This is a genomic window from Helicobacter monodelphidis (genome assembly GCF_003288845.1).
In the GTDB taxonomy this organism is placed as follows: Bacteria; Campylobacterota; Campylobacteria; order Campylobacterales; family Helicobacteraceae; genus NHYN01.
Window position 1 is genome coordinate 1 of the sequence record NZ_NHYN01000002.1, and the last position, 57,671, is coordinate 57,671.

The 57,671-nt window shown below is 35.5% G+C and carries 50 protein-coding genes and 2 tRNA genes (1 of these 52 running past the window's edge); 32 read left to right on the plus strand and 20 right to left on the minus strand.

All coding sequences use genetic code 11. The annotated features are described in order from the left end of the window. Positions 1–229: 229 nt before the first annotated feature. On the minus strand, positions 230–568 hold the full coding sequence (locus CCZ01_RS01015; RefSeq protein ID WP_112051377.1) for a TRL-like family protein: 339 nt from the start codon (positions 566–568) through the stop codon (positions 230–232). A 242-nt stretch (positions 569–810) separates the two neighbouring features. Here CCZ01_RS01015 and CCZ01_RS01020 point away from each other — a divergent pair, with 242 nt between their 5' ends. From CCZ01_RS01020 to CCZ01_RS01060, 9 genes are all read left to right on the plus strand, one after another. After that, a complete protein-coding gene (locus CCZ01_RS01020; RefSeq protein WP_112051378.1) occupies positions 811–1,656 on the plus strand; it encodes a fumarate hydratase in 846 nt (281 codons plus the stop codon). 12 nt (positions 1,657–1,668) lie between these two features. Next, positions 1,669–2,226, plus strand: coding sequence for a Fe-S-containing hydro-lyase (locus CCZ01_RS01025; protein ID WP_112051379.1), 558 nt, complete (start codon positions 1,669–1,671; stop codon positions 2,224–2,226). Positions 2,227–2,444: 218 nt separating this feature from the next. Continuing rightward, complete coding sequence (gene petA / locus CCZ01_RS01030) at positions 2,445–2,951, plus strand: ubiquinol-cytochrome c reductase iron-sulfur subunit (RefSeq protein WP_112051380.1); 507 nt, start codon at positions 2,445–2,447, stop codon at positions 2,949–2,951. Positions 2,952–2,965: 14 nt separating this feature from the next. Further along, positions 2,966–4,201: a cytochrome b gene (locus CCZ01_RS01035; RefSeq protein ID WP_112051381.1), complete on the plus strand. Its 1,236-nt coding sequence runs from the start codon at positions 2,966–2,968 to the stop codon at positions 4,199–4,201. Then, positions 4,198–5,319: a c-type cytochrome gene (locus CCZ01_RS01040; RefSeq protein WP_112051382.1), complete on the plus strand. Its 1,122-nt coding sequence runs from the start codon at positions 4,198–4,200 to the stop codon at positions 5,317–5,319. The genes CCZ01_RS01035 and CCZ01_RS01040 overlap by 4 nt, the downstream gene beginning before the upstream one ends. Before the next feature lie 129 nt (positions 5,320–5,448). Then, positions 5,449–6,837, plus strand: coding sequence for a mannose-1-phosphate guanylyltransferase/mannose-6-phosphate isomerase (locus CCZ01_RS01045; RefSeq protein WP_112051383.1), 1,389 nt, complete (start codon positions 5,449–5,451; stop codon positions 6,835–6,837). Between the two features lies 1 nt (position 6,838). Continuing rightward, positions 6,839–9,817 (plus strand): hypothetical protein, encoded by a 2,979-nt coding sequence (locus CCZ01_RS01050; protein WP_112051384.1) that lies wholly within the window; start codon positions 6,839–6,841, stop codon positions 9,815–9,817. Beyond that, entirely contained in the window at positions 9,814–11,349 is a 1,536-nt protein-coding gene (locus tag CCZ01_RS01055; RefSeq protein ID WP_112051385.1) for a glycosyltransferase, read from the plus strand. The genes CCZ01_RS01050 and CCZ01_RS01055 overlap by 4 nt, the downstream gene beginning before the upstream one ends. After that, the gene (locus tag CCZ01_RS01060) at positions 11,346–12,605 is read left to right on the plus strand and encodes a glycosyltransferase family 4 protein (protein ID WP_112051386.1); all 1,260 of its coding nucleotides are present in this window, start codon (positions 11,346–11,348) and stop codon (positions 12,603–12,605) included. Before CCZ01_RS01055 ends, CCZ01_RS01060 begins: the two co-directional genes overlap by 4 nt. 592 nt (positions 12,606–13,197) lie before the next feature. Here CCZ01_RS01060 and rpoD read toward each other — a convergent pair. From rpoD to gmhA, 6 genes are read right to left on the minus strand one after another with little or no spacing between them, the layout of a single operon-like run. Continuing rightward, the gene (gene rpoD / locus CCZ01_RS01065; RefSeq protein WP_112051537.1) at positions 13,198–15,240 is read right to left on the minus strand and encodes an RNA polymerase sigma factor RpoD; all 2,043 of its coding nucleotides are present in this window, start codon (positions 15,238–15,240) and stop codon (positions 13,198–13,200) included. A gap of 5 nt (positions 15,241–15,245) precedes the next feature. After that, complete coding sequence (locus CCZ01_RS01070) at positions 15,246–16,034, minus strand: carbon-nitrogen hydrolase family protein (protein WP_112051387.1); 789 nt, start codon at positions 16,032–16,034, stop codon at positions 15,246–15,248. Beyond that, complete coding sequence (gene xseB, locus CCZ01_RS01075) at positions 16,034–16,228, minus strand: exodeoxyribonuclease VII small subunit (protein ID WP_112051388.1); 195 nt, start codon at positions 16,226–16,228, stop codon at positions 16,034–16,036. Before xseB ends, CCZ01_RS01070 begins: the two co-directional genes overlap by 1 nt. Before the next feature lie 10 nt (positions 16,229–16,238). Then, positions 16,239–17,333 carry a homoserine O-acetyltransferase MetX gene (gene metX, locus CCZ01_RS01080; protein ID WP_112051389.1) on the minus strand — a complete coding sequence of 365 codons (1,095 nt, stop codon included), beginning with the start codon at positions 17,331–17,333 and terminating at the stop codon, positions 16,239–16,241. Position 17,334: 1 nt separating this feature from the next. Beyond that, positions 17,335–17,985 (minus strand): hypothetical protein, encoded by a 651-nt coding sequence (locus tag CCZ01_RS01085; protein WP_112051390.1) that lies wholly within the window; start codon positions 17,983–17,985, stop codon positions 17,335–17,337. Positions 17,986–17,997: 12 nt separating this feature from the next. Further along, positions 17,998–18,567, minus strand: a complete 570-nt coding sequence (gene gmhA, locus CCZ01_RS01090) for a D-sedoheptulose 7-phosphate isomerase (protein ID WP_112051391.1) — start codon at positions 18,565–18,567, stop codon at positions 17,998–18,000. A gap of 326 nt (positions 18,568–18,893) precedes the next feature. Between gmhA and CCZ01_RS01095 the strand changes: the two genes are divergently transcribed. The 3 genes from CCZ01_RS01095 (at position 18,894) to CCZ01_RS01105 (ending at position 24,144) form a co-directional block, all read left to right on the plus strand. Further along, on the plus strand, positions 18,894–21,473 hold the full coding sequence (locus tag CCZ01_RS01095) for an ATP-dependent Clp protease ATP-binding subunit (RefSeq protein ID WP_112051392.1): 2,580 nt from the start codon (positions 18,894–18,896) through the stop codon (positions 21,471–21,473). Between the two features lie 138 nt (positions 21,474–21,611). Next, entirely contained in the window at positions 21,612–22,637 is a 1,026-nt protein-coding gene (locus CCZ01_RS01100) for an oxidoreductase (RefSeq protein WP_112051393.1), read from the plus strand. Between the two features lie 178 nt (positions 22,638–22,815). Beyond that, positions 22,816–24,144, plus strand: coding sequence for a hypothetical protein (locus CCZ01_RS01105; protein WP_112051394.1), 1,329 nt, complete (start codon positions 22,816–22,818; stop codon positions 24,142–24,144). A 726-nt stretch (positions 24,145–24,870) separates the two neighbouring features. Here CCZ01_RS01105 and CCZ01_RS01110 read toward each other — a convergent pair. The 11 genes from CCZ01_RS01110 to purD form a co-directional block, all read right to left on the minus strand. Beyond that, the gene (locus tag CCZ01_RS01110) at positions 24,871–25,311 is read right to left on the minus strand and encodes a phosphoribosyltransferase (protein WP_112051395.1); all 441 of its coding nucleotides are present in this window, start codon (positions 25,309–25,311) and stop codon (positions 24,871–24,873) included. Between the two features lie 8 nt (positions 25,312–25,319). Beyond that, on the minus strand, positions 25,320–26,345 hold the full coding sequence (gene mqnE / locus CCZ01_RS01115; protein WP_112051396.1) for an aminofutalosine synthase MqnE: 1,026 nt from the start codon (positions 26,343–26,345) through the stop codon (positions 25,320–25,322). A 201-nt stretch (positions 26,346–26,546) separates the two neighbouring features. After that, positions 26,547–26,633: transfer RNA gene (locus tag CCZ01_RS01120), tRNA-Leu, on the minus strand. A gap of 26 nt (positions 26,634–26,659) precedes the next feature. Beyond that, positions 26,660–26,745, minus strand: a tRNA-Leu gene (locus CCZ01_RS01125). Between the two features lie 42 nt (positions 26,746–26,787). Further along, positions 26,788–27,102 carry a F0F1 ATP synthase subunit C gene (locus tag CCZ01_RS01130; protein WP_112051397.1) on the minus strand — a complete coding sequence of 105 codons (315 nt, stop codon included), beginning with the start codon at positions 27,100–27,102 and terminating at the stop codon, positions 26,788–26,790. Positions 27,103–27,215: 113 nt separating this feature from the next. Continuing rightward, a complete protein-coding gene (locus tag CCZ01_RS01135) occupies positions 27,216–29,420 on the minus strand; it encodes a polyribonucleotide nucleotidyltransferase (protein ID WP_112051398.1) in 2,205 nt (734 codons plus the stop codon). Further along, positions 29,417–30,154 carry a phosphoribosyltransferase gene (locus CCZ01_RS01140; protein ID WP_112051399.1) on the minus strand — a complete coding sequence of 246 codons (738 nt, stop codon included), beginning with the start codon at positions 30,152–30,154 and terminating at the stop codon, positions 29,417–29,419. The genes CCZ01_RS01135 and CCZ01_RS01140 overlap by 4 nt, the downstream gene beginning before the upstream one ends. Positions 30,155–30,163: 9 nt before the next feature. Next, entirely contained in the window at positions 30,164–31,534 is a 1,371-nt protein-coding gene (locus CCZ01_RS01145) for an MlaD family protein (protein ID WP_112051400.1), read from the minus strand. 10 nt (positions 31,535–31,544) lie between these two features. Beyond that, positions 31,545–33,617 carry an LPS-assembly protein LptD gene (locus tag CCZ01_RS01150; protein ID WP_181566266.1) on the minus strand — a complete coding sequence of 691 codons (2,073 nt, stop codon included), beginning with the start codon at positions 33,615–33,617 and terminating at the stop codon, positions 31,545–31,547. A gap of 22 nt (positions 33,618–33,639) precedes the next feature. Beyond that, entirely contained in the window at positions 33,640–34,119 is a 480-nt protein-coding gene (locus CCZ01_RS01155) for an RDD family protein (protein ID WP_112051402.1), read from the minus strand. Positions 34,120–34,122: 3 nt separating this feature from the next. Then, positions 34,123–35,388 (minus strand): phosphoribosylamine--glycine ligase, encoded by a 1,266-nt coding sequence (gene purD / locus CCZ01_RS01160; protein WP_112051403.1) that lies wholly within the window; start codon positions 35,386–35,388, stop codon positions 34,123–34,125. Positions 35,389–35,759: 371 nt separating this feature from the next. Here purD and CCZ01_RS01165 point away from each other — a divergent pair, with 371 nt between their 5' ends. From CCZ01_RS01165 to CCZ01_RS01260, 20 genes are all read left to right on the plus strand, one after another. Beyond that, positions 35,760–36,902, plus strand: a complete 1,143-nt coding sequence (locus tag CCZ01_RS01165) for a hypothetical protein (protein ID WP_112051404.1) — start codon at positions 35,760–35,762, stop codon at positions 36,900–36,902. A 10-nt stretch (positions 36,903–36,912) separates the two neighbouring features. After that, the gene (locus tag CCZ01_RS01170) at positions 36,913–38,274 is read left to right on the plus strand and encodes a class II 3-deoxy-7-phosphoheptulonate synthase (protein WP_112051405.1); all 1,362 of its coding nucleotides are present in this window, start codon (positions 36,913–36,915) and stop codon (positions 38,272–38,274) included. A 74-nt stretch (positions 38,275–38,348) separates the two neighbouring features. After that, positions 38,349–39,161, plus strand: coding sequence for a DNA ligase (locus CCZ01_RS01175; protein WP_181566267.1), 813 nt, complete (start codon positions 38,349–38,351; stop codon positions 39,159–39,161). 78 nt (positions 39,162–39,239) lie between these two features. Beyond that, a complete protein-coding gene (locus CCZ01_RS01180; protein ID WP_112051407.1) occupies positions 39,240–39,845 on the plus strand; it encodes a hypothetical protein in 606 nt (201 codons plus the stop codon). Next, positions 39,842–40,843 carry a 4-hydroxythreonine-4-phosphate dehydrogenase gene (gene pdxA, locus CCZ01_RS01185; RefSeq protein WP_112051408.1) on the plus strand — a complete coding sequence of 334 codons (1,002 nt, stop codon included), beginning with the start codon at positions 39,842–39,844 and terminating at the stop codon, positions 40,841–40,843. The genes CCZ01_RS01180 and pdxA overlap by 4 nt, the downstream gene beginning before the upstream one ends. Beyond that, positions 40,843–41,664 (plus strand): hypothetical protein, encoded by an 822-nt coding sequence (locus tag CCZ01_RS01190; RefSeq protein ID WP_112051409.1) that lies wholly within the window; start codon positions 40,843–40,845, stop codon positions 41,662–41,664. The genes pdxA and CCZ01_RS01190 overlap by 1 nt, the downstream gene beginning before the upstream one ends. Before the next feature lie 8 nt (positions 41,665–41,672). Then, a complete protein-coding gene (locus CCZ01_RS01195; protein ID WP_112051410.1) occupies positions 41,673–42,182 on the plus strand; it encodes a YqhA family protein in 510 nt (169 codons plus the stop codon). A 9-nt stretch (positions 42,183–42,191) separates the two neighbouring features. Next, positions 42,192–43,211: a uroporphyrinogen decarboxylase gene (hemE, locus tag CCZ01_RS01200; protein ID WP_112051411.1), complete on the plus strand. Its 1,020-nt coding sequence runs from the start codon at positions 42,192–42,194 to the stop codon at positions 43,209–43,211. A 1-nt stretch (position 43,212) separates the two neighbouring features. Beyond that, a complete protein-coding gene (locus CCZ01_RS01205) occupies positions 43,213–44,127 on the plus strand; it encodes a radical SAM protein (RefSeq protein WP_112051412.1) in 915 nt (304 codons plus the stop codon). Positions 44,128–44,194: 67 nt separating this feature from the next. Further along, on the plus strand, positions 44,195–45,775 hold the full coding sequence (locus CCZ01_RS01210; protein ID WP_458692851.1) for an SLC13 family permease: 1,581 nt from the start codon (positions 44,195–44,197) through the stop codon (positions 45,773–45,775). After that, positions 45,775–46,425 (plus strand): LysE family translocator, encoded by a 651-nt coding sequence (locus CCZ01_RS01215; RefSeq protein ID WP_181566268.1) that lies wholly within the window; start codon positions 45,775–45,777, stop codon positions 46,423–46,425. The genes CCZ01_RS01210 and CCZ01_RS01215 overlap by 1 nt, the downstream gene beginning before the upstream one ends. Before the next feature lie 88 nt (positions 46,426–46,513). After that, entirely contained in the window at positions 46,514–46,765 is a 252-nt protein-coding gene (locus CCZ01_RS01220; protein WP_112051414.1) for an HP0268 family nuclease, read from the plus strand. 28 nt (positions 46,766–46,793) lie between these two features. Further along, on the plus strand, positions 46,794–48,119 hold the full coding sequence (gene miaB / locus CCZ01_RS01225; protein ID WP_112051415.1) for a tRNA (N6-isopentenyl adenosine(37)-C2)-methylthiotransferase MiaB: 1,326 nt from the start codon (positions 46,794–46,796) through the stop codon (positions 48,117–48,119). A gap of 74 nt (positions 48,120–48,193) precedes the next feature. Then, positions 48,194–48,787, plus strand: coding sequence for a lysophospholipid acyltransferase family protein (locus tag CCZ01_RS01230; protein ID WP_220106524.1), 594 nt, complete (start codon positions 48,194–48,196; stop codon positions 48,785–48,787). A gap of 38 nt (positions 48,788–48,825) precedes the next feature. After that, a complete protein-coding gene (locus CCZ01_RS01235) occupies positions 48,826–49,797 on the plus strand; it encodes a hypothetical protein (RefSeq protein ID WP_112051417.1) in 972 nt (323 codons plus the stop codon). Between the two features lie 3 nt (positions 49,798–49,800). Continuing rightward, positions 49,801–50,328 carry a hypothetical protein gene (locus CCZ01_RS01240; protein ID WP_112051418.1) on the plus strand — a complete coding sequence of 176 codons (528 nt, stop codon included), beginning with the start codon at positions 49,801–49,803 and terminating at the stop codon, positions 50,326–50,328. Next, positions 50,325–50,927, plus strand: coding sequence for a hypothetical protein (locus CCZ01_RS01245; protein WP_112051419.1), 603 nt, complete (start codon positions 50,325–50,327; stop codon positions 50,925–50,927). The genes CCZ01_RS01240 and CCZ01_RS01245 overlap by 4 nt, the downstream gene beginning before the upstream one ends. 9 nt (positions 50,928–50,936) lie before the next feature. Next, positions 50,937–53,276: a dynamin family protein gene (locus tag CCZ01_RS01250; protein WP_112051420.1), complete on the plus strand. Its 2,340-nt coding sequence runs from the start codon at positions 50,937–50,939 to the stop codon at positions 53,274–53,276. After that, positions 53,273–55,282 (plus strand): dynamin family protein, encoded by a 2,010-nt coding sequence (locus CCZ01_RS01255; protein ID WP_112051421.1) that lies wholly within the window; start codon positions 53,273–53,275, stop codon positions 55,280–55,282. The genes CCZ01_RS01250 and CCZ01_RS01255 overlap by 4 nt, the downstream gene beginning before the upstream one ends. Positions 55,283–55,340: 58 nt before the next feature. Continuing rightward, positions 55,341–56,972, plus strand: coding sequence for a methyl-accepting chemotaxis protein (locus CCZ01_RS01260; RefSeq protein WP_112051422.1), 1,632 nt, complete (start codon positions 55,341–55,343; stop codon positions 56,970–56,972). On the opposite strand, the gene CCZ01_RS01265 is transcribed toward CCZ01_RS01260, so the two are convergent. Both CCZ01_RS01265 and trpS read right to left on the minus strand, forming a co-directional pair. Next, the gene (locus CCZ01_RS01265; protein ID WP_112051423.1) at positions 56,962–57,375 is read right to left on the minus strand and encodes a hypothetical protein; all 414 of its coding nucleotides are present in this window, start codon (positions 57,373–57,375) and stop codon (positions 56,962–56,964) included. The two genes, CCZ01_RS01260 and CCZ01_RS01265, sit on opposite strands and share 11 nt — an antisense overlap. Then, positions 57,372–57,671: the 3' portion of a tryptophan--tRNA ligase gene (gene trpS, locus CCZ01_RS01270; protein ID WP_112051424.1), read on the minus strand. The gene runs 687 nt beyond the window's last position; only the last 300 of its 987 coding nucleotides appear in the window; the start codon falls outside the window, past its right edge; its stop codon occupies positions 57,372–57,374. Before trpS ends, CCZ01_RS01265 begins: the two co-directional genes overlap by 4 nt.

The following is a 57,671-nucleotide window of genomic DNA, read 5'->3' on the forward strand; positions in this document are numbered from 1 at the left end:
TAGATAAGATAACCAATCAATATAATTTTATAGCTTTATAAACCCTTAGTATAAAAGGCTTAATTAGTATGCTAACTGAAATAGATAAATCTAAGGTAGAATGATCTGAAGTTATACCTGTGGAAATAACTAGTGGGATATTAAAACATAGTAGCATACTTGATGCTAGTGTCTATCAATGAAACAAGAAGCCCAACCATCTTTAGTGGTTGGGTGGATTCACCATAAATTACTTTCCAGAAACTTTAGTTGTGTATTTTACATAAATCCCTAAAATACTCATCGTATGATGGTCGACAGCTGATACTTGTGTAATTCCACCATTCTTAGCTGCTGCTGCAACGCTACAATCCCCTTTTGCAACAAGAGATAAAATACTCTCGCATGATGCCTCACCAACTTTTGTCATTGCACCACCTTCACCTATAGCACCTTTTGTAGGTGCATTCACATCAGCATAAACAACACCAAAAACAGGATCACCAGTCATAACTGCTCCAACACCACAACCTGTAAGACCCACCATTAAAGCAAAGCCTAAACCTAAAGACATTAAGATTTTTAACATAAATCTCCTTTCTAAATTTCAAAAATAACACCGGAGATTCTACAGTAATTCATACCAATTTGTCAATATATAATTATATATATATATATATATATATATATATATATATATATAATTATATATATAATAAACTATCATTGGTCATTTAGGAGTTACATTCTAAACTTTATCTTTTTTTTAATCTTAAAAAGCTACAATATCCACGTGGAAAATTCCAAATCATTTATTAAAAAGGAGCAGTGATGAGGACAGTTCAAGCAAAGGATATCACTCAAGCTGTTGCAAAACTTTGCAAACAAGCCTGTTGTAATGTAACCCCTGATATGTATGAAGCTTTCAAAAAAGCAGAAGCAAGCGAAAGTTCTCCATTGGGTAAAAGTATTATCGGCACTTTGATTCAAAATGCTGATATTGCAAAAAATGAGGAACGACCTATTTGCCAAGATACAGGAATGACGGTTGTTTTTGTAGAAATTGGACAAGACGTACACATCGAGGGTGGCTACCTTGAAGATGCCATTAATGAGGGGATAGGAAAAGGCTATGTTGATGCCTATTTGCGCAAATCTGTTGTGAAAGAGCCTATTTTTGAACGCACAAATACACAGAACAATACTCCAGCGGTGATTCACACACGCATTATCAAAGGAGATAAATTCCATATTCAAGTCTGCCCAAAAGGCTTTGGTAGTGAAAATAAAAGTATCTTAAAAATGCTTGTCCCAGCTGATGGGCTTGAGGGTGTTAAAAAAGTTTTCTTAGAAGCAGTCAAATTAGCAGGACCAAATGCGTGTCCTCCTATGGTTGTAGGAGTTGGCATTGGTGGAACAATGGAAAAAGCTGCACTCTTAGCAAAACAAGCAGCGGTAAGAGATGTGGATAGTTATAATCCGCATCCTAAGTATGCTGAATTAGAAAAAGAATTCGTGGAACTTGCTAATAAAACAGGTGTGGGACCGCAAGGGCTAGGAGGCACAACAACTGCATTCAAGGTTAATATTGAATGGTATCCCACACATATCGCTGGTTTACCTGTTGCCGTTAACATTAACTGCCATGCTGCAAGACATGCAGGCATTGATCTTTAAAAGGGGGAAATGATGTCTGAAGCAATTAAAATTACCGCACCATTCACAACAGAGGTTGCACAAACACTAAAAGCAGGAGATAGAGTCTTAATTAGTGGAACAATTATAGCCGCTAGAGATGCTGCACATAAAGCTTTAACAGAGGCTTTGGCAAAGGGAGAGAAGTTGCCTGTGGATCTTGTCAATCAAACAATTTACTACTTAGGACCAAGTCCAGCAAAACCCGGAGACCCTATTGGTTCAGCAGGACCAACAACAAGCGGAAGAATGGACAAATATACTCCAACAATCCTCGATCAAGGAATCACAGGAATGATAGGTAAGGGTTATCGTTCTCCCGAAGTGATTGAGTCCATCGTTCAACACAAGGCTGTTTATATGGTTGCAGTAGGTGGAGCTGCTGCATTCATTGCAAAATCAATTAAAAAATACGAAGTTCTTGCATATCCAGAATTGGGGCCAGAGGCAATTGCAAGATTGACAATTGAAGATTTTCCAGCAATTGTGGCAATTGACTCCAAAGGAACCAATTTTTACACTATCGGTCAAGAACCCTACAAAGAAATCTAGTTCCTAACACTGCATTCCGCCATTTCTTTGTGAAAAACATAGAAATGGCTTTTATTTTTCTCACTTACAATAGCAAATCTACCCTCACATTCCTACCATTTTAACCATTTATCATATTAAGGCAAACAAAATAGCAATTTTTTTAAATAAAGAATGTAGTTTTAAGTTAAAGGGTATTAGAATATCTACTCAAATATTACTACAAAAGGGGAGCGTTAATGTCAGAGAATGTGAATAGGCGTGATTTCCTTGGAATGGCTTTAGGAGGTGTTGCTCTTGTTGGTGCGGGTGCAACACTTGTAGCCATCAAAGGGACATGGGATCCATTACCTAGTGTCATTGCTGCAGGTTTTACGACCGTAGATTTAAGCCCAATGGCAGAGGGTGAGCTAAGAGTTGTTGAATGGCGAGGTAAGCCCGTTTATATTATTAAAAAAACAGCCGCTATGAAAAAGTGCAAAACACGCGATGTTGTGGTATCACAGAGTGATTATTCTGTGGGTATCCAAATCTGTACTCATTTGGGCTGTATTCCAGCTTATGAACCAGCTTCTATGCAATTTAAATGTGCTTGCCATGGTGGCGAATTTGATGTTTGTGGACGTAACACTTTTGGACCACCTCCTACACCTATGGAGATACCTCCATTTAAAATCAATGGAAATACATTAGTTTTAGGTGAGGAAGGTCCTGAATATCAGCAGCTCAAAGAAGCGAACGTATAGAAAAGGAGAATTAAATGGCAGAATTTAAAGAAGCTAATGGAATAGTCGATTGGCTAGACCAGCGATTAGCTATTAAAAATTTTATAAAGGTGATGATGACGGAATATTGGATTCCAAAAAAAATCAACTTTTTGTGGGCTATGGGTGTAACCTTGCTTGTAATGTTTCTTGTGCTTTTTGTATCAGGACTTATGCTTTTAATGTATTACAAGCCAGACACAAAGCTTGCATTTGATAGTGTAAATTATACAATTATGCAAGAGGTTGCCTATGGTTGGTTATGGAGACATATTCATGCCGTCGCAGCATCTGTGATCTTCCTTGTAATTTATATCCATATGTTCGTTGGTATTTATTATGGCTCTTACAAACGCGGAAGAGAAATGATTTGGATTAGTGGTATGCTACTCTTTATGATTTTTTCAGCAGAAGCGTTTAGTGGTTATATGCTTCCTTGGGGGCAAATGAGTTTTTGGGCTGCAGCAGTGATCACAAACCTTTTTGGTGGTATCCCATTAATTGGTGCGGATTTGGTTGTGTGGATTCGTGGAAACTTTATTCCTGCCGATGCAACACTCACTAGATTCTTTATGCTTCATGTTGTGCTTTTACCTGTCGTCATTTTAGCTCTAATTGCTCTTCACTTCTACACTTTGAGGTTTCCACATGTAAACAATGAAACAGGTGAGGTGATTGATTTTGATAAGGAAGCAGAAAAATATAAAGCAGGGAACAAGAAAGAAGCACAAGTTGTTTCATTTTGGCCAGATTTTCTTTCAAAAGACATCTTTGTTGTCTGTGTTTTTATGATTGGCTTTTTCTATCTTGTTTGTTTTCACTTTAATTTTGCAATGGATCCAATCAACTTTGACCCAGCCGATTCGCTCAAAACCCCTCCACACATTTATCCAGAATGGTATTTCTTGTGGAGTTATGAAGTCTTAAGGGGTTTCTTCTTCAGCTCTGATTTAGGGTTAATTGCATTTGGTATCGCGAATGTTATATTCTTACTTATGCCTTTACTTGATCGTAGCAAAGTTGTTGCTCCAGCACATAAGAGGGGTGGATTCTTCTTGTGGTTTTGGTTGCTTGTTGCTGACTTAATCGTCTTAACAATTTATGGAAAACTCCCGCCAACGGGTATGAATGCATATATTGGCTTTGTCGCTTCAGTTACATTTTTGGCATTGTTTGCACTCTTGCCTATCATCACAGCAGCAGAAAATAAAAAGGTAGGAGGTCGCTCATGAAAGAATTGAAAATTCTTGCTTTACTTGTCATTATTACAGGTATTATTTACTGGGGTGTAGAACCCTTAGCACATAGCGTAATGAATCCTCATGTTGCTCCTGCAGATTATACCTTTAAAGATTCTGTTGCACCTGCACCTGTTTATGATAATATCCGTAAACCAATCGCCGATGCGGCACTCGAAAAAGCACGCAATGATGTCCTTGCAGGAAAAGACATAAACACTCTTCCAGCGGAGGAAGCTGAAAAACTCGATGCACAAATTCAGGCAGAATTTGACAGCAAATATAAAGCACAAGTTGACACTGAAGCACAGCAAATCTATGAAAAACAATTAGCCGATTGGAATAAACTTGTAGAGGATACATTCCCTGTGCTTTCAGAAACTATTAACAAAGGAAACGCTGCAAACGGACAAGAACTTGTAACGGGTAATTGTGTAGCCTGCCACAGTATTGAATCTCAAGGGTTTGCACAGGCAATGGATAATGCAACACTTTCTAGCACTTATGGCGTTGTTCCACCCGATCTTTCAAGCACTGGTTATCTTTATGATTCATATTATTTATTTAATTTCATCAAAGATCCAGCTGTTGCAGCAAAGGTTAGCCACAAGTTTGCAGAAGGAAGTGGTAAGGTTCACCCTATGTTAGCATATAAAGATGTGAATAGTGATGCAGAAATTGCGGATATGGTTGCATATTTAAAGAATATTGCACCAAAAGAGATGGACAACAAGCAGGCCTTTATCGATGCATGTGCACGTTGCCACTCTGTCAAATACGATGGCATTGAAGCACTTTCTACGGCTGATAATGTTAATGCATATATGGGTGTCCGCTATATTCCAGACCTCTCCATTATAATTCGTGCAAGAAGTTTGGATTATTTGCATACCTTCATTAATGATCCGCAAAAGCGACTTCCTGGCACTTCTATGCCACGCGTTGGCTTGAACGAACAGGCTGAGAAACAAGTTATTGCTTATCTTGAAAGCGTTGGAGATAGCAAGAAAGCAGAAAGGGAATCTTTGGGAATTTATCTTATGGGATTCTTTGCTATTATGGCAATTCTTGCTTATTTATGGAAAAACAGTCGCTGGAGAGATTTACATTAAAGCATTATCCCATTCTCCCACAAAAGAGAGTGGGATAAGTCTGCATAAAAAATGGAACTTTTAACCAAAAGAAAGTCAAAAATAGATATAATCCTCGCTTAGTTTTGCAAGATTACATCAAGGTATGTTATGGTAACACTTATTTTATGTGGTGGCTCTGGGACGCGTCTATGGCCAATCAGTCGGGGACTAATGCCTAAACAGTTCCTCTCTCTTTTTGAGGGAGATTCTTTATTCCAAAAATGCATTAAACGCAATATGGTTCTAAGTGACGCATTTTTAATCGTTACTCACTCAGAATATTATTTTCTTGCTTCAGACCAACTCAAGAATATTTGTCAAGACAATCAGTTTTCTTTTATTCTTGAAGAAAATGCTAAAAACACTGCCATCGCTATTGCCTTGGGTGCACTCTCACTCCCTGCTAATGAAATTATTTTAGTTGCTCCATCAGACCACCTTATTAAGAATCAATATGCATACAATCAAGTCATCACACGAGCAAAAGAATTAGCACAAGAAGGCTATATTGTTACGTGTGGCGTTCCGGCTCTATATCCTGAAAGTGGTTTTGGCTACATTCAAGCAAGGGGTGAAAATATTTTATCCTTCAAAGAAAAACCTGATTACGAAACAGCACAGAAATATATTGCACAAGGAGATTATTTTTGGAATAGTGGATTGTTTTGTTTTCAAGCCCATACTTTTTTAGAGGAGTTAAAGCAACACGCACCGCATATTTATGAAACTGCCCAAAGTGCGATACAAAATTCTAGCAAAGAGTATAACTATACACGCATCAAGGAAGAATCTGTTTGTCATCTTGAACCTCAAAGCATTGATTATGCCTTAATTGAAAAAAGTCAAAAAATTAAAATGGTTGAATCACACATTGAATGGAGTGATATAGGAAGTTTTGATGCTTTATATCAAGAATTAAGTAAGGATTCAGCAGGTAATACACAAAGCAATGCCCTACTACTTGATTCTACAAACAATCTAATTCTTACCTCCAAAAGACAAATAGCTCTTGTAGAAGTTGATAATTTAATGATAGTTGATACACATGATGCCTTGCTTGTAGTAAAAAGGGGTTCTGGACAACGTGTACGTGAGGTCATTGCAAAACTCAAAAAAGAAGAAAAAAACATTCATCACACTCATCTCTTAGTTTATCGCCCTTGGGGGACATATAAGGTCTTAAAGGAAGAAAAAACCTACAAAATTAAACGCATTATTGTAAATCCCGGCAAGAGTCTATCCCTACAAAAGCATTTTCATCGTAGTGAACATTGGGTGGTTGTTAGTGGGAATGCACTTGTACGACTTAAAGACAAGGAAGTTACCTTATGTCCTAATGAGTCCATTTATATTCCTGTCGGGGAGATTCACCGCTTAAGCAATCCTGACAAAATACCTCTTGTTATTATTGAAGTGCAGATAGGAAGTTATTTGGGGGAAGATGATATTGTTCGACTTGATGATGACTACCATAAAAAAGAGAGAAATAAGGAATAAAATGAACGAAAGCCAACTAGAACGATCGCTATGCGTGGATTATGAAGATATTTTTGTAGCACGCATTTTTGCTAAGCAAAAAATAACCTATGTAGAAAGTTACCCAAAATACGCAAGGGAAGGTAGCCCAACCCATCTCTTATACACAATGGGTGCAGAGGGTATTGTATTAACTCACTCTCAAGTCGATTCAAATTTTCGTATTTTGCGTTATTGGGAAAAACACTGCTATTCTCAAGAAGATTTTATACATATTCTAAAAGATTATGATTACATTGATTTTTTACGCATTGATCCACAAACATCAGATGAGATGATTCTGTGGATTTTTGATGAAATAGTAAATAAGAAAAAAATCCGTATTCTTGCCCTACCCCCTACAAGCCTCACACAATACAAAAATCTATTACAACAAAACTTTTTGCAAGGTTGCAGTTTTAGACATGGTATTTATTTCTGCCACAAAGATTCTATAGAGTTACTAGAGTCTGTTTGTTCGTCGCCCTCTGAAGACAAGCCTTTCTCCACTCCATCAAAAGAAGCTCTAAAAGAAGAGATTTTATGGCTTAAAAGACGTTGTGCAGAATTACACTCAACAGTGCATACGCCTACACCAATCATACATGATGAAACACCAAAAACAACTAAAAAAGGTATTATGCAAAAGCTGATTCACCATCTTTTTACTTCAAAAGTTAAAGATACATGGAAGGAATATCTAAGAGGTAGAGAACGATATGGATTAAAAAAAAGCCACAATCAAGAAAAAAGTAATGGACGAGTTCTAGTTATGTTCTGCTCCAATTCAATGCTAACAATAGAATATGTTCGTTCTTTTATTGCAAGTATGCCTGATAGAGAAATTGTACTGATGAGTGATGACTTGATTATTCAAGAGGGGTTATTTTCTCAAGAAGTACAACCTGTCAAAAAAATCATTAATCATATGCGTTGGAATGATGAAATTTATTATATTCTTGTAAATCCTTTTGAGGGAGTTATGATTACACCTTATATTAAGCAATATGGTGGTGCCGTCTTGCTTTTTGATATTTTTGGCAAACTAGATTCAACGCTTTTATCCAAAGAAAAGGAGGAGCTAGATTTCAGTGAAGTACTTGACCACCATTCTTACCCCCACCCTTTTCCCTTAACAAGGAATATGATTCGCAATGAAGTTTACTATTCTTGTGGTATAGGACTTGGGGTGCAGTTACTTAAAAATCATGAACGATCGCGTTTAAGTTTTATTCGTACACTCCTTGAATATTCGGATTATGTCTTACTGCCCTCAAAGGAATCTATTACTCTTGTATTGCAACAATATCCACAATTTAAGCAAAAAATCCTCTTATGCAACTTACTACCCCACCTCAACCCTCTTCCTGCAAGTGAAGTCATTGAAAGCGATTACATATTGCTAGCTGCCTCCTCCTACAATGAAATAAAGCGCTTCTTGCAAGCATGGAAAAAAAGTTCCCTATGGAATCAATATACTTTAGTGATTCAAAATCTAATCTACACAAAAGAGCAAGATAAGCTAGAAGAAGATATTGAACAAGGATTTTTAGGGCATATTATTTTAACCCCCACCATTTTAGGTTTTTTAGAAAAAGCAAAAGCATGTTTTCTACTCAATCAACCAGGTTTTCAATTTAATACTTATTTTGCAATCAAAAGTCAAGGTATACTTGTTGCGACAATGAGTGGCGTACTTAAAGATTTTAAAGGAGAAAGCTTTATTCCTTTACATACCAATTTCTTAACAGAGGATATTTGGCGAACGCTTTTACATATCCAAAAAGGTCATGTCTCTCCTCAAAAAAAACTCTTAGGAGAATATCCCCTTTTTGAAGAACCACTTTGTTTTTCTTTATCTATGCCCGCCTTCAGAGATTCTCCATTACGTCCTAAAATTGCTTTTGAAGTCGCATCATTTTTAGAGCCTACTGGGGAAGTTAAACGTTGGAGTGCCGGTATTCTAAATGCATTACTGACTCCTTCTTATGAAAAAAATTATGAAATAATCCCTGTTCATTTAAATTCTGAAAAAATCATACGTTCCTATTCTGAAATATTTTGGCTATTCTTAGGGGAAGATTTACACATTCAACAGGAGCATTTAGACTTATTCAAGGGTGATATTTTTCTAAATTTAGAACATAACTTGGAGCGAATTTTATCTTTAGAGGTAGCTTATAAAGAATTACAGGATAGAGGTGTAGACATTTATTCTATGTTTTACACAATCCCTACAGAGGATACCTCTAAGTCTCTATCCATAAAAGATTCTTTAAGGGTTATTGCCTGTTATTCAAGTCGTTTATTCTGCCTTTCTTCTGCAAAAATGCAAATCTTTTTAGAATATTTAAAAAAAGAAAATATTGAGCGAAATGCAGCACTAAAAATTGAAGTTTTACAAATGTCTAATCTTATTCAAGAACAATTATTCACGCGTGGAAACACCTACTTCAAAGAAGCAATACGAACAATTAGAAATAAAAAACTTGTCTTATATTTAGGTGATGAAGATCCTAAAATTTTAGAATATTTAAAGATTTTTGATGAATTATGGACAAAAGACGAGAATGTTAGTTTTTTACTCTTAAGCGATACAACGCAAAATGGCGAGGCAAAAAAACAGGTACAAAAGCACAAAGAGCTACATAAACGACTTTGGTGGCTTGAGGGTTATAGTAGCAAAGAACTGCAAACCCTCTTCCGACATTGCTCTGTCTGTATTATGTCAGACTCTATAATTGGGATTGCAATAGCAGAAGCATTGGGAGAATCCTTACAAATTATCATTAATGATTCTCCTCACAATCAAGAATTGCTAGGCAAAAATAGTATAGCCCCTCAATCTCTAACAGCACAAACATTAAAAGAAATTCTTAATAAACCAAAAGAACAATCTACAGCACAACCACTTTCCTACACTCAAACCATACAAAACCTACTTCAAAGGAATAAATTATGATTGAAAAATCAATAAGCACAATTCTATTTGACTGTACAACTCTACTCTACTGGAATCGCTCACCAGTCGGTATTGTACGTGCAGAATTAGAAATAGCTGAATATCTTTTACAAACTGATTTTAGAATAAAATATGTCCAATTCAACAAACAAAGAGATGAAATTTCTGAAATTTCTGCAGAAAACATACAGGAAGTTTGTGCACATTTAAGAGGCACACAAGAAAATAACCATTCTTCGTTTAAAATTATATCACCCATTAAAAATCACCTCCATTCCTTATCTAATCGCCTAGAAAAATATGGAAAAAATATTGAAAAAATATTGAAAAAATACGCTAATAAAGAATTAATAAAAAGTCAGAAAGAAAAAATTCAAGAAGAATTAGAAGCAATTAAAATACCGCCTATTACGCGTTTAACACGTAATTTATTTGATAAAGAAACACTCTTTATTAGTGGAGGATTAGATTGGGATTTATCTAATTACTCCTTACTTTATCTCTTAAAAAAGGAAATTAACTTTAAATTTATTGGAATTTTTTATGATGTCATCATTCTTAGAAATCCTGAGTGGGCAGCTTCAACTGATCTGTTAAAACGTTTTAATCTCTTTTTCTATTATCTTGCGACAATGAGTGACGGACTTGTAACAATTTCTGAATTCTCTAAATCAGAATTCTTAAAACTCGCAAAGGACTACCATATCACGCCTACAAGCCAAATTAATGTTTTACATCTAGGAAGTTCACCACTACAAAAACAAGAAGAATCCAATCAGCCACACACAAAACAAGAATCTAATAGCCAAGCACAATCAACTCAACTGTTACCCACCATTGTTGAATCACCAGAAATCTACCTTAAAATAGACTCTAAAACTGGAGAATTTATTTCATCAGACAGCCCTGATATAGAACCTCAAAAACAAACCCCCTCTACAAATCCGCTGATTGCACGTTTTGCTAAACGTCCGCATTCTGATTTTTATGCACTTTATGTCAGCACTCTTGAGATTCGCAAAAATCATCAAATTCTGCTTGAAGCATGGAAAATTTTACAGCAACACAACAATATTCGTATACCTGACCTTGTTTTTGTCGGTATGGAAGGTTGGGGTGTTGAAAAACTCTTAAAGGAAATACAACAAGAACAATTTAAAAATAAAGTTTTTTGGTATTCAGATGTAACTGATGAAGAATTGAAGGATCTTTATCAAAAGACTGCCTTTACTCTATTTCCCTCTTTTGCAGAGGGATGGGGGCTTGGAGCAGCTGAATCACTCTCTTATGGTAAAGTCGCAATCATTTCTAATGCACCCGCACTTGCCGAAGCAACACAAAACCTGATGCCTATCATCGATGCACACAATGCATATGAGTGGGCAAATATAGTGAGTACCTTCAGCAATCAACCTGCTAAATTGCAATCTTTAGAAAAAAAAATTAAAGAACAATTCAAACAGAGAAGATGGCGAGATTTTGCAGAAGAGTGTATTAATTTTGCAATTCATGCCCAAAAGGAACAAAGATGAATATCTTGCTTTTAAGCACTTATCCAACCATTTTACCAAGACATGGAGGACAAATCCGTGTCCAACATATTGCCCATTATTTACGCCTTCAAGGGCATAAAGTACGTATTGTTTCCCTATGCGAACCCACACATAGCCAGTATGAAATTAATGATATAAAAATAAGTAAAAATGATTTAGCAAAGTCTCCTTACTCTTCTTTTGCTTATGATTATGCAACCTCCTTGCTTTGCACACAAGAACCCTATTTTTCACGTCTAAAAAGTCGTATCATTGATTTTAATCCGCAAGTCATTTTTATCGAACAATCTTGGCTATATCCCCTTTATCAAGCCCTATATACTTCTCTTGAAGTAAACAAACGTCCAATTTTAGTATATTCTTCACACAATATTGAATATGAAGCAAAGCAAGAATTACTAGAATGCTTAGATAAAGCTGATGAAACATTAATTTCTGCAATTCGACATCAAGAAGAGCAACTATGTTTAAATGCAGATTATGTCATTGCATGCACACAATCTGATGCAGATAAGCTCCAAAAAATGGGAGCAAAAGATGTGAGCATTTGTCCTAATGGGGTTGATCGCCATCTGACTGATTTAGATTCTATGAAAACTTTAAAACAAAAGCTTAATGGCTTTCAATTTGCATTATTTGTCGGCTCTGCCCATATCCCAAATGCATTAGGTTTTTGGAATATGTTATCTGGAAATCTTGCATTTCTAAAACCTAACCAAAAGATTATTGTTGCGGGTAGTGTTTCTTATATTCTGGAACAATACATGCCCAAAGAAGCAGATATGGCGTTGCTTATTAACAAAGAAAAGTTAATTATTTTGGGTGAAGTCAGTGAAATACTCTTACAATGCCTACTTAAACAAGCTTCCGCCATTCTTTTACCTATTACAAATGGCGGTGGTTCAAATCTTAAAACTGCAGAGGCTATTGTCGCAAATCGCCATGTTATCGCGACAAATACAGCGATTCGTGGTTTTGAATTTGCTAAACAATTAAGCAACTTTTCAGTTGTCAAAACACAAGAAGAGTTTATAAAAGCAATTCAACAAGCATTTACACAAAAAATTAAGACTATCAGTAAAGATGAACAAAAACAACGCGATACACTTTATTGGGGAATTACCCTCAAACCTTTAGGAGAATTAGTCGGACGTATTGCTGTAAAATTAGGTGAATTTGCACTACCGCCTGTTGACAAAATGTCAGATTCAGCAGATACACAAGATAAAAAATAATCCCCTCTCCCCAAGAAAATACTGCTGGTTCAGCAAATCATCAATATTATTATTTGCTGGAGAAAATCAAGATTCTACCCTTTTTTCAACCTAAGAACCACATAAGATAAATTATAAATAATATCATCTACAAGAACTATTCTTAGGTTACTCGTGCCAACCTTACAACATTTTGTAACTTCAATAGAAATTGACAGTGTAATTATAAAAACTTAAAATAAAAAATTAGCGTATAAAAAAGGTAGTAGCCATTGTCATTCTAGCAGGAAAATCTATGTATTGCTCTTGCAAAGATTTTTATATGGATTCTTCAGCATTAGACTTAATAATAAAAAATGGGGGGAAGGTAAAAGGGGAGATTAAAAGCGAATAATTTTACCCAAATGCTGGAGATTCAAAAAAAGGCATTCTTCAATTAAATGGGAATAGAGGCATCAATAAAAAAATCAGAATCTTGATAAAAGGATTTATAGCCCAACAATGCGATCCAGTGTCTAGCAATAATTTAGCTATAGCTAATAGGTAAAACAAAACTACAATAAATATATCATATAAACCCTATAAATGAGATTATAGGGTTACTAAAAGAGGATTAATCTTCAATATAATTCTTCAATGCACGTCCAACTTTAGGGTGCTTAAGCTTTTTAATAGCACTAGACTCAATCTGCCTCACGCGTTCTCTGGTTACATTCAATTCCTTCCCAATTTCTTCCAAAGTTCGGTCGCTTTCGTCCTCCAACAATCCAAAACGCATACGAATCACTGCCCTTTCTCGTTCATTTAATTGATCTAGCACTTCACTAATTTGCGTTTTCAAGTCTTCTTTTAAAATATAATCCATCGGACATATCGAATTCTTATCCTCAACAAAATCTCCAAACTTCCCATCTTCATCACTACCAATCGGTGCTTCAAGGCTAATAGGCTCTTTAGTAATCTTAATAACATTCTTGACTTTATCCACAGGAAGTCCAACTTCTTCTGCGATTGTTTCAACATCGGGTTCTTTACCATTTTCTTGCAAATGCTGTCGCACAATTTTATTAATTTTGTTAATTGTCTCAATCATATGGATAGGGATTCTAATCGTCCTTGCTTGATCAGCAATTGCACGACTAATAGCTTGACGAATCCACCAAGTTGCGTAAGTGGAAAATTTGAAATCTTTTTTGTATTCAAATTTATCAACAGCTTTCATTAGTCCAATATTACCCTCTTGAATTAGGTCCAAAAAGGGTAATCCACGATTTGTGTATCGCTTAGCAATACTCACAACAAGACGCAAATTACTCTTTGCCATTTTTGTTTTTGCCTTATCCGCAATATCTTTACCGCGTTTAATCTGGTCAAGAATCTCTTTTAAGTGGTCAGGGTCAAGATTAAAAGATGCCTCGCTTGCCTGCTTTGTTGTAAAAAGTTTCTTAATTTCCATATAAGTGGAAACCATCGTTGCTTCTGACACTTGTGTAGCAATATCACTTTTTTCCATGTTAACAATATTTTTTAGAATTCTCTGATGATTTTCAATCAACATTTCATTAAATAGTGGAAGTTTATATTCTAAACGTTTCAATTCCTTTTCAAAGCCTTCGTCACTCTTAAGCGTATTCTCCATTGCCTTAACCAATTCGTTAATTAATTTTGTTGTAGGCCCTAAATCAAGCAATTTCATCTTTAAAATTTGCTTCTTAAATGCAGAGGTAAGCAAAAACAGTGCGTTTCCTTCTTCAGATTCTTGCCCATTTAAAGTTTTTAGCCAATCTTTCTTTGCTTTCTCTAAAGCTTTAAAGCTAACAAAAACCTTTTCAATTCGTTTTTGATCCTTTTTTCCTATAGTTGGTGATTCTCCTTCTTCGCCCTCCTCACCATCAATCACATCATCAGCTTCAATTAACTCATCATTCTCATCTTCCTCGTCAACCTCAAAACTTTTAAATAATTCCTTCACGCGCCTCTCACGATTAATCAACGCATCCTTATAATCTAAAATAAAATCAATCAAATAAGGCACAGAACAAATTGCATCGAGAATGATATTTTCACCTAATTCAATATCACGACTTAACTTCACTTCATCTTCTTTTAAAAGAAGTGGAATTTGCCCCATTTCTCGCAAATACATACGAACAGGAGAATCACTCCTACTCCATTCTAATAACTCTTTTTCTTTAGCAAAATCAAATTTATCTTCCTCGTTATCTTGCATCTTACGCTTTTTCTCTTGCTTAATTTTTTTTACATCTTCTTTATTAAGCAATTGAGCAATTTCTGAAGAACTCAAAAGTTTTTTCTTATATTTGGTTGACAAATCTTGCACTTTCTTAGCTTGTGCAATTGTTGGGGGTTTTGCAAAAAGCTGCACTATACGATCATAAGAAACATATTTTTCTTTTGATGACTTAAATAGAAACTCTAATTCTTGGTTTAATGTCCGCTTCTCTGGCACTTTTTTAGAAGATACAGCCTTCTTTGTTTTAGGCTTCTGTCCATCTGTAGCTCCTTCATTTTTCTGCACAACAACTTTTGTTACTTTTTTTTGTTTTGTAGCATCCTTTGCTACTTTTTTACGAACCACTTTTGGAGTGGAAACTTCTGTGCTATTTTCTTGAGATTCAACAATATTAGTTGCCATTTTTTTTACCGAAACTGCCAATTTTTCTTCTCCTCTGTAATTTTTTCTGAATATATGCTTGCCGTGAGCAACCCCTCTTTATCTTCCAAAGAGCTTTCAATATCCCCTGATGGGGAGATAAATAAAGAATCACCATAAAATCTCCAAATCCAATCATTTTCACTAGGAATATATTCGCCAACACGATTTGCCCGTAAAATATAGCAACTCCCTAAGAATGCCCTTGTTTTTAAAATCTCCCTCCATCGTCCCATCGACTCAAAAGTGCAAACAGACGAAACAAGGACAACATCTACCCCTAATTTTTTAAATTTAATCCATATCTCATCAAAATAAACCTCAAAGCCAAAAATAACACCAACTTTTAAACCATGCAAAGTAAAAATCGGCGGATTTTTTAGATTCTTAGGTGTAGAATTTGAAAAAAATGCTTTTTCGTTCCAATGCTCAAATGCTAATAATCTTTGTGCATCATAATATTCTACCTCTCCTTGATGAATAATCGCCAAACTCTTATACACTCTACGCCCACTAAATCGGATAATGGGTGCAAGAAGTTTTGGGCGATACTGCCTAGACATTTCAATAATATTTTCTAGTCTTGCTAAAGATTGCTTTTCATTCATATCATTAGGAATGGACTCAAATTCTTTAAAAAAAAGATTGAGGACATATTCTCCTAACAATAACAATTCAATATTCATATCATCACAGATTTTCCAATAATGACCAAGCTTAGAATCTCCCCAAGCAAGGGTGCTTAATTGAAGAGCTGCAATATTAAAATCTGCCATCACATTCTGTCCATATTGATTTCTTCAAAAGCGATTTCTGCTTGATGTAAAATTTCCTGTGCCTCTTTAATTTTTTGTGCACCCTCTTTGTACACCCTAAGAGATTCTTCCAAACTAATATCCTCCTTACTTAAGTGCTTTAAGATGTTCTCTATACATAAAACTTTTTCCTCAAAACTTTCTTGTTTTTTCATCCCGTTCCTTTTAAGAATTCAAAATATGGCGAATATAATCATCATATAAATCTACTTGGACTAAAAAGCTATCATGCCCAAAAGACCCTTGCAACTCAAGGAGATTATATTTTTTTTGCAAATACATTAAGGCTTCTGCAATTTGTCTTGATTCCTCTACCTTAAACATTGTATCATCAATAAAAGAAATAATGTGAATATGACTCAAAACCCCTTTTAATGCATCATAAAGATTTTCATACCCCAAAGATAAATCATAAATACATAATGCCTTTGCAAGATACAAATAGCTAAGAGGGTCAAAATAATGGCAAAAAGATTGCGTATTATAATCCAAATAACGCATCACCTCAAAACGTCCAAATAGCTCATACAAACCATCTTGATTGACATAGCGATGAGAAAATTTTCGTTGCATTGTTTGTGGTGAAAAATATTGCAAGAATCCAATCATACGTGCAATAGCTAAACCTTTCATTTGTGCAACCTCTGTAGATTCATACTGTCCTGCACGAAAAAGAGGATCATTCATAATAGCCTCACTCATTGCTTTATGAGCAGCGATTACATAGTCTGAAGTACAATGTGTTGTCGCAATAGCAAAAATATGTTCTGCCATTTTAGGATAAAGTTGTGCAAAACTCAATGCCTGCATACCACCCATAGAACCACCAATAACCGCCTTAAGATAATCAATTCCAAGTGTACTAAGAAGAATCTTTTGTGCACGAACCATATCCGCGATTGTTATCACTGGAAAGTCTAAACGATAGGGGATTTGGCTTGGGTGCTGCAATGACATAGGTGAAGTTGAACCATAGCAACTGCCAATGGCATTTACACAAATCACAAAATACCTATCAATATCAATACCTTTCTTATGTCCGATCAAAGAGTCCCACCAGCCAGCTTTTTGCTCCCCCTCATAAACCCCTGCTGCATGATGAGAACCACTAAAGGCATGCATAATCAAAATTGCATTACTCTTGTCGGCATTCAATGCACCATAAGTCTCATAAGCAAGAGTGTAAGGCTCTAAAATACGTCCAGAATCTAAGTAAAGCGGATTTGTAAAATGGGCAAATTGCGTAACAGGACATTCCATTTTATTCCCCACTTTGTTGGTGTTGATTACAAATAAGGTAAAATGATCCTTCTTTATCCTGTGCTAAAAATAATTCAGCATTCTCCGCTTCACAACAAGAACAACGATGGTGGTAAATATTTTTAAAAAACGCGAAAAGGCTTTGGTACTCCTCCTCTTTAATCCCTGCTTGAGGGCTATACAAAGAGGCATTTAAAAGATTTAAACTCCCTAAAACCTCATCTTTGGATAAACGACTCAAGACCAAACATTCTTCGCATACCTCCAAAGGAGCATCATGGTGGACACTCAAAGCTGCACGACGCGTAGAAATTTTAAAGGTAAAGGAATTAGAACCAGTCAAGGAAGCAAAAAAATATGACTTTGTATCCATGCTCGACTGGAGAGTGTCCTGAATGGTCTGACAAGGCATAAAATGAAAGCACGGAACACCCTTTGTTTGAAACTCTTTATCTGCTAAAATCCCCTTATGCACTAAAACACGAATTAATGTGTAATTATTTAAAAGCAAATAGATACCAGATTCACTTAACCATATATCAGCTAAAGATAAACTTACACCACCATTCCTAAGATTCTTCATAAGAAAATGGCTTAAAGAATGGGGTACCGATAAGGAAGCTGACTTAAGAGTTTTTTCAAACAAAACCATTTACTATCCTCATCAAAAGGCAAAGTGTTCTTCAATGGAATGACATAAGATATGCCCAATTGTAATATGCATTTCCTGAATGCGTGGAGTATCATCACTAGGTATTACCAAATTAATATCACATAAATCATTCATTTTTCCACCACCTTTACCACTCATTCCAATCAATGAGCAGCCATACTCCCTGCCTTTTTCTAAAGCAAGAAGCACATTCTCAGAATGGCCACTCGTAGAAATGCCCAATAAAACATCGCCCTTCTTTGCTAATGCTTCCACCTGCCTTGCAAAAACATAAGCATATCCATAGTCATTCGCAATAGCAGTCAAGGCTGAAGTATCGGTACTAAGGGCAATTGCAGCAATTCCCTTTCTTTCTTTCTTGTAACGCCCTGTAAGTTCTGCTGCAATATGTTGTGCGTCTGCAGCACTCCCACCATTACCAAAAATAAGTAATTTTCCTCCACAATCTAGGGCTGAAACAATAAGGTCAAGGGCTTTTAAAACTGGGACTTGTAGAGATTCTAGACTTTTTTGTGCTGTCAGTATGTGTGAGTTAATTTCTTGCGTAAAAAGTTCTTTCATGATCTTCCTTATGTCTTGCATCAGAAATTCCAAGATTCTTGGGATTCAATGAGAATATATGGTTAATCTGATATTATACAATAAAGAACTTAAAAGTCTATAAAGCACACTTTTTTGTTTTTTATTGTGGTAAAGTTCTTTAGCTCAACCACAAAAACAAGAATCTATGAATTTTCAAAATATCTACAAAAAATGAATAATTTTCACGACTCTTATTCCATTAAATAATAAAAATACATAGTTTTAGCTAAAAAAACTTGACATTTATAGACTCATTTTATATAATGTCAAATATATAAAATTCATTGATATCAAAAGGAGACATAATGAATCTACTAGAAAAACTAACAAATAACTTAAGAGAATCTCTTGATAAATCAGCTTCCTTAGCACTACATGCACAGAATCAAGAGATTGGAATACCTCATATCCTATGGGCTTTGCTTATTGATTCACAATCAATTTTAAATCAAGCCTTGAATCGCTTAAATACAGACAAAAATGTCCTTGAACTAGAAATGCGTTCATGTGTCGATAAGCTCCCTAAAAGCTCTAGTGTCAATAAAGACAATATGAAACTCTCTAAAGATTTTATCGACACCTTAAACTATGCTGATGGCTTGAGTGTAAAAAATGGTGACCAATTCATTGCAGTTGATACTTTTATTATAGCTTTAATTGAAAGCAAAAATTCCACATTGAAAGAGGTTTTTGAACCTTATATCGACACCTTAGAATTAAAAAAGAATCTGGAATCTATGCGAGGAGAACAGAAAATTGAATCTGCAAGTGGAGATGAAAACTTAGAAGCTTTAGCGAAATTCGGTATTGATTTAACAAAAAAAGCAATGGATAATGAACTTGATCCTGTGATTGGACGCGATGAAGAAATCAACCATATGATGCAGATCCTTATTCGTAAAACAAAAAATAACCCTATTTTGCTTGGCGAGCCCGGCGTTGGAAAAACAGCTGTTGTTGAGGGTTTATCACAAAGAATCATCAAGAAAGAAGTCCCCATCTCTCTACAAAATAAAAAAGTTATCACGCTTGATATGAGCGCAATGATTGCTGGGGCAAAATATCGCGGAGAATTTGAAGATCGATTAAAAAAAGTTATTGATGAAGTAAAAAAAGCAGGAAACATTATCCTTTTTATTGACGAGATTCACACTATCGTTGGTGCAGGTGCAGCTGAAGGTAGCATGGATGCTGCAAATATCCTAAAACCCGCATTGGCACGTGGCGAATTGCACACAATCGGAGCAACAACATTAAAAGAGTATCGCAAATATTTTGAGAAAGATGCAGCTCTACAACGACGATTCCAACCTGTTACATTAAATGAACCTACCGTAAATGAAGCTTTACAAATCCTAAGAGGAATTAAGGAACGCTTAGAAGCTCATCACAATGTTAGCATCACAGATTCTGCCCTTGTAGTTGCAGCAAAACTTTCTAATCGCTACATTACAGACAGATTTTTGCCTGATAAGGCTATTGACTTAATTGATGAAGCGGCGGCAGAATTAAAAATGCAAATAGAATCAGAACCCAGTGAATTAGCAAAAATTAAACGAGAAATTTCTTCTCTATTTGTAGAGAAGGAAGCATTACTAATGGAAAAAAACACCAAAAATGAACAAAGATTAGTAGAAATTGAAAAAGAAATTGCCAATAAAAACGAAAATAAACGCAAATTAGAATCTCAATTTGAAGGTGAAAAAAGCGTATTTAACGAAATTGCTAAAATTAAAACCCAAATTGATTCTTTGCGTAAAGAATCTGAATTGGCTAAACGCAATAGTGAGTTTAACAAGGCGGCTGAAATTGATTATGGAAAAATTCCAGAACTAGAAAAGCAAGAACAGAATCTAAACACACAATGGGAGAAAATGCAACAGTATGGAACATTACTAAAAAACGCCGTTACACCAGAATCAATTGCAGCTGTGATTAGCCGATGGACACAAATTCCGATTCAAAAAATGCTTCAAGGAGAAAAAGAAAAAATATTAGGTATTGAGGAAGAATTGAAAGAAAGTGTTGTTGGGCAAAGTGAAGCAATCAGAGCTATCTCAAGAGCCATTAAACGCAACAAAGCGGGCTTAAGTGAGCATAATCGCCCTATTGGAAGTTTTCTTTTTTTAGGCCCAACTGGCGTTGGAAAAACACAAATTGCGAAGAGTTTGGCAAAATTCTTGTTTGACCATGAGAAAAATCTTATCCGTATTGATATGAGTGAATATATGGAAAAACATGCTGCAAGTCGTTTGGTTGGGGCACCTCCTGGATATGTCGGCTATGAAGAAGGCGGACAACTTACAGAAGCTGTCAGAAAAAAACCTTACTCTGTTGTATTATTTGATGAGATTGAAAAAGCTCACCCTGATGTATTCAATATGCTTTTGCAAGTCCTTGATGATGGACGATTAACAGACAATAAGGGCGTGAATGTTGATTTTCGCAATACCATTATTATTTTGACAAGCAATATTGGAAGCGAAAAAATTTTAGAAATTCAAGATAAAACACAATTACAAGAGGCAGTTGGGCAAGAATTAAAAAAATATTTTAAACCAGAATTTCTGAATCGCTTAGATGAGCAAATCATTTTTAATCCTTTAGGGTTAGAACAAATTATCCAAATTGTCGATATTTTATTTAAACACATTTACCATAAGGCACAAGAACGTGGATTGGAAATTACTCTCACGCAAGAGGCAAAAGAATTTATTGCTAAGGCAGGTTTTGACCCTATTTATGGTGCTAGACCCCTAAAAAGAGCTTTGTATGAAGAAGTAGAAGATGTACTTGCTGAGTTAATCTTAAAAGAGGAAGTAAAAGAGGGAAATACTATCCTCTTTGATTATCAGGACAATAGGATAGTTACACAGATTCAATAAATTAAAAATCTCCGCTTTAGCGGAGAAATTTTCAAGTCAATCCCTTATGTAAGAAAGATTAAATTTTTATATATTTAAAAGTATACAGAAAAAGACGATCTATCTCTAGAACATTTCTTACAATAAAAGGAGTCGTTTATGACAAAGCCCCATTTATTTTCACCTTTTGTTATTCCTCATTCTTCTAAGCCTTTGGAGTTAAAAAACCGCATTGTTATGCCACCGATGGATCAATACAGTGCAGCTAATGATGGTAAAGTCAATGCGTGGCATTTTCAACATTATGTCCAACGTGCCTTAGGGGGCGTTGGATTAATCATCATTGAAGCCACAGCAATTAGTAAAGATGCAGTTATTAGCCCTCAAGATCTAGGGCTTTGGGAATATTCACAGGTCGAAGGTATTGCACACATTGTTGAAGAATGCCATCATTTAGGAGCAAAAGTTGCTATCCAGCTCAACCACGCAGGACGAAAAGGGGCAGAAGGTAACCCACTAATCGCTCCTAGTGCAATTCCATTCACAGGGAATGCTACACCACGTGAAATGACAGGGCAGGATTTACAAAATGTCAAAAATGCATTTGTAAAAGCAGCTATCCGTGCCGTTAGCACAAAAGTTGATGCAATTGAAATTCACGCCGCACACGGCTATCTACTCTCCAGTTTTCTCTCTCCCTTATCTAACAAACGACGCGATGATTATGGCTTAGATAAAGCACGATTTTTGCAAGAAATTTTAGAAAGCATTAAAGATGCCATTAATGACGAAATACCTATTATTTTGCGTATATCAGCAAATGATTGGGCAATAGGCGGAAATGAAGCCATTGATATGGCAGGTTTACTTGCCCCACTTAACGATTTATATGAAGCCATTGATGTGAGCAGTGGAGGCGTTATTGCTGAAGCAAATATTCCAGCATACCCATGTTATCAGATTCATCTCGCCCATACTCTTAAGCTTGCCTTAGGAAAACCAACGATTGGTGGCGGATTTGTTTGTGATGCAAAAACTGCAAATCATATTGTTAAAAGTGGTGCGAGTGATTGTGTTTATCTGGGAAGAGAATTGCTCAAAAACCCATTTTTTGCATTACAGGCAAGTCAAGAGTTAGGTGTTTCTATTGATATTCCAAAAGCCTATCAAAGGGCATTAAAGTGAATCAATACAAATAGAAAGCACAATAAACATCTTTTAAAGTGAAAAAATATATAAATAATATCAAGGAAGATTATTCTTTATTTTATAAAATTTTATCTTTTTTGGCAAAATTGGCACATAAATTGCTTATTGTAAAAATATCGTTATCAAAATTTTTATTCTATAAAGGAGCAAAGATATGAATAGTGTTCAACAGTATTCAAAACAAGTAAATCAATATGGTGCAACAAATTATGGTGCCAACCAGCAAAATATAGGAGAAGTTGCAAAGTTTCAAGAGCAAATTCAGCAACTCATGAGCAAGCTTGAACCTCAAAATGAAAACATACAAAGCGAACATGGGTTTGGTTTCGAAAATAGCAATCAACACAAGAATCAATCAACACAAGAAATTCAAGCAATGATTGCTGAATTAGAAGCACAAAAAAATGCACTGATGAATACTATCCAAGAACAAGTGAATACTTCCACAGATAACAATCCTGAAACATTGGAGAATCTGAACAATATTAAAGACCAGCTTGATGCTGTGAATGGGAGCTATTTTGCACTTGTCTCAAAACTCTTAGAGGAGTCATCCAAAAAGCAAACCTCTAATGAATCAAACAATATAAGCAAGGAAGAAAATTCTACGCAAAATACGGCAGGAGTAGGCAATATTAATCGTCCATCAAATCAAGATCCAGTTGATGCACTCTTAAATAAACCTTTAGTAAATTCAGGTGGAAGCATTACGCCCCCAGAGAACATTGAAGACCTCTATAATCCTCTCGAACTAAAAGATTCTTCAATACAACTGCCCAGAAATAGCATTAAGATTACAGATAAGTATTCTGGAAAAGAAGTAGTGATTACTCTTGATGAAGACAATGTAGAACGTCTTGAAAAAAAATTTGGTTCTCTTGAGAAAGCGAGTAGTTATTTAGAGGGCTGGTATAATGACGCAGCCTATGGTGTTGGTTATTTAAAATATGATGCCGATGGAAATGGCACAATTTCTAAGGAAGAGGCAAGGCATCTGAAAGGTCTAGTTTCAGTCAGTGAAGAACCACCTAGCAATTATAAATCTTTGTCAGATATTTTTAGCAATGAAAAAGATATGGACGCATTTTTAGATGAGTTTGGGTTTATAGGTTCTATTTCTGAATTCATTAATCACTCCATTCGTCAAGATGAAGATTTAGACGGAGTGCTGAATTTTAAGGAATTAGCAGGCGAAAATAGCAAAGAAGTTGCAAAAAAAGTTATCAATGGTGAGGTCAGTGATATCTTTGCATTAAATCGTCTTGTAATTGGCAAGGCGGGTGAAAGCAATATTGATGACTTCTTGAATATTATCGGAAAAATGCAAGAAAAGAGTACACAAAATACCGAAGAATCTTATTCAAGCAGTGGAGTCAATACTGATGAGAACAAAAAAGATAAAGAAGAAAAAGATGGGCAAGAAAGCAAAGAAACAAAGGTGGCAACAAACCGATCTTCTCAACAGTCTCAAATTAAGGTGTAATCTTTAAATAAGCGACACACTCTTAAACTTTAGCTTGAAGTAGCGGAATCGCCGCTATACAAGCTAGTTTTTCAGCACAATAAAATCAAAAGTACTCTTTTTCAGTGAAAAATCTGTCAGAATTCCTAAGAAGAGATTTCCTCTTGTGCTTTATGAAAATATTATTTCATTTCATATTAATAACAAAATAGCAAAGCAAAATGCACTATTCCTTCTTATCGTTCAAGCAATCTTTAGAGCAATCAAACAATGCACTCTCCCCCTCTATTACGAAACATACTCTTGGATAGTAGCACCAAACTACTTCCTTGTTCTATGGTTAGATTTTTATGTAACAATTAAGGCGATCAGCTAAATAAAACAACATCAACAACATACTTTCAAGCCTTTTTAACTCTTATTATTCAATGGGCGACATATCAGTTCTTTAGTTTATTTCAAAAAAATTTAAGCTTTGATAAGGAAAATTTCCTGCTATTATTCTGTACACTTTTAAAATAGAAATAGAGATATAAAAATTTAATTTTACAAAAAACAGCTTTCATTGACTACACTTATACTCTAAATTCTTGCAATACCACACATATGATGGTTACTTGCGTTTCCGGCATCTCCTAATTAGATACCATCTAGCAAGATATAGACGCCAACGATACAAACAAAATAATAAAAATATGTATTGAAACTTCCTAAAAACTGCCCCTATTAGAGTAAGATTTAAATACATTAATCCTTTAGGACATCGACCTCCCAAAAAAACTCAATCCAGCCATGAGTTTGATGAATATAATAATCTGGTTTAAAAATAGCTTCAGGCTTATAAAAAATAGATGCTGTCTTAAAATGAATGTCAGGATTCATATCCTGTAAAATTTGACAAACCCTTTGCATACTCTCACCACTGTCCACAATATCATCTACAATTAAAATATCCTTTCGCCCTTCAAGAGAGGGTGGATTAGAAATTTTTAAGACTTCTTTTTGATAATCACTATAGGAAATGGCATTAATAAGATAAACTTCATTTATATCCAACGCAATACCTAAAACATGGGCGATACTCATACCACCTCGTGCGATTGCTACAATACCATCAGGCTCAAAATCAAGTACATTCACCAATTGTTTCATATCAACCAAGAATTCATTATAACCATAGTAACGCATATTTCCTCCTAGTATCGTGCAATTTCCCGATAAAGTGTATCCCGTTCTATCGGAATAAAACCAGCATTCTTAATTTGTGAAATTAATTCCTCTTTTGTAATTCCTTGTGCACTTTTAGAGCCACTTGCACTTTGGATAGATTCTTTTTGAATTGTACCATCTAAATCATCTGCCCCAAATTCTTGTGCAACCATCGCAACATTAATACCTAAAGTTGCCCAATACGCCTTAATATGCGGAATATTATGGAGCAAAATTCTTGAAATAGCAATTGTTTTCAAGACCTCTTGTCCAGTTGGCGATTCTTGAATATTCAAAAAGTTATTTTTTGTTTGAAATAAAAGGGGAATAAACGCGTTAAAACCATTTGTCTCCTCCTGCAACTCTTGCAATCGCAACAAATGGTCAATACGATGCTCCCTGCTTTCAATATGCCCAAAAAGCATTGTGCAATTACTTTTTTTGCCCAGTTTATGCCAATGTCGATGAATGTCAATCCACCTACAAGAATCTACCTTACCTTTACAGATTTTTCGGCGAACTTCTTCATCAAAAATCTCTGCTCCACCACCAGGCATTGAGTCCACCCCTGATTGAATCATCTTTTCTAGCACAGCTTTAAAAGAAAGTTGATGCAAATCTGCCAGATAATTTACCTCTGCTGCCGTAAGAGCTTTAATGTGAAGTTGTGGATATTGCTTTTTGATTTCACTAAATAATTGCACATACCAATCTAAATTACATTTAGGATTATGTGCCCCAACAATATGAATTTCTAACGCCCCCTCTTTTACAGCACATTCCACTTGTTTTAATGCCACATGTAGAGTCATTGTATAAGGGTTTGGATTTTTGCGATGAGCAGAAAAACCACAAAATTTACAAGTATCAACACATTCATTTGTTGGATTTAAGTGAGCGTTGGAATTAAAAAAAACTTTATCCTGATGAAATTCTCTACGAATTCTATCTGCTTTCTCGCCAATCTCATAAATATCTTGTGTATAGAGATTTATTGCTTCTGTTTTTGTCATAAACACCTTCTTTATTAATAAGAGTCGGGTATTCTATCACAATGTTACTATATCTTTGCTTTAAGTAACCTAGCGTCACAGCAAGTACAAATCGCAACCTAATCAATAACATAAAAACAACCAATCTATATCTGTCATAAATAACCAATAGTTTGCAAGGACAATATTTAAGGATATAAGAGCGTCATCATAGATTAAAGATGGTGCCGAAGGTCGGACTCGAACCGACACAGAGTTGCCCCTACTAGATTTTGAGTCTAGCGCGTCTACCAGTTTCACCACTCCGGCTTACAATGTCACCATAATACTAACAATGGTGCGCTGGGCGAGACTTGAACTCGCACGAGAAAATCCCACTACCCCCTCAAGATAGCGTGTCTACCAGTTCCACCACCAGCGCCTATTTTAAATCTGTCCGCAAAATTGCGGACATTTAAATAAATTATACTTTGAAAGGGTTTGCAAAAAGTAGAAGTAAAGCAACAACCAACATATAAATCACTTGTGCTTCAATCATCGCCAATGCAATAAACATTGTTGTTGTAAGCTTACCGCCAACATTAGGATTTCTAGCTGTCCCAGAAATTGTTGCAGCTGCTGTGTTACCCATACCAATAGCACCACCCAAAGCAGCAATACCTAAACCAATTCCTGCACCAATCACAGAATACGCACGAATAAACTCTGTTCCTGTAACCGCTTCCGCTGCAAAAACTGCACCTGCAAAAGCAAGGAACAAAATGACAAACTTTTTCATAAAGACTCCTTTATATTTTATATCCTGTAACATAATGGCTGTTCGGATTCTTCCCCCTACTAATCCCATTTCCACAGAATTCAGAATTATACAACCTATTTCTTAAAAAATATTTAAATCTTACGCAAAAAGCCCAGCTCAACTCTATTTTTATTGACGGATAAAATCTCAACCTCAAGCTTATCCCCTTCTTGCAATACAGAACGAATTTCTGCAGAACGATTACTGACAATTCTTGAAACATGCAAAAGCCCATCTCCACCTTTAGGTAATTCTATAAATGCACCAAATTCAACAACTTTTTTTACTTTACCTTCATATTTTTCCCCAACTTGATACAAGTCACCAATTCTTATTTTTTGGATATGACCATCTTCTTGATTTGCTATATTTAGAATAAAATCTTTAGCACAAAGAACTTTTTCTTTACTTTCACCACTAACCTTCACTTCACCATTCTCACGATTTAAATCAATGGCTACCTCAAACTTTTCAATAATCTCCCTAATTGTCTTACCTGCCTGCCCTATCACATCAACAATTCTTGAAGGCTGAATAGAAAAAATCTGCAACGATGGAAGGTTATCTTCGTTGACCACAATCTCTTTTGATGCCTCTTTCATAATATTCAGAATATGTTCTCTTCCTTCTTTCGCCTGAATAAGAGCCTCTTTAAGAATTTGCATAGAAAGTCCACCAAGCTTAATATCCATCTGCATAGCAGTGATACCCTTATGTGTACCAGCAACCTTAAAATCCATATCCCCATCATGGTCTTCTAAGCCCATAATATCGGTTAATATCGCATACTTGTCCCCTTCCATAATAAGCCCCATCGCAACACCAGCGACAAAATCTGTCGTACCGACTCCTGCTGCCGCTAGTGCTAATGAACCGCCACATACACTTGCCATTGAACTTGAACCATTTGACTCTAAAATCTCAGAAACAAGACGAATAGTTTGAGTATCTAAATCTTCAATAACTGGCTCTAAAGCACGTTTAGCCAAATTTCCATGTCCCAGCTCACGTCTACCGGGTGAACCAATAACACCAACTTCCCCGACACTAAAAGGCGGAAAATTATAATGCATCATAAATTTTTCTTTTTTATTTCCCTTATCGCTTAATAACTCATAACTCTGTGCATCTGAATCTCCGCCTAAAGTTGCAATAACAAGTGCTTGAGTTTGTCCACGCGTAAACAATGCGGAAGAATGTGCCTTAGGCAAAATATTACATTCTATCTGTATTGGACGCACATCACAAAGCCCCCGCCCATCAGGTCTTTTATGTTCTTGCAAAATCATCTTTCGCACACTATCACGCTTTAATTGATGCAACATTAGTTCAACCAATTCCACATCAAATCCCCGATTCTGAATCTCCTCATCTTGAAGTACTTTTTTTAAAATATCAGCAAGAATACTTGTTCTCTCACTTTTTGCCATTTGCTGCAAGCCAATTTTCACCTCATCACCAACCTTTTCTTTCAAATATTGATAAATCTCGTCCGAATAAGATTCAGCCTTTAAGTTAATAACCGCATTGGGTTTAGCTAAAGACTGGAATGCATCTTCATATTTTTGGCTCATAGCTGCAATTTCCTGCATTGCAAGATCTAGGGCTTGCAACAATTCCTCTTCATTTAATTCATTTGCACAATGTTGCGTCAAATTTTCAATAACTTCAGCACTCAAAGTTGCACAAGCCCCGCCAATCACCTGTGAATCCGTACTTTTTTTGCTCAAACAACGCATTTCAATCATTAATAAATCATGATGAACGCCGGAAACAAATAAATCTAATGTGCTTTTATTCATTTCTTCTAAAGTTGGATTAAGTATGAATTCTTTATTAATTCTCCCTATACGCACAGCTACCGCTGGTTGTCTCACAGGAATATCAGACAAATATAATGCACAAGAGGCAACATTTAAAGCAAGTGTTTGAAGGTCAGCTACCCCATCACAACTTAGAATTAAAATAGTAATTTGTGTGGGATAATGGTAACCCTTAGGAAACAAAGGACGCAATGTACGATCCACAATACGAGCACTCAATGTTTCAAAATCACTCGGCTTTGCTTCCCTTTTAATAAAACCTCCTGGAATTTTACCTGCTGCATAGCTCTTCTCAATATATTGCACAGTAAGGGGCAAAAAATCACTGTCATTTGTTGCAGCAAAATCACTACAAATTGTCGCTAAAGCAACACTATCTCCAACTTGCAATAAAACTGAACCATTAGCTTGCTTAGCAACTTTATTAAGTGTAAAATATTCAATTTTCCGTGTCGACTCAATGGTTACTTTCATTTGTTTTCCTTTTCTTTTTGATCTTTTTCTTTTATTTTTTTCTGCTGTCTCTGCACCAAAAATCCTTCCTTCAAAATCTCTTCCACTTGTTCAGAACTCAATACATCAAAACGTTCATAATAACTACTTACTTCCACAAAATGACGCGGACGCAAAATTGTATAGAGATTATCAACAATATCTTTTAAAAGAAACTCTACATCAGCAGGCATAACAGGAACAGCAATAGAAACACTTTTTGCTTGATGGTTAATGCAAGATTTGACAACATTTGTAATTGTCATACCGCTATCAATACCCTCATCAACAATAATAACATCCTCACCCTTCAGAGAACTAATAACTTCCCCTTTACGAAACTTGTAAATCGTGCTTAGAATTTGCTCTTCATAACGTCTTTTTGCTTCTCCATAAATATAATCAAGACTCACTTCAAATGCATTTACAAGGGCATCATGAATAATAATATCATAAGTTTCACTCACCATTGCAATAGGACATTCTGGATTAAGAGGGGCAGGAATAGACGCCGTAAATAAAACATCAAAAGGACATTTTAATATAGTAGCTAACTTTTTTGCAAAAAGAACACCACCAAAAGAAATGGCAATCACTAGATTCTCACGGTTGCTCATCTCTGCAATAGGCATTACCTCAACAAGCTTACTTAATGCATCATCACGGTCAATAAAACGCAATAAAGTAGGTGAATGTATATCTTTTTCTATCGGCATTCATTCTCCTTATTTCGCCATTCCAGCAGCTCCGCCAATTGTCCCAATTAAGCTTTTTGCATCATCATCAATAAAACGTACACCCGCACCTACAAATAAATTTATTGTATCTTTATTTAGTGGATTGTCTAATCCCGCAAAAAAATCAATATATTTCAGTAAAGTATAACGCAATGTTAGCTTAAGATGGGGCAAATCTCCCCTTAAATCCCTCTTTCCCGTAAAGTCAAAAACCTCTATACTTGCTCGCATCTTGTCATCAAGCAAATAATAATCCATTCCAACACCCGCACTACTTTCAATCAACCCTCCACGAAATAAAACACTGCCATATCGCTTACCCAACTGCAAAGAAAAATATAATTTATCTTTATCAGAACGTTTAGGCTCAATTAAGGCACCATTATTATCCGCACGCGAATAGTCCACGGCACCAATTGCCTCCATAATGTAGTATCGCGTTGGGCTAGGAATGTATACTGCCGAAGCATAGCCCTTAGATACCCCATCCGTCAATAAATATTCCGCACGCATCGCTAATTCTAGTTGACTTTTATCCACAACAGAAAGATATTGGTCAAGACGATTTACCACTTGACGCCCATCAGTAAAAAACCCATCAACTGACCTGAGTGTTTTGCCTAAAGATTCTTTATTTTCTTCTATCATATCCGTTGCACCTGATGCAAAAACTTCAATTTTATCAGCGATAACAGGTAATTTACGATTAATTTCATCAGCTGTTATCGCAAATTTATCGCTGGTTTGACGGATACTTGCTGCCATTTCTGTTATCCCTTGCAAAGTACTATAAATATTTTCCCGATTTTCTGTTAAAATTTCTCTACTTAATGAGGCAGTTTCCTTGATGTGTGCAACAGCCTCTTGCAAATCTACACGAACTTGTTCATTAAATAACAAACGAAACTCATGTACAAAAAGTTGAAATTCTTCAGCAGCCTTTTTGATGCTATCACTTGTTTCATCAAGTGTAGCACGATTAAGAATCTGCGTCAAGCTCCCACCTTCTGCAATCATTTCTTCACTTTTTCCGGGTATAATTTCTATATACTTTCCCCCAAGCATATTTTCTTGTGCTAAAACCAAAACAGAATCTGTCGGTAGCATTACACCATAATAAAGCATGATTGTCGCATACGCCTCTTTACCTCTCAAATAAATTTTGGCAATATATCCAGCCTCTACACCATTTATCCTTACTTTTCCATAGGGATTCAAGCCTGCGGCATTGCCAATTGCTACTTCAACAGGATAAGCCTCTTGTTGGGAAAAATTAAAGCGATTAATTTGAGTACTCATCAAAAAAAGTAGAATAATTGCAACAACGACAAAAATACCCACTTTTGCTTCCAACCTCATCCCATCCTCCTTATAATTTTATACTTACAGCACCAACAGGGTCAAATTGCAACTCAAACAAAATATAACGATTCTCTTGAGGTTGAATCCCGCTCGTTGTTAGAATTGGACGCATCTCATTAGCTAAACGAACGCGGTACGAAAAGCAACGTACACTTTTTTGCAAACCTACATTCCATGTACGAAAATAATGCTCTTTGTAATCATACCCTAAACTTCCAAAAACTCCAAAATATCCTAAGTTCTTATTAATGGCAAAATGAATAAAATCTGCTTCTGCCAAGTCATATGTATTTTCCAAATACCGCATTCCTTTTTTACGCAAAAAATGCCCCACATATAAAGAGGTTTCAGGTGTTTGATAACTCAAGTCATGTGAGAGTTCAGCAATTCTATGCTTAGAAAAAGAGTAAAATATAGAACTAGAAATTGACCAATTCTCGCTTAAAAACCATCGCAATTCATTTTCAAAATCTCCAACAATATTTTCATATTGATGATTCCTATAGAAAGGTTGTGTTACACGATGATACAAAAAGGGTTCTAGCTTACTAGGGCTATAAAAATATTGTGAAACAGAAAAAGTGACCTTATTCTGATCGCCAGGTAATTGCAAAGATGGGACAACATCACCTTTTCTTTCTTTGATTCCAGGCAAAGTATACTCTGTTTCAAGATGCAAAGAATGATTAAAACTTTTGTAAGGCTTAATTAAGTCTGAATATACTGCGAAAGTATAATAGTTACTAAAAAATAGAAAATCATTTAATTGCGGTGTAATATTAGAATGGTTTGCATAAGTTGCATACAGTGCGGTTGAGAGTTTCAGCATGATGTAATCATTCAATAAAGGCTGAGTTAATGAAATAGGAATTGTTAGCTCATTTTGAGTAGTTGTATAGCCCTCCTTTCTCCAGTAATTATGTAGCTTGTAGTCAATGCTGTAGGAAAGTTTATCCCACAACAATGGAGAGGTATGAGAATGATACTGAATCGTTGGAAGCGTTTGAAACGTAGTATCGTTATTTGTTAAAGATAGATCAATATAATATTTACTATAAATTCCAACATAATTATTCTCCCCTTTTAAAAAGTAATTAATTCTTGAAGTTAAAAGCTTATCATAAATATCAACATCACCTTCGCCTTCTTTTTGAATACGCAAATATTCAATGTCATTTAGCTCTGTCCAGTCTATATATAAACCATCTTCCTTAACCAGCTTAAAAAATTCTGAAAATAAGCCTGAACGAACATACCTTGCTTGATAACCATAAGAAGCCTTATTTGCAAGATCAAATGTATCTTGGTAGCTTTGCTGATTGCGAAAGTATCCAGCCCTCAATGTTGCAACACTATTGCGATGGTCAGAAAAACGCAATTCTGCTAAACCGCCAAAACCACGGTGCTGACGATATTGAGAAGTGACTGTTGCATCCCATTGAGAATCGACAGCAATATAAAATGGCTGATGATAGATGATTCCATCATCTTTAGAGTGCCCAACTTTTGGGAAAAGAAAGCCACTTTGACGCGAACGATTTGTTGAAAATGAGAAATATGGTGAATAAAAAACAGGGTAATCAAACAAGAAAAATCTTGCATGCCACAGACGAATCCACGATTCTTCTTGATTGTAAGTTCCCTCTTTAAAACTAATACTCCAAATCGGCATTTCAAGACTACAAGCTGACAAAGTTGACCCTTGAACATTATATTGTTGTCGCTCCAATATCGCTTTTTGTGCACTTACCCATAAGCCACTTTCTGCATCATGCATATAGAAAGGTTCTAAAATGCTGTATTGCTCATCAAGCTCAAAGCGGACTTTATCAGCTTTCATGTAAAGTGTCTCACCTTTAAAAACAAGTACGGACCCTCGCACTTCAATAATTTTTTTTTGCGTATTGTAGGTAGCTTGATGTGCCACAATATAAAAATCACTCGTAAGAAGGACAACATTACCTTCTCCCTTCAAAAGCTCACCCTCATTGCTCATAGAATCAGCTAAAAATTCAAACACCTTTTTATTTTCTTTATTAAAGTGCCCAATAGATGGACGTGAAGCCTCGAGATTCACCATAAAGAGAATCATTATAAAAAAATTAATCCAAAGAAATCGCAACACTATGTGCCAAGCGATCATGTAATCCTCTTTTGAATGAATCTGTAAAAATACTTAAAAATGGAATATAGTACAAAGCAGCTGAACATAAACGCAATGCCGACCGAACTGCGGCTCTAAAAATATTTGGATGATCTAACATTGTGATATCTACAACACGAATTTGACAAAACATCTTTCCTAAAGTAGACCCCAAAAAAGCAATAAGCAACCAATGATACACGAATTGTACAAAAATAATCGTTGGCATTGCTTTTGTCAAGAGTGCAACCACCGCTAAACCATCAACCAAACTCTGATGGCTTTTGATTGCCTGAATATCACTCCACAAAAAAGCTAAAATGGCAAGCGATAAAAACAAATCATCAATCACATACGCCAAAAAACGTTTCTGAATAGTAGGAACTTTTAATCCCTCTCGCTCAAGGGTTTCTTCAAGTCGCTCATTTTCACTCTTCATTGCCTACCTCATCAAAGCCAACAAACCTATATCATCGCGAAATTGCATTCCTTCAAATGTAGCCATTTGACAAAGTTTATAAGCACCAAGTTGTGCCTCTTTTAATGTCTCTCCAACACTTACACATGCAATCACTCTACCCCCTGTCGCTAACAATTCCTCCCCCTGTCGCTCCACACCCGCAAAACAAAAGTGTGACTGCAAAGTTTGCATATAATCCTTACTAATATGAATTATTGCATTTGGTGAATTTGTATAAGGATAATTTTTAGAAGCAAGAATCACAGCCAAACAATAAGAATCTAAAAATTCAACAGAAAGTTTCCCTAATTCTCCCCGCGTACTTGCGAGCAAAATATCTAAAAGAGGGGTTTTTAAAAGAGGCAAAAGCACTTCACATTCTGGATCACCAAAACGAACATTAAATTCCAACAAATAAGGTTCATTGTCTACAACCATAATCCCACAAAATAAAACACCTTTAAAGCCCCTTCCCTCATCACTCATACCCTTCAAAGTTGGCTTCACAATCCGTTCTTGAATTTTTTGGATAATCTCTTTTGTTGCAAGTGGAGTTGGTGCATATGCACCCATTCCGCCAGTGTTTGGACCCACATTACCACTCAAAAGTCGCTTATGATCCTGTACTGCTGGAAGCAAAATATGCGTTTCACCATCACAAACCGCAAAAACAGATAACTCAAAACCATCTAAGAATTCTTCCACAACAACACATTCTCCAGCTTTACCAAACTGCCCATCTTTCAACATTCCCTGTAAAGCTACTTCTGCGTCTTGCTGATCTTGTGCAATAATCACACCCTTACCTGCACACAAACCATCAGCCTTAATAACTACAGGATAACCAATCTTAGCAATAAAAGACATCGCTTCCTGCTGTAAAGTCGTTTGAATAAAACGTGCTGTGGGAAGTTTGTGTCTCTTTGCAAATTCTTTCATAAAAGCTTTAGATCCCTCAAGAATAGCCGCCTTTGCACTTGGTCCAAATACAGAAAATCCTGCCTCTTCGAATAAATCTCCAACTCCTTCTACCAAAGGAGCTTCAGGACCGATAACAACGAGGGAAATATTAAGTTCTTTAGCTACATAAATTAGTTCATCATAAGAAGAGACTTGTACATTTTCACCAAGTAAATGAGTTCCGCCATTGCCGGGGTAAAAATAAAGTTTATTAATACGCTGATCTTGTTTTAAGGAAAGTCCGATTGAATATTCTCTTGCACCATTTCCAATGATGAGTATTTTCATATAAAATCTCCAAATTCTAAATAGCACCCAGATGAACGTTACCAAATGATCGTGGCCACAAAAAGCCAATAACATAAGCACAAGCACTCAATTAGGCGGTAAATCCTAATCGTTAAAGACTCAAGCAGAAACACCGACACACAAGAATGAAATCTATATGCTTAAAAATACTTTGATTGTCTGACCCCATTTATTTGGGATCTCGTTTCATCCAGGAAGTATTATTATAGATAAGCTTAGCTTTTACTCCCTTTAAAATAAATCTCTAATTCCAAAAACAAAGTTACCCTAAAATTCTCAAGAAAGATTGAAAAAGTGGTATTTTTTGTCTATAATTGCATACGAAATCAACTATCAAAAGGAGTTTAATCATGGCGACTAAAGTGCTGTGTCTACTAGAAGATTCTCAACTCTTTATCCAATCTTATATGGGTTACCTTAAGCAACAAAGCAAGGGAACACTTGAATATATGACTTTACCAATTGCCCCAGAAATGTTAGCAACAAAACCGCTAACAACTCTTGTCAGTGTATTAAAAAAGAAATTTGGTGACCCTGAACAAGATATTGATTATATTTTCAGCTTTAACTCCCATTATCGCTACATCAAACCCGGAACAATGCCTGATATTCCAATTGTAGAATTTGGGAATTCTATTTCTGGTCCAGATTATCGTAGTCGCCCATTCATGAATCAAAAAAAGCCATGTGCATGGGAAGATAAAGTGTTAAAGGTTGAGCCCGCATGGTTCAATCAAATCATTCCGCTTGCCAATATGAAAATGATTTATCAAATGCAAGATTCTTATCGCTATGCCTATTTACGTCAAGTTGTTGATGAATACAAAGCAAATCGCGGTGGCAATATCCAAAAAGATCCTGAATATGTTGTTTACCTGCCAGATTGGACAACACATATTGACAGTATTCTCAATAATGTTTATCGTTGCTTAGATTTCTGCTCTCAGCAAGACTGTCATTTTCATCTAGCCCTCACAAAACATCTCCTCAATGAAACTGATGACTTCTTTACAGCTCAATTTGGTATCAAGAAGGATTCTCTTAATTCAAGTATTAAGATTCTTAAAACAGAGTTGAGTCGATTCCAAGAATCCGACCCGAATTTACGTTGCACACTGGGAGCACTGGAAGATTTTCACACGACTTTTGTAGGTATGAATCCAAAGGTTGTATTCATTGACCCTAGCCATTCTGCGTGGCTAGAAGCACTATATATGATGAAATATAAAGGACTTGATTGCCATAAAGTTCGTTTGGTTTTCTCAATAGAGAAGAAATTTGCCCAAATTGAAAGCAAAATGTTTGACAAAAATCTACCTGATATTGAAAAATTCTTTAAAGATGGACTATTTCGTAAAGATGTACATTCTGTATTGGGCAATATTTCAACAACAACTGATAAATTTTATAGCTTCATCAACTATCACGACCGACCTTTAGAAGTTTTGGATTTGTCAGAAATTGCCTCAAAATTTCCAGCAAAAAATAAATAAGGTAATACAAATGGCTCAAAACACACATGCAACATGGACTCCTAAAAGTTGGAGAAACTTTAAGATTCAGCAACAACCCACCTACCCAAATCAGACTTTACTACAAAATGTAGAAAAAGAACTCTCGGGCTACCCGCCACTTGTTTTTGCTGGTGAGGTACGTTCTCTTAAACAATGTCTTGCAAAGGCTACCAAAGGTGAGGCATTTTTGTTGCAAGGTGGAGATTGTGCGGAAAGTTTTAGTGAATTCAATGCGATTAATATCCGCGATATGTTCAAAGTTATTCTGCAAATGGCAGTTGTATTGACTTTTGCAGGAAAATGTCCAATCGTAAAAGTTGGACGTCTTGCAGGACAATTTGCCAAACCGCGCTCAAGCGATACTGAAACAATTAATGGTGTCACTTTACCTAGTTATCGCGGTGATAATATTAATAGCATTGATTTTAATAAAGAATCAAGAGAGCCCGACCCACAACGCATTCTCCATGCATATCACCAATCTGCCGCAACACTCAACCTATTGCGTGCGTTTGCACAAGGTGGTTTTGCAAATCTCGAGGAAGTGCAACGATGGAATTTAGATTTTACGGAAGCCCACAGTCAAGAAAAATATAAAAAAATCACACAACGCATTACAGAATCTCTCCGTTTTATGGATGCATGTGGAATTAATGCACAGACAATTCCACAGTTACGGGAAACAGACTTTTACACATCACATGAAGCCTTGTTGCTAAATTATGAGGAAGCATTGACACGCAAAGATAGCCTCACGGATGACTGGTATGATTGTTCTGCACACATGTTATGGATAGGCGAACGGACAAGAGGGCTTGATGAAGCACATTTAGAATTTTTAAGAGGGGTGAAGAATCCGTTGGGTGTAAAGATTGGACCCAATGCGACACTTGATGAATTATGTGGTATTTGTGACATTTTAAATCCACAAAATGAGGAAGGGCGATTGAATTTTATTGTTCGTATGGGGGCAGATAAAATTCAGAAGAATTTTCCACCCCTTCTTGCAAAATTTACTCAAGAAGGACGCCATGTACTCTGGAGTATTGACCCTATGCATGGGAATACCATTAAGGCAACAAGTGGCTACAAAACGCGCCCATTTGATGCCATTTTAAGTGAAGTTAGTTCTTTTTTTGAAATTCATCAAGCACAAGGTAGTTATGCAGGAGGAATCCATCTTGAAATGACCGGACAAGATGTGACTGAATGTATGGGTGGTAGTCAACAAATTACAGAAGAAAATCTTTCTGACCGATACCATACACATTGCGACCCGCGTTTAAATGCCACACAAGCTTTAGAGCTTGCTTTTTTAATTTCAGATAAGATCAAAAAAGCACATGCATAAACCAGAATTTCATTCTAAGTTTTGTACCATACCCTTAGAGTGAATCGCCTCACCAAAGGTTTTTTATGCATATTATGTTGTTTCTTTTATGCTTAACCTTCCTACATGCAGAGGAAATTTTACTTTTGTCGCCTTACAAAAAGGATCGACTTCAAAATGCTTGGCATCGCTTTGTTATGAGTGAAAAATTTGATGGGGTACGTGCAATTTGGGATACCCGCACACTCAAAACGCGTAATGGCTACCTTATTACCACTCCATCTTGGTTTACAGAATCCCTGCCACCATTTCCACTTGATGGAGAATTGTGGCTTGATTATGGAAATTTTGAGGAAATATCCTCACTCATTCAATCAGCAAATCCTCAAGATTATCGATGGCGAAAAGTTCAATACCACATCTTTGAAATTCCGCATCAAAAAGGATATTTATCAGAAAGAATGCAAGTTCTTCAAGAATATCTAACACAAAACCCACATATTTCATTCATTCATCCCATTCAGCAAATTCCGATTGAATCAGAAGAGCGACTCAATCAATTTTTAGAATCCATTGTACAAAAAGGTGGCGAAGGCGTTGTTGTTCGAGAAGCATTTGCCCCCTTTAGCACAGGCAGAAATCCTTTAGCCATGAAGCTTAAAAATCACCTAGAATCCGAATGCACCCTCATCGGCTATGAAAAAAGCAAACAGCACAATACTCATCAAATTGCCTCATTAATTTGCAAAGAGGGTGAATTAGAATTTAAAATTGGGACAGGGCTAAAAAAATCTATGCGTGAAAATCCGCCACCTATTGGCAGTTTAATTGAGTATCGCTATTTTGGAAAAACAAAAAAAGGTAAACCAAAATTTGCATCTTTTCTGCGCATTAAAGAATTCAAGTAGATCGCTTACATTCCGGTTAAATAATTTATGATATAATACAGCCCAAAAATAAGAACGCTTAAGGATTTACCCATCGCAATGATTGTTGCCTATCAATATTTTACACTAGCTACTATCCTTTTATGCTTCATCGGTTGTGCCACGCCAAACGCACAGACTTTGAATCTCCACGAACTCAAATATATTCCTGCCAAAACAATACCACAATGTTCATATATGGACAAAGTTGAAATAGATACTCCCCTCCTTTCCAAAGAACTCTACACACTCAACCGACAAATTGCCATCATACAATACAGCAATTATCCAATAATGTTCAAAAATGCACAATGGACACAAAACCCTGCGTCTATGATTCAAACTGCTATACAAGATTCTTTGCATGCATGCCTACACACAACTCCAAAAAATCCGCAATACAGACTTTTAAGCATTGTCCCAGAAATGGGAATTATTCATCACACAGACAAAAAAGAGCAAAAAGCAATTTTTGCGATGGATTTTATTCTCTATGATATTCAAAAACAATCTACTATTTCCCGCTATAGTGCATTTGAAGAATGGGAGCTAAAAAATTTAGAGCAAGAAAAAGCAATCTACGCTCTTAACAAAACCCTCAATATTATCATTCAGAGAATGATTCAATATTATGATAACCTTATCCAAAAACAGGAATCTGCATGAAAATTTATGTCAGTGTAGGTGATATCAATGGCATTGGTTTAGAAATTTTATTGCGTTCCCACATTTCTTTACAAAAAAAATATCCCCATATTGAGTGGATTTATGGCGTAGATAAAGAAATTTTAGCGAAGGGAAAAGAGTTACTTAATATTAACATAGATATTGAATCTCTCCCATGTATTTCCATTGCCATGCAGAATTCACAACAATTATGGGAACAAACATTTAATACAGCACTCAGCAATTTTCTTCAACCAATGCCTATCCCCTGCATCCAACCTGCCACAATTTGTTCTAAATCTGGGCTTTATAGCCTTAAAAGTTTTTTACAAGGCGTTTTACTTGCACAAAAAAGAGAGATATCAGCCCTCATTACCCTCCCCATCCACAAACAAGCGTGGGCAGGTGCAGGAATTCATTATGCTGGACACACAGAATTGTTAAGATTTCTCTACCAACAATCTGTTATTATGATGCTAGGTTGTCCAAAATTATTTGTTGCATTATTTAGCGACCATATTCCTTTAAAGCAAGTTCCTGCCACCATTCAAAAGGATAAAATTGTCTACTTTCTCATTCAGCTTTGTTCCTGCCTAAAACATATGCGAAAATGTGGTGTACTGGGCTTGAATCCTCATGCTGGTGATGGTGGATTGCTTGGCGATGAAGACTTCATTATTCAAGAAGCAATTGCTGAAGCAAATGCACAATTAAAATGCAATATTTTTAGTGGTCCTCTTGTCCCAGATACAGCCTTTACTCCCTTTCAACGTCAACAATTTTCATATTTTGTTGCTTTTTATCATGATCAAGGTTTAATCCCACTCAAAACCCTATATTTTGATGAGAGCATTAATGTTTCTTTAGGATTGCCAATTATACGCGTTTCTGTTGATCATGGTGTTGCTTTTGATAAAGCTTACAAACAACAAGATATTTCTTGTAAAAGTTATGAGAATGCCATTCAAACAGCCATCTTGCTACAAGGACAATCATAATGGCAATTGATGAATCTTATCTTGCTGAAATGAATCAAAAATTAACACAAAGCAATAAAGAGTTGAATCAACAATTAGAAGAATTACAGCATATGCAAACACAGTGGAATATCCAAAAAGACGAGTTATTGCTACAAAAAAGTAAATTAGAGGAAGAGATAAAAACACTCAAAAGTGTAAAGTCAATTATCGAAGCAAACAACAAAGCATTACAAGAAAGATTAGAGGAATTAAAAATACAACTTTCAATCGCTGAAAAAGAAAAAACATTAGCACAAACAGAGACAACACAAAAAGAAACTCTTATTGCACATTTAACACACCATTTAGAAAAGTTAAGCGGTTCTGTTGATGAATTAGCTTCTATTTTAATCAATGAAGAGAAGCAAGAATCTCTACCGCAAGATAAACTCTCACATTCAGCTACCTTTTTGCAATCGATTGTTTTTCAAAATGATAAAGAGCTACTATTTGGTATTAATATTAAGGAAAATTTTTTACAACAAAGTAGTGCAAATACAATTAAATATTATTTATTTGCGTGTGAGTGCCATATTCATGAAGAATTTGAGATAAAATCTCTTAAACTTCAAAATAAAAAGCAACTTGCATTAGTTGGGGAAACATTTGCACAATTTGTGCGTCTCCATGCCCTAAACAAAAATGAAGAAATACAGGGTATTATTGAAATGTTAAGTGGAACAATGCTGGATTTGCCGATTTTAAAATTTTATGGAGACAAAAGCGTTAAACAGTATTTTACAGATTTTATGCAAGCCTGCATCCTACCCCAAAGCAATCTTACGCAACCAAAGGAGTAAAAAGTAAAATGTTAAAACGATTTTTTGAAGGTATATTATGGAATGCTAGATTATTCATCATCCTTGCTGTTATCCTCTCTATGCTTGGTGCAATTTTGCTATTTATCGTTGCAAGCATTGACATTGTGTTAGCTATCAAGCAAACATATTTATATTATACAGGAATGCTGGAAAAAGGGGCAGACATTCACAATATTTTGTTAAATACTATTATTATGGCGATTGACTTATACCTTATCGCTGTTGTCTTGCTTATTTTTGCGTTCGGCTTATATGAGCTTTTTATTTCAAAAATTGAAATGAAGGGGAGTGAGAATTCCAAAGTTTTAGAGATTCACACTTTAGACCAGCTCAAAGATAAGCTAGCAAAAGTAATTGTAATGGCACTTATTGTTGCCTTTTTTTCAAAAGTCTTGAATATGGGTATGAAGCAACCCTTAGATATGTTATTTTTTGCTATCTCTATCTTATCGCTTGCATTGTCTCTATATTTTTTACATAAAGATTCCAAACATTAGGAGAGAAAAATGATTTTTATTGATGTATGTTTCAAGAAAAAAACACCTTACACGCCGATTTGGCTAATGCGACAAGCCGGACGCTACTTGAGTGAATACAAAATGACACGACAAAAAGCAAAAAACTTTCTTGGCTTATGCAAGAATCCTGAGTTAGCTAGTGAAGTTACACTCCAGCCTGTGGATATTTTAGGTGTTGATGCAGCAATTATTTTTAGCGATATCTTAGTAATTCCGATGGAAATGGGTATGGGACTTGGATTTTATGAGGGTGAGGGACCCAAATTTGACTCCACCATGCGTTGCAAAGAAGATTTAAGAAAACTTCAAACAGGAGCATTCAAACGTACACAATATGTGTATGATGCTCTAAAAATTACGCGTGAAAAGTTAGATTCTTCTAAAGCACTGATTGGCTTTTGCGGTTCACCATGGACACTCGCTACTTATATGATTGAGGGTGAGGGAAGTAAAACCTATACCCACTCCAAACGTCTACTTTACAAAGACCCATCAACACTACATACCCTATTAGAACAACTCACAGAGGAATTAAAGCAGTATCTAGAAATGCAGATTCATGCTGGAGCTAATGCTGTGATGGTTTTTGATTCTTGGGCGGCAGCATTGGAGAAGAGTGCATACTTTGAATTTAGCTGGGACTACATGAAACAAATCGCCACCTATCTTAAGGCGAAATATCCACATATTCCCATTATTCTATTTCCAAAAGGCATTGGGGCATACTTAGAATCCATTGATGGAGAATTTGATGTATTTGGTGTTGATTGGGGAACGCCGATGGAATCTGCAAAAAAGATTCTAGCAAACCGCTTTGTCTTACAAGGAAACTTAGAACCCGCAAGACTATACCAACATTCAAGTATGGTTGATGGCGTAGAAAAAATCTTTGAAGTAATGCAAGATACACCTTTTATTTTCAATTTGGGGCATGGTATGATGCCAGATTTGCCACGTGAATCTGCTATTGAGCTTGTAAAAATTGTACAACAAAAGAGAATATCATAATATGAAATCCATATTATTTGGACCTGTACATTCTAGACGATTTGGAATATCCTTAGGGGTGGATTTATCACCTGATTCCAAACAATGTAATTTTGACTGCCTTTATTGTGAATTGCAAAAAGCAAAGGGAATAGATACGATGAAATCAGTCATTGAGGTAGATTCTATTTTAGAAGCACTTAGACAAAATCTTAAAGCAAATCCACATTATGATGTCATTACCTTAACAGCAAATGGAGAACCTACACTTTACCCTCACTTGCTTACTCTCACAAAAGGGATTAAAGATTTATTAAAACCTCTTGAAAATCCCCCTAAATTACTCATCTTAAGCAACGGTTCTTTATTTTATAAACCAAAAATACAAGAAGCCTTAATGTATTGTGATTGGGTAAAGTTCTCATTAGATGCAGTGAGTCCAAAAATCTTTAAAAAAATTGATCGTGCCACACCTACAACAGATATTCAAAGTATTATTCAAGGCATTATTGATTTTGGAATAAAATTTCAAGGTGAATATATTGCTGAAGTACTTTTTATTAAAGGTGTCAACGACAGCGTAGAAGAAGTGCAAAAAATTGCGGATACACTCCATAAAATTTCCCCACATCGTGTTGATATTAGTACAATTGACCGTCCTCCTGCCTATGGGGTCAAACCCCTTAGCGAACAAGAAATTTTTCAACTCATACCCTATTTTAAAAACCTACCCCTTTTTGTTGCTAAGCGATCAAAAGCCAGCCCTATCATTTTAAATAAAGCTGAATTATTGCAGATACTCTCAAGGAGACCCCTCTCAATACAAGAAATAGGAAATGTTGAAAATCAACTACTATTAGAAGAAATGTTACAAAAAAATCTTTTAGAACAAATAAAAATTGGGGGTGTTACATTTTATAAAAAAAAGAATATATGACGATTTTCTCAGTGGTTTTTAAGAGGATTTTTTTTAAAATTATATAAAAATTTAAGGCTACCTCCAAATGTCAGAAAAACAATCATCAGCCCCCAAGAATACAGATTCTCAAGAAGAATTAAATGACGCAAAACAACATTCCAACATACAAAATGAAGAACCACAAGCACAGGATTCAAGAGAAACAATCCCCACCAATGAAAGCTTAGATGAACTTGAAGATAGAATTACACAAGAAGCAATGGAAGTCTTAGAGCCACCAACTGAAAAATTAACAACTGAACAACGTTTTACTAAAATTGCAATTGGACTTGGTGTAGCAGTTGCAATGGGAATTGTTGCCGCCCTACTTTCAAAATTTTATCTTGGTGCATCTTTTAAGGTTTCCGCATTAATTGGCATTATTTTGTTGCTTGTTACATTATGGACAAATAAAGCTTTACCTCTTGGTGTTGTTTCTTTATTGCCGATTATTTTATTTCCAAGCTTTGGGATTTTAGATACAGCGAGTGCTACAGCTAACTATGGAAACCCCATTATATTCCTATTCTTAGGTGGTTTTATGTTAGCCGCCGCGACTGAAAAAATTGACCTACATCGTGTCATTGCAAAAAAATTTTTAGGTTTATTTCCTGCAACACCAAAAGGAGTCATTTCAGCATTAGGTTTTGCCTCTGTTGTTCTTGGAACAACGCTTTCAAACTCAACAGTCGCTATTTTGCTCCTACCCATTGCACTTTCAATCACACAGGATTATTTCTTAAAGTTAAGATTCTTACTTGCTGTTGCATTTGGAGCAAGTATAAGTGGAATCAGCACCCCCATTGGAAGTCCATCAAACCTAATCTTTCTAGGTTTTTTGGAAAAACTTGGCTTTGAAGGTATTTCTTTTACAACATGGATTTTTATGATGGTGCCACTCACCGTTCTTATGCTGTATGCTATGATCTATCTTTTATCCTATAAAACCAAAGAACATTCCTTAGAAATTAATATGTTTGATAGTGTAGAAATCACTTTTGCACATAAACGATTACTCTGTTTTATTGGTGCTTTGCTTGTACTTTTACTTCTCAATTCTCCAATTAAACCTTTTTACAATGGGCTTGGTTTAAATGAGAATATTATTTTACTCGCATTTGGACTTTTAATGTTTGTGCCTAAGGTAGGTTTTCTGGATTGGGATGATTCTAAATCTATCCCCTATGAACTCATTTTTTTGTTTGGTGCTGGTTTTTGTATTGCAACCGCATTCACGCAATCAGAACTAGGTGGTGCATTTGAAGGATTCTTTAAACAATTCTCTGGGTTACCTTTCCTTATTTTCTTATTTTTAGCTTGTATTTCTGCGATTATTGCAACAGGGTTTTTAAGCACGACTGCCCTCATTGCCATTCTCTTACCCATCGTCTACACCGCAACACAATCATTCTTAGCCAACAAGGAACCTACAATCGTAATGCTCGCTATCACAATTTGTGCAAGTTTCTCCTTTATGATACCCATCAGTACACCCCCAAATGCAATTGTATTTGAAAAGGGCAACATTAAAGCATGGGATATGATTCGTTTTGGAGCAATTTTAAGTATAGTAGGAATTTTTGCCGTCACCTTGTTTGCATTTGCTTATTGGCGGTGGTTTATATAATGGAAGTTCTAAACTTATTACTTATTTTTTCCATCAGCTTTGTTGGTGCCTTGACTCCAGGTCCTGATTTACTATTTATTTTAAGAAACACTCTGCTGTATGGTGCAAAAAAAGGGTTTTTTAGTTGGCTCGGGATTTTTGTCGCCTCATCAATCTATTTATTTATTGCTTATCAAGGCTTATTGCATTTCTTGCAATCACCTTTAGTGCAAATGGGTATTGGGATTCTGGGTGGATTCTATCTACTCTACATTTCTTACCAACTCCTCCAAACAACAAATACGATTGATTTATCTACACATCAAAATTCGACCATTCCTCCATCAAAAACCTGTTTCATTAAGGGTTTCATAATTAATATTTCTAATCCAAAATTTATTATTTTTGTCATCTCCATCCTTGTTCCCACCATTGGAGATATGCTAGAAATCGGCTTAATTGTTTTTATTATTAGCTCTGCTTTAGCATTTTGGCTAGTCATTCTTGTTGCTTCATTTTTTAGAAAAATCATCACAAACCATTTATTTAATTGGATTGATAAAATTTGTGGTGTTCTATTTATTATTTTTGCCCTTTTGCTCTTTTATTCAAGCTACCTTAACTTGATCGCAACCCTTCCTCAAGACTCAAAACTTCCTAGCCATTTTTAATATTCTACCTGAAATGAGAGAACAATTTAAGCAAAATTTCGGTAAAATCCATACCTATTATATTTTTTCAAGAAGGGAAAATAAGACTATGGAAGTCAAACAGGCACGCAAACAATTAGACGGAAAAATAGACAAAATCACAAGCGAACAAATCTTGGAGCAGTTACAGGAAAATGGACAGAAAATATTATATCTTGATAAAGAAAATTCAGCTAAAGATATTAAAAAGTTTTGCGATATTTTTTCAAAAAAAGGCTTTAGTGTGCACTATCACGAAATTTATTATGGCTTAGATAGTGGAGATTTTCTCTACGAAGTTCACCTTATTCAAAATATATAATTATTTTCACAAGATGACAGGACAATCAATGAACCAACAAAAAGAGAGTGCATTTCAGAAGAAAGTGTTTATAGAAACAATGGGTTGTGCAATGAATGTTAAGGACACAGAACATATGCTTGCCGAGCTAGAATCTAAAGAAGGATATAAGCTTACCCAAAATGCAAAAGAAGCGGATTTAATTCTTATCAATACCTGCAGTGTACGCGAAAAGCCGGAACGAAAACTTTTCTCAGAAATTGGACAATACGACAAACTCAAAAAAAAGGGTGCAAAAATTGGTGTTTGTGGTTGCACTGCCAGTCATTTAGGTCAAGAAATTCTTACTAAAAGTAAAGCGGTTAGCTTTGTTTTAGGTGCAAGAAATGTCTCAAAAATTACTTCCATCATTCATCAAGAAGGTGCTGTGGAAGTTGATACGGATTATGATGATAGTCGCTATGTTTTTGCTTCAAATTCTTCACACTCAACACTCAAGGCAATGGTTAATATCTCCATTGGTTGCGATAAACAATGCACTTATTGTATTGTACCACATACAAGAGGGGAAGAAATCTCCATTCCTGCTGATATTATCTTAAAAGAAGTGCAAAAGGCGGTAGATGATGGTGCAATAGAGGTGCTGTTGTTAGGGCAAAATGTTAATAACTACGGACGTCGTTTTAGCACAGAACATACACCGATGAATTTTACGCAATTATTGCAAGAAATATCAAAAATTGATGGTTTAAAACGTATTCGCTTTACTTCACCTCACCCGCTACAAATGGATAATGCTTTTTTAGAAGAATTTGCGAACAATCCTAAAATCTGCAAAAGCATCCATATCCCTCTGCAAAGTGGTTCGGATAAGATTCTTAAATTAATGAAAAGGGGTTATACACAAGATTGGTATTTACAAAGAATTCGTAAATTAAGGGAGCTTATTCCTTCCGTTAGCATTGGCACAGACATTATCGTTGCATTTCCTTATGAGGAAGAAGCCGATTTTTTGGAGACAATGAGAGTATTAGAAGAGGTGCGTTTTGATACAATGTATAGCTTTATTTACTCTCCACGTCCACATACAGAAGCAAGTCGCTGGGGTATTCAAGTTAATGCAGAAGAAGCCCTTAATCGCTTAATACGACTACAAAACCGTCATAAGGAGATTTTGGAACAAAATAATGCACAAGAAATTGGTACAGTATGTGAAGTTTTATGGGAGAATATCCGTGAAGACGGATTCTTAGAAGGTAAAAGCGATCATGCAAAATTGGTTCGTGCACCTTTTAAAAATGGGCTAATTGGGAAAGTGGGCTATGCACAAATCCTTGATGCTCGCCGTGCATACTTAATAGGAGAAGCAATATAAAAAAGAAAATTTCAAGATTCTTCACACTATTGTTCGTGCCACCATTGGGGTATTTGCTGGTTAGGCTACTCTTTTTGCTGTGTAAAAAAGAAATATTAATCCATAAGGAGGTCTTTGAACTTGTCGATAAGCCTTTTATTGCCGCTTTTTGGCATGGGGAAATGCTGTTTCAACCCATTTTATACCAACACATACGTCAAAAACCTAAGGGCTATGTGATTAGCAGTCTACACTTTGATGGGGAAGTTGTCGTGCGTTTGATTAAATTTTTTAACTTAGAAACAATTCGTGGATCTACCTCAAGAGGTAGTGTACGTGTTTTCTTAAAAGCACTTAGAGCACTTAGAGAAGGAAAAGATATTGCTATTACCCCTGATGGTCCAACAGGCCCTTATCACAAAATCTCAAATGGCATTGTTGCTCTTTCACAAAAAAGTAATGTGCCGATTGTGATATTTAGATTCTTTGCACAACATTCTTGGCAGATGAAAAGTTGGGATCGCTTTTTAATCCCTAAACCCTTCTCTTCCTTTTCGTTAATCACATCAAAACCAATTTACATACAAGAATTAAGCGAAGAAGAAGCAACAATTTTTATTAAGCAAGAAATGGAATATCCATTTGAAACTTATTATAAATCTTATCAAGAATCTTATCATCAAACATAGGGGACAGAGATGAAAAATCAAAGCAATGGAAGGTTAATATGGGTTTATTAAGAAGTTTATTTGCGACAGCAATTGCTAGTGTACACCTTGACTTAAGGGATTGTCGCATTAAATTTGAAGTATTGAAAGGTGGGCAAGTTGTCTTTGAAGAAATCAAAACACTCCGTTCTTCACCTAATGAACTACCTATTGAAGCCGCACACTACCTTTCGCGTATGCGGAGACGATACCCTTTTACTTATATCGCTACCATCAGCCAAACTATCTATCAAGGTGCATTCTCTGCTATAGGGGATAGTGAATGTTCGCGTTTTGGTGTAAATCCAGCTGGAGTTAGGCGCGTGATTGTAGGTAAGCAATGGACAGCTTTTATTGATAAAGGTGCAATCATTGAAGAAAGAAATAATTTTTCTAAAGCCCCATCACTGGATTTCCTATACTCTCCTTTTCTGATTCTTTATAATTCCATTCGCTCAAGGCTTGATAATTCCAAAAAACTTTATCTCTTACAACAACAATCAACCATTACAATGATGATTATGGATACTTCGAAACTTTATTATGGTTGTATTCAACCATTAGAGGCTGTTAATTCAGCGGGACTTGAAGATGAGCTGGAAGATAATTCGATAGAAGCTATACAAGAAGAAGGCTTAGAAGAAATTGGAGAAATTGATAATCTTGATGAAATTGAAGGACCACAAGAATTTCAAGACACCTCACAGGATATGGAAATAAACTCCTTAGAGCAAGGCAAAAAAAGTCTTGAAGATTTTTCACGTGCTGTGAGTATTGTCAATAGCATCAAACAATCTTTAAATGAGTTTTATAATAATGATATGTACGAAAGTGATTTTGTCAGTGAAATTGTTTGTGTCGATCCACTACAAATGAGTCAAAAAGCTATTAGCTACATTAAAACCAATCTCATGATAGACCTTAGCATAATTTCTATTGATATGTGTGATGTCATTTCAGAAATAGTGCGTAGAGATTTAGCGGAGGTGTAAAGTATGTATAGTTTTATACGCCCAGAAAAGAAAAGTATATTCAGCAAATTAACAAAAATTTGGGGTTTTTATTGCATTTTGTCTGTCGGTATTGTGTCAGCTTATATTGCGTGGATTGAATCAGAAAAAATTTATATGCAATATCGCATTGAAGAAAGTGTTGCACAAAAACAAACCTATCAAGACCAGATTGCACAAGTGCAGGCACAACTAAAAGGTTCAAACTCTGATGTTCTCTTTGCTAAACGTATTGATACACAAAACAATAAGGTGGCTAAAAGCATTTCTAATCTTTTTGATTTAACACCTGACCAAATCACTTTAAGCAACATTGAAATGCATAAAGATATGTTAGTTCTTAAGGGTGTTACGCCCTCAAAAGAAATTTATAGCTTTTTGCTTGAAGCTCCACTAAGAGCAATTTTTCACGAGAGCCGTGTCGATTTCTACCCTCTATCAAGCGGGTGGTTTAATTTTGTTTCCGTAAGCAAAATGATTATTCTTGATATTGATGAGGAGGAAAAACAATGAATAGCTGGAAATCTATAGATTGGATATCAAATACAGCTTGGCTACTTTTTTATAGCGTTGGAATTCTGCTTTTTCTTTCTTTGTTTTGGTGGGATTACATCAATCAATATCGCACTATCAATGCAACTTATCGACGCGAAGAAGTCTTGGTGCAACAATTCTATCAAGAATACGCAAAAATTACTGCACAAAAAAAGGAATATGACCAACAAAATATGCAATTCATTGCAAAAATGAATAACTCTCTCTCAACATCTTCCTTGCAATCGCTAATGGGAAATTCTAAGGGCGTGAAAATTCAGTCAAAAGCTGCTAAGCAAAATGCTGACATCCTTGAATCTTCATTTAGCGTTTCTGGTACAGTCGCTTCAACAAAACAATTTCGAGATTTAATTAAATCTCTACAAAATAGTAATTATGCCTTAGAGATTAGCTTTCCTATTAAATTGCAATCTGTCAAGGGGGGATTAAAATATACCATCGGTATCAAAAGCTTTACAAAGAAGAATGCAACCCCAATGAGTGCGAATCCAGATAAAGCTGTAACACAAGGTGGAATAACCATTCCAGCCTCCGCTATCCCAAATTCTACACAATAAGGGGCATTAATGAATGAGAATTTTCAAAGAATTATTGCTGATTTTTTTACGCTATTACATCATCATGAAACACCGGAATACAATAAAGAGTGGTTGCATTCCCTACAACAAGAAGGGCTTGATTCCTATGCCATTTTACTTGTATGCAATAGACGCAATCAAGATATATTCTGTTCCTTAGAGGTAATCCACCATCTATGCGAAAAATTTAACACAACACCATTACCTGAAAATATCCGCACTCTACAGTGTTGCATTCTCCATATTCTTGCGACAAAACCATCACTAAAAGTTGTTGAAGAATTAACCAAAAGGTTAATATCTCTTAGAGAGTGCGGAGTTTTAGAATATGATGAAGAACAAAAAATGCGTTCTATACTCCACCAACTCCGCCCTAAACCCAAACAGATAGAATTAAACACTCCGCAAAAAAATGAAAATTTATTTAAAGAAAATATTGCAAAAATTCATCAATTATTATTGCAAAACACTAGAATTTTAGAAACTTATCACAGCAAACAAAAAGCTTTTGACATTCTTGAATCATTGCAAAATCAACATTTTTCTATCGGCGTTACAGGCGTAATGTCTTCTGGAAAAAGTACACTATTGAATGCAATTTTGCAAAAAGAGGTATTGGGTACTTCAGTCATTCCAGAGACAGCAAATTTAACTATCCTAAAGTATGGAGAACAAGAAAGCGGAAAGATTTATTTTTGGAATAAAGCAGAATGGGATAATATCCGAAAATCTGCGACATTTAATGACGGGATTGCTGCTTTCGTCCGGGAGAGTGAAGAAAAGTTTAAAGATCAATTGATGCTTGAAATTACAGAACAAGGCAAGGTAATGGATATCACCATCGATTCTTTGCAAACTTATACTTCCGCTAAAAATCCTCATAAATATTGCAATCTTGTTAAAAGTGTTGAGATTTTTACACCCTTAGAATTCTTAAAAAATGGTGTTGAGCTTGTTGATACGCCAGGTCTTGACGACCCACTAACACAAAGAGAAGAAATCACAAAAACTTATCTCACGCGTTGTGATGTGATTGTTCATTTAATGAATGCGGCACAAAGTGCAACACAGAAGGATATTGATTTTATCGTCGATGCACTAACCAACAAAAATGTATCGCGGTTTTTGGTTGTCTTAACGCATGTCGACACAATCAGTCATTCAGATTTACAAGCTGTCCTAGAGTACACACAAACAAGCATTCAGAATCGTTTACTTGAATTTCGTTCCACAGAAGGATTTGACCAAATTATTGAAAGGATCGAATTTATTCCAACGGCTGCTTATATGGCATTATTACATCGCACAAATCGTGCACAAGAGGCATTAGAAAAAGGTTACACTTTAGAGGATAGTGGGATTTTAAAACTAGAATCCATACTTAGAGAATTACTATTTGGTTCTGAATCTGAAAAAAGTCGCACCCTTCTGTATGGAAGTTGTCGCAAGATGATTGACTTATTTTCTTTGATTCAATCTGAAATTGAATTGAAAAAAAGTCTTATTCAAGAAGGTGCAGAAAGTTTGCAAAAACGTTTAAAAGCCCATCATGAACATGAACAAAATGCACAGTCTTTGGAGAAAAAAGTAAAACAATCCATATCAGAAAGCACAACAACCTTCATGCAACAATTTGAACAGCTAGGAAAAGCTGCAATATTTAAACTCAAAGAATATGAACAACTTTTAAAAAATCGCTTAATTGATGAAGTTAATTATGCAAATGCCCAAAACCACTCACTACAAGCCAATCATATCGAAAAAAACCTCATTATTGGTATTCAAGATGGCGTAACAGAAGCAAGACGAGATTTTTGCTATAAGTTAGAGAGATCGCTACATTTCTTTTTTCAAGAAATTCGTGAACTTTTTTATGCATTTGAAGAATTGGATAATCGTTTCATTGATGAGAAAATGGCTGATACACAAATATTATTACTCAAAAAATTTAAAGAACGTCCATTTATTGATCAAACCTCTATAATCCCACACTCTGCAGCACAACTTGCCCTAAAAAAACAAGGATCTGAATTAAAAAAAGAACTTGACCAGTTATTTATACTTGGCTTTGACGCTTTAAGCGAACGGACAGAAACTTGGATAAAAATATTAAATGATGAAATTCTTGAAGAATGCACACAAACTTTTGGAAATTTATATTCATTTGTCCATGAAAAAATCCGTAATGAAAAGGAAATTTTAGAGAATGCTTTAGAACAAAGAACAAATACAGAGACACAGGACAAAGAAAAAGATCTTCTACTGGAAGAGGAAGCACTTTTTGATATTTTAAATACATTTGAATCCATTTTAAAAGAGGTTTCATGACATTACTACAACAATTTACAACGCAATACATTCAAAAAAGTGAAGCACAAAAACAACAGAATACAATGGGTGGTGGCATTATTGGGGTAGCTGAAATTCTTCTTGATGAAAAGTTTTATCCATCAGACAATCTCAAAGAAGAATTTAAGAGGTTACACAAAAAAGCGAAAGAACCTATGCTTATTGCCGTTGTTGGGCAATTTTCCGCTGGAAAATCAACTTTTCTTAATGCCATCCTGAAAGGCGAGATTCTCCCCACAGGTGTAACTCCCATAACTTCAAAAGTCTGTCGCCTAAGCTATGACTATGATTTTAACCTAGAAGTTATTTATCAAAATGCTAATAGAGAATTACGAAGAGTAGAAGACATTTTTTCATTAGAAGATGAACCCTTAAAAATAATTCAGGAATTCCACCTCAAAGCCCCCATTCCAATATTGAAAGAAATTAGTTTTTTAGATACTCCTGGCTTTAACTCCCAAAGACAAAGCGATACAGATACAACAAATCGTATCTTGGAAAAAGTTGATGGCATCATTTGGCTAACTTTAATTGATAATGCAGGCAAACAAAGCGAACTAGAAATTTTGGAAAAATTTATGGGCCGCTATGCAAATAAGAGTTTATGCGTTTTAAATCAAAAGGATCGCCTTTCTTCTGAAGAAGAAATCCAAACCGCCATCAATTATGTTAAAGAACGTTTTAAGCAATTTTTTGCAGATGTTATTGCCATATCCTCTAAAGTAGCACTACAATCACAACAAAATCAAGAATCTCAATGCATACAAGAATCCCTCAAACATTTAGCACAACGTATTCAGCAGCTTAAAGCTAATGAATACTCACAAGAAAAGATAAAAGAACTCTGTATAGAGCAAGAAAGAGAAGTTGAAAAATTCCAAAAAATTGATACAGCACAGATTCAAGAACTTTACAAAAAATCTAATTTTGAATCTGTTATTACATTCATTCAAGAACAAATCCGTCCACAGGCTGAAGCCACAAAAGAATTCACAATTAGGCGGGAGATTCAAGGCATCATTGATATTTTTGAAGAGCAATATGAACATATTCAAGAAGCACATCAAGAATTACAAAATATTTTGCAACATCACCAAGAGGAGATTAATAATCTCTTAAAGCAACTAAAGGGTCGCTATAAAGAGGAACTTTCTGCCTTGGGGCAAGAATTTCATTATCATCTAGAAAGCATTACAGAAGTTTTATACACACACTTATTGCAAGGTTTGAAGAGTGTTTACACGGAAAAATCCGGAATATTGGGCAATAAAATCGTGAAAGAAGAGTTCAATATTGCTTATTTTGATAAAGATCGCATTAATGAAGAACTATTTTTAGGAGATTCTAAGAATATTAAATTCTTTAAAAAGTTTCCTATCAAACTTAAAAAAGCATCAATCCATATCCAAGAAGATTTTTTACAAACTTATAAAAAATTTGAAAAAGAGTTAAAACTTTGGCAAGAAAGTTGTGAGTTTCTTTATAAGCGACATCATTTAGCGTCTGATGAAAGTTATAACCAATTACGTCATTTTGCATTAAAAATCTATGAGGAGATTGCTCAAGATTGCTTAGCACTCATCTTGGAAATGAATGCTTATATCCAAACGGAAATAGAAGGTATCAATACACTTTTTAATGGTATCCATCTAAAGCTAACCGAACTTGTCATTTTAACAATTGAAAAACGTATGGAAGAATCTTTAACCCTCCATCTCTCTCAACCAAAAAGCTTCAAAATATACATTCCTACTTTTGTTGAAATCAAAACAATCGTGGAAGAATCTTTTAATATTGCTAGTTTTTTGCCCCGCATTGAGGGTGAAGAAACAACACTCGTACGCGTATACCAAAAAATGTTTATCCGCTATAAACAATTAATGGAAACAAAAATGCAAATCTTAAAGTCCAGGACTGCTCCAACCCTAGAAAGATTAAATGAAGTAAGGAACTTAAGAGAAAGAATTACCTTAACACATTTATAGGGTGTGGATTTACTTTTTTAATGTATAATCACCTCGCTACAAGCTAAAGGAGTAAGCAATGAATTTGTCTATGAATCAAAAACTTTATTTAGGTTTTGGAATCCTGATCGCCATTATGATTTTTGTTGCAACAACAGGAATGCTTAAAGTGGGTAATATCAATCAGGGTTTAACAACAATCACTGAACTCAATGCTCTCAAGCAACGTTACGCTATTAATTTTCGTGGTAGTGTTCATGATCGGTCCATCGCTATTCGGGATGTAATTTTATTTGAAAAAACAAGAATGGATTCCTTACTTCAAGAAATTCAAAGGTTAAGGGATATGTATTCTGAAGCTGCCAAAAATTTACAAGTTATTTTCAGTAACGATCAGTTGGTAAATGCAGAAGAAAAAGCCTTGCTTGCAGAAATTCAACGCATTGAGAAAGAAACGGTAGCAAGCGTCCAACAAATCATTAGCTTAAAAAAACAAAATCAAGATGATGAGGCAAAACAGATTCTTTTAACAACGGTTGCCGGACAATTTGTGAATTGGTTAGCCGCTATCAACCGATTGATTGATTATGAAGAGAGCCAAAATCAAGTCATCACACAAGAAGTTAAAGATATTGCACAAAATTTTAGCTATTTAATGATTGTTTTAACCATCATTATGGCATGCATTGGCATTAGCATTGCTTTTGCCTTAGGAAGATTCCTTAAGCATTCTTTAGGTGGAGAACCACAGGAACTCAAACGCATTGTCAATGTAATTGCAAAGGGCGACCTCACGCAACAGGTAACTTCCGCATATGAGGGAAGCACTCTTAGTGCTGTTATATTAATGCAAGCTAAAATTTCTGAAATTATTAAAACAATTGTTGGCGTATCCAAAACATTACTTGACAAAACAAACATTGTTTCGGATGCTTCCTTACTATCCCAAAATGCTGCAAATCGTCAGGAAGATATGACAACCTCTCTTTCAGAAGATATCAAACAAATTCAAGTGAACATAGCAGAGGTAACAAAAATTGCACAACTCACTAGCGATAACTCAACGCAAAGTGCTGAATTAAGTGAAAGGGGGAGAGAGGCAGTTAAAAAAACTGCTGAAAATCTTGAAAGCGTTACTCAATCTGCTAAAGATTCCGCCTCAAAAATTCAATCTCTCTACCAACATGCACAAACAATTGGTAATAGTGCTGAATTAATTCAAGAAATTACCGACCAAACAAATTTGCTTGCCTTAAACGCAGCTATTGAGGCAGCAAGAGCAGGAGAATCAGGGAGAGGTTTTGCTGTTGTTGCGGATGAAATTCGCAAACTTGCAGAAAGAACTGGGGTTGCCACACAAGAAATTAATCATATTATTGAGCTTATTCAAACTGAAACAAAAGAAGCAGTTTCAAGTGTAGAAGGAATGGTGAGAGAAATTGATAATAGTTACGAGGTCGCGAATGAAGCCTCTTCAGTGCTAGATGAGATTTATCATCAAGCAACAGACTCTTTAGATAAAATACAACAAGTTGCATCGCACTCCGAAAACCAAAATAACGAAATTAACAGGTTATCACAGGAGATTAATGAAATCGCAAATATAGCTCAGGAGACTTCAGATATTTTAGAAAAAAGTCGAGATGAAATCAAACTGCTTGAAGATGCGTCGCATCAGCTAGAAAAAGTTATTAAAGAATTTAAAATATAAAAAACCACAAAAATGCAATGGCAAAAAATATGCAAATTCCATAAACCCCTGCCATTTTCCATAAAAAATAGGATGGGCGGGGCTGGTTTTTTTGCATTTCCTCTTGAATCTTCTGCTTTTCCTCTAAGCATAATTGTCGAAACAAGGGTTCACTTAAACCCTTTAGTTGTTGCTGAATCTCATCATCAAAAATACCTCCATGCAAAAAAAGCTTCTGAATTGCTTCTCGCCAATGTTGCTCCAAAGCAGTGTAAATCTCCCATAAATCATACCACTCTTGGTCATCTAAGCCATACTCTAAAAAAGAATCTCTTATTTGCATATCCGTTTTATTTTCAATCTTTAAAGATTGAATCAAATATAAAAAAAGTTCTAGCTTTTCTCTAACCCGATTGTCAATCATAAAAGCCCTACACGTTCCTTTACAATACGATAACGACTTTCAGCAATTTGCCTTGCCGCGTCAGCCCCTTTGCAAATCAAATGCTCTAAATAGTTCGGTTCTTTTTGTAGCATAAAATAATGTTCTTGAATGGGCTTTAATGACTCAATAATTACCTCTGAAACCCTTTGTTTTAGCACCCCATAACCCTTACCCTCAAATTCTAATATGATCTGCTCTTCTGTTTGCAAACTAAGTGCTTGATAAATCTTTAAAAGATTATAAACACCATGTTGTTCTGTATTGAATGTAATATG

What these genes read in the sequence shown, in the direction of transcription:
- CCZ01_RS01015 (WP_112051377.1), bottom strand. Translation starts at nt 568, where the DNA reads ATGTTAAAAATCTTAATGTCTTTAGGTTTAGGCTTTGCTTTAATGGTG.
- CCZ01_RS01020 (WP_112051378.1), top strand. Translation starts at nt 811, where the DNA reads ATGAGGACAGTTCAAGCAAAGGATATCACTCAAGCTGTTGCAAAACTT.
- CCZ01_RS01025 (WP_112051379.1), top strand. Translation starts at nt 1,669, where the DNA reads ATGTCTGAAGCAATTAAAATTACCGCACCATTCACAACAGAGGTTGCA.
- petA (WP_112051380.1), top strand. Translation starts at nt 2,445, where the DNA reads ATGTCAGAGAATGTGAATAGGCGTGATTTCCTTGGAATGGCTTTAGGA.
- CCZ01_RS01035 (WP_112051381.1), top strand. Translation starts at nt 2,966, where the DNA reads ATGGCAGAATTTAAAGAAGCTAATGGAATAGTCGATTGGCTAGACCAG.
- CCZ01_RS01040 (WP_112051382.1), top strand. Translation starts at nt 4,198, where the DNA reads ATGAAAGAATTGAAAATTCTTGCTTTACTTGTCATTATTACAGGTATT.
- CCZ01_RS01045 (WP_112051383.1), top strand. Translation starts at nt 5,449, where the DNA reads ATGGTAACACTTATTTTATGTGGTGGCTCTGGGACGCGTCTATGGCCA.
- CCZ01_RS01050 (WP_112051384.1), top strand. Translation starts at nt 6,839, where the DNA reads ATGAACGAAAGCCAACTAGAACGATCGCTATGCGTGGATTATGAAGAT.
- CCZ01_RS01055 (WP_112051385.1), top strand. Translation starts at nt 9,814, where the DNA reads ATGATTGAAAAATCAATAAGCACAATTCTATTTGACTGTACAACTCTA.
- CCZ01_RS01060 (WP_112051386.1), top strand. Translation starts at nt 11,346, where the DNA reads ATGAATATCTTGCTTTTAAGCACTTATCCAACCATTTTACCAAGACAT.
- rpoD (WP_112051537.1), bottom strand. Translation starts at nt 15,240, where the DNA reads ATGGCAACTAATATTGTTGAATCTCAAGAAAATAGCACAGAAGTTTCC.
- CCZ01_RS01070 (WP_112051387.1), bottom strand. Translation starts at nt 16,034, where the DNA reads ATGGCAGATTTTAATATTGCAGCTCTTCAATTAAGCACCCTTGCTTGG.
- xseB (WP_112051388.1), bottom strand. Translation starts at nt 16,228, where the DNA reads ATGAAAAAACAAGAAAGTTTTGAGGAAAAAGTTTTATGTATAGAGAAC.
- metX (WP_112051389.1), bottom strand. Translation starts at nt 17,333, where the DNA reads ATGGAATGTCCTGTTACGCAATTTGCCCATTTTACAAATCCGCTTTAC.
- CCZ01_RS01085 (WP_112051390.1), bottom strand. Translation starts at nt 17,985, where the DNA reads ATGGTTTTGTTTGAAAAAACTCTTAAGTCAGCTTCCTTATCGGTACCC.
- gmhA (WP_112051391.1), bottom strand. Translation starts at nt 18,567, where the DNA reads ATGAAAGAACTTTTTACGCAAGAAATTAACTCACACATACTGACAGCA.
- CCZ01_RS01095 (WP_112051392.1), top strand. Translation starts at nt 18,894, where the DNA reads ATGAATCTACTAGAAAAACTAACAAATAACTTAAGAGAATCTCTTGAT.
- CCZ01_RS01100 (WP_112051393.1), top strand. Translation starts at nt 21,612, where the DNA reads ATGACAAAGCCCCATTTATTTTCACCTTTTGTTATTCCTCATTCTTCT.
- CCZ01_RS01105 (WP_112051394.1), top strand. Translation starts at nt 22,816, where the DNA reads ATGAATAGTGTTCAACAGTATTCAAAACAAGTAAATCAATATGGTGCA.
- CCZ01_RS01110 (WP_112051395.1), bottom strand. Translation starts at nt 25,311, where the DNA reads ATGCGTTACTATGGTTATAATGAATTCTTGGTTGATATGAAACAATTG.
- mqnE (WP_112051396.1), bottom strand. Translation starts at nt 26,345, where the DNA reads ATGACAAAAACAGAAGCAATAAATCTCTATACACAAGATATTTATGAG.
- CCZ01_RS01130 (WP_112051397.1), bottom strand. Translation starts at nt 27,102, where the DNA reads ATGAAAAAGTTTGTCATTTTGTTCCTTGCTTTTGCAGGTGCAGTTTTT.
- CCZ01_RS01135 (WP_112051398.1), bottom strand. Translation starts at nt 29,420, where the DNA reads ATGAAAGTAACCATTGAGTCGACACGGAAAATTGAATATTTTACACTT.
- CCZ01_RS01140 (WP_112051399.1), bottom strand. Translation starts at nt 30,154, where the DNA reads ATGCCGATAGAAAAAGATATACATTCACCTACTTTATTGCGTTTTATT.
- CCZ01_RS01145 (WP_112051400.1), bottom strand. Translation starts at nt 31,534, where the DNA reads ATGAGGTTGGAAGCAAAAGTGGGTATTTTTGTCGTTGTTGCAATTATT.
- CCZ01_RS01150 (WP_181566266.1), bottom strand. Translation starts at nt 33,617, where the DNA reads ATGGTGAATCTCGAGGCTTCACGTCCATCTATTGGGCACTTTAATAAA.
- CCZ01_RS01155 (WP_112051402.1), bottom strand. Translation starts at nt 34,119, where the DNA reads ATGAAGAGTGAAAATGAGCGACTTGAAGAAACCCTTGAGCGAGAGGGA.
- purD (WP_112051403.1), bottom strand. Translation starts at nt 35,388, where the DNA reads ATGAAAATACTCATCATTGGAAATGGTGCAAGAGAATATTCAATCGGA.
- CCZ01_RS01165 (WP_112051404.1), top strand. Translation starts at nt 35,760, where the DNA reads ATGGCGACTAAAGTGCTGTGTCTACTAGAAGATTCTCAACTCTTTATC.
- CCZ01_RS01170 (WP_112051405.1), top strand. Translation starts at nt 36,913, where the DNA reads ATGGCTCAAAACACACATGCAACATGGACTCCTAAAAGTTGGAGAAAC.
- CCZ01_RS01175 (WP_181566267.1), top strand. Translation starts at nt 38,349, where the DNA reads ATGTTGTTTCTTTTATGCTTAACCTTCCTACATGCAGAGGAAATTTTA.
- CCZ01_RS01180 (WP_112051407.1), top strand. Translation starts at nt 39,240, where the DNA reads ATGATTGTTGCCTATCAATATTTTACACTAGCTACTATCCTTTTATGC.
- pdxA (WP_112051408.1), top strand. Translation starts at nt 39,842, where the DNA reads ATGAAAATTTATGTCAGTGTAGGTGATATCAATGGCATTGGTTTAGAA.
- CCZ01_RS01190 (WP_112051409.1), top strand. Translation starts at nt 40,843, where the DNA reads ATGGCAATTGATGAATCTTATCTTGCTGAAATGAATCAAAAATTAACA.
- CCZ01_RS01195 (WP_112051410.1), top strand. Translation starts at nt 41,673, where the DNA reads ATGTTAAAACGATTTTTTGAAGGTATATTATGGAATGCTAGATTATTC.
- hemE (WP_112051411.1), top strand. Translation starts at nt 42,192, where the DNA reads ATGATTTTTATTGATGTATGTTTCAAGAAAAAAACACCTTACACGCCG.
- CCZ01_RS01205 (WP_112051412.1), top strand. Translation starts at nt 43,213, where the DNA reads ATGAAATCCATATTATTTGGACCTGTACATTCTAGACGATTTGGAATA.
- CCZ01_RS01210 (WP_458692851.1), top strand. Translation starts at nt 44,195, where the DNA reads ATGTCAGAAAAACAATCATCAGCCCCCAAGAATACAGATTCTCAAGAA.
- CCZ01_RS01215 (WP_181566268.1), top strand. Translation starts at nt 45,775, where the DNA reads ATGGAAGTTCTAAACTTATTACTTATTTTTTCCATCAGCTTTGTTGGT.
- CCZ01_RS01220 (WP_112051414.1), top strand. Translation starts at nt 46,514, where the DNA reads ATGGAAGTCAAACAGGCACGCAAACAATTAGACGGAAAAATAGACAAA.
- miaB (WP_112051415.1), top strand. Translation starts at nt 46,794, where the DNA reads ATGAACCAACAAAAAGAGAGTGCATTTCAGAAGAAAGTGTTTATAGAA.
- CCZ01_RS01235 (WP_112051417.1), top strand. Translation starts at nt 48,826, where the DNA reads ATGGGTTTATTAAGAAGTTTATTTGCGACAGCAATTGCTAGTGTACAC.
- CCZ01_RS01240 (WP_112051418.1), top strand. Translation starts at nt 49,801, where the DNA reads ATGTATAGTTTTATACGCCCAGAAAAGAAAAGTATATTCAGCAAATTA.
- CCZ01_RS01245 (WP_112051419.1), top strand. Translation starts at nt 50,325, where the DNA reads ATGAATAGCTGGAAATCTATAGATTGGATATCAAATACAGCTTGGCTA.
- CCZ01_RS01250 (WP_112051420.1), top strand. Translation starts at nt 50,937, where the DNA reads ATGAATGAGAATTTTCAAAGAATTATTGCTGATTTTTTTACGCTATTA.
- CCZ01_RS01255 (WP_112051421.1), top strand. Translation starts at nt 53,273, where the DNA reads ATGACATTACTACAACAATTTACAACGCAATACATTCAAAAAAGTGAA.
- CCZ01_RS01260 (WP_112051422.1), top strand. Translation starts at nt 55,341, where the DNA reads ATGAATTTGTCTATGAATCAAAAACTTTATTTAGGTTTTGGAATCCTG.
- CCZ01_RS01265 (WP_112051423.1), bottom strand. Translation starts at nt 57,375, where the DNA reads ATGATTGACAATCGGGTTAGAGAAAAGCTAGAACTTTTTTTATATTTG.